Origin of the sequence: Methanosarcina sp. (assembly GCF_035390745.1) — an archaeon.
Taxonomy (GTDB): Archaea; Halobacteriota; Methanosarcinia; order Methanosarcinales; family Methanosarcinaceae; genus Methanosarcina.
Genome location: NZ_DAOOUJ010000003.1, coordinates 1 through 57,671 on the forward strand (window position 1 = coordinate 1; position 57,671 = coordinate 57,671).

General features: G+C 40.9%; 55 protein-coding genes, 2 tRNA genes and 1 pseudogene (1 of these 58 running past the window's edge). 24 read left to right on the plus strand and 34 right to left on the minus strand.

Going from position 1 to position 57,671, the window contains the following annotated elements; all coding sequences use genetic code 11:
- Positions 1 to 123: 123 nt before the first annotated feature.
- Complete coding sequence (locus tag PLL47_RS01450; RefSeq protein WP_324444008.1) at positions 124 to 444, minus strand: hypothetical protein; 321 nt, start codon at positions 442 to 444, stop codon at positions 124 to 126.
- Positions 445 to 954: 510 nt separating this feature from the next.
- Here PLL47_RS01450 and PLL47_RS01455 point away from each other — a divergent pair.
- The 8 genes from PLL47_RS01455 (at position 955) to PLL47_RS01490 (ending at position 8,192) form a co-directional block, all read left to right on the plus strand.
- Positions 955 to 2,091 (plus strand): DUF373 family protein, encoded by a 1,137-nt coding sequence (locus tag PLL47_RS01455; RefSeq protein WP_324444010.1) that lies wholly within the window; start codon positions 955 to 957, stop codon positions 2,089 to 2,091.
- Between the two features lie 64 nt (positions 2,092 to 2,155).
- Entirely contained in the window at positions 2,156 to 2,932 is a 777-nt protein-coding gene (gene mtnP, locus PLL47_RS01460; protein ID WP_324444012.1) for an S-methyl-5'-thioadenosine phosphorylase, read from the plus strand.
- A gap of 308 nt (positions 2,933 to 3,240) precedes the next feature.
- Entirely contained in the window at positions 3,241 to 5,721 is a 2,481-nt protein-coding gene (locus PLL47_RS01465; RefSeq protein ID WP_324444015.1) for a DUF5814 domain-containing protein, read from the plus strand.
- A gap of 171 nt (positions 5,722 to 5,892) precedes the next feature.
- Positions 5,893 to 6,294 (plus strand): DUF3467 domain-containing protein, encoded by a 402-nt coding sequence (locus PLL47_RS01470; RefSeq protein WP_324444017.1) that lies wholly within the window; start codon positions 5,893 to 5,895, stop codon positions 6,292 to 6,294.
- Positions 6,295 to 6,789: 495 nt separating this feature from the next.
- Complete coding sequence (locus PLL47_RS01475) at positions 6,790 to 7,014, plus strand: LSM domain-containing protein (RefSeq protein WP_011034307.1); 225 nt, start codon at positions 6,790 to 6,792, stop codon at positions 7,012 to 7,014.
- Positions 7,015 to 7,053: 39 nt separating this feature from the next.
- Positions 7,054 to 7,458 carry a helix-turn-helix transcriptional regulator gene (locus PLL47_RS01480; RefSeq protein WP_324444039.1) on the plus strand — a complete coding sequence of 135 codons (405 nt, stop codon included), beginning with the start codon at positions 7,054 to 7,056 and terminating at the stop codon, positions 7,456 to 7,458.
- Positions 7,459 to 7,661: 203 nt separating this feature from the next.
- A tRNA-Glu gene (locus PLL47_RS01485) sits at positions 7,662 to 7,739 on the plus strand.
- A 375-nt stretch (positions 7,740 to 8,114) separates the two neighbouring features.
- Positions 8,115 to 8,192, plus strand: a tRNA-Glu gene (locus PLL47_RS01490).
- 173 nt (positions 8,193 to 8,365) lie between these two features.
- Here PLL47_RS01490 and PLL47_RS01495 read toward each other — a convergent pair.
- A complete protein-coding gene (locus PLL47_RS01495; protein ID WP_324444041.1) occupies positions 8,366 to 9,277 on the minus strand; it encodes a hypothetical protein in 912 nt (303 codons plus the stop codon).
- A 301-nt stretch (positions 9,278 to 9,578) separates the two neighbouring features.
- Here PLL47_RS01495 and PLL47_RS01500 point away from each other — a divergent pair, with 301 nt between their 5' ends.
- Genes PLL47_RS01500 through PLL47_RS01510 form a run of 3 tightly spaced genes read left to right on the plus strand, consistent with a single transcriptional unit; the run spans position 9,579 to position 12,379 of the window.
- On the plus strand, positions 9,579 to 10,103 hold the full coding sequence (locus PLL47_RS01500) for a tryptophan transporter (RefSeq protein ID WP_324444043.1): 525 nt from the start codon (positions 9,579 to 9,581) through the stop codon (positions 10,101 to 10,103).
- 3 nt (positions 10,104 to 10,106) lie between these two features.
- Positions 10,107 to 11,597: an ABC transporter ATP-binding protein gene (locus PLL47_RS01505; protein ID WP_324444045.1), complete on the plus strand. Its 1,491-nt coding sequence runs from the start codon at positions 10,107 to 10,109 to the stop codon at positions 11,595 to 11,597.
- Positions 11,594 to 12,379 carry an energy-coupling factor transporter transmembrane component T family protein gene (locus PLL47_RS01510; protein ID WP_324444047.1) on the plus strand — a complete coding sequence of 262 codons (786 nt, stop codon included), beginning with the start codon at positions 11,594 to 11,596 and terminating at the stop codon, positions 12,377 to 12,379. The genes PLL47_RS01505 and PLL47_RS01510 overlap by 4 nt, the downstream gene beginning before the upstream one ends.
- A 59-nt stretch (positions 12,380 to 12,438) precedes the next feature.
- Here the strand turns inward: PLL47_RS01510 and PLL47_RS01515 are convergent, their stop codons facing one another.
- The 6 genes from PLL47_RS01515 to PLL47_RS01540 form a co-directional block, all read right to left on the minus strand.
- Positions 12,439 to 14,298 carry a PGF-pre-PGF domain-containing protein gene (locus PLL47_RS01515; protein ID WP_324444049.1) on the minus strand — a complete coding sequence of 620 codons (1,860 nt, stop codon included), beginning with the start codon at positions 14,296 to 14,298 and terminating at the stop codon, positions 12,439 to 12,441.
- A 1,406-nt stretch (positions 14,299 to 15,704) separates the two neighbouring features.
- Positions 15,705 to 17,357, minus strand: a complete 1,653-nt coding sequence (locus PLL47_RS01520; protein ID WP_324444052.1) for an AMP-binding protein — start codon at positions 17,355 to 17,357, stop codon at positions 15,705 to 15,707.
- Positions 17,358 to 17,455: 98 nt separating this feature from the next.
- Positions 17,456 to 17,911 carry an acyl-CoA thioesterase gene (locus tag PLL47_RS01525; protein ID WP_324444054.1) on the minus strand — a complete coding sequence of 152 codons (456 nt, stop codon included), beginning with the start codon at positions 17,909 to 17,911 and terminating at the stop codon, positions 17,456 to 17,458.
- Positions 17,912 to 18,029: 118 nt separating this feature from the next.
- Positions 18,030 to 18,608, minus strand: a complete 579-nt coding sequence (locus PLL47_RS01530; protein WP_324444056.1) for a helix-turn-helix domain-containing protein — start codon at positions 18,606 to 18,608, stop codon at positions 18,030 to 18,032.
- 607 nt (positions 18,609 to 19,215) lie between these two features.
- Positions 19,216 to 19,749, minus strand: a complete 534-nt coding sequence (locus PLL47_RS01535; RefSeq protein WP_324444058.1) for a hypothetical protein — start codon at positions 19,747 to 19,749, stop codon at positions 19,216 to 19,218.
- Positions 19,749 to 20,195, minus strand: a complete 447-nt coding sequence (locus tag PLL47_RS01540; protein ID WP_324444060.1) for a hypothetical protein — start codon at positions 20,193 to 20,195, stop codon at positions 19,749 to 19,751. The genes PLL47_RS01535 and PLL47_RS01540 overlap by 1 nt, the downstream gene beginning before the upstream one ends.
- 639 nt (positions 20,196 to 20,834) lie before the next feature.
- On the opposite strand from PLL47_RS01540, the gene PLL47_RS01545 reads away from it, so the two are divergent.
- Positions 20,835 to 21,116 carry a hypothetical protein gene (locus PLL47_RS01545; protein ID WP_324444062.1) on the plus strand — a complete coding sequence of 94 codons (282 nt, stop codon included), beginning with the start codon at positions 20,835 to 20,837 and terminating at the stop codon, positions 21,114 to 21,116.
- A gap of 462 nt (positions 21,117 to 21,578) precedes the next feature.
- Entirely contained in the window at positions 21,579 to 22,025 is a 447-nt protein-coding gene (locus tag PLL47_RS01550) for a hypothetical protein (RefSeq protein WP_324444064.1), read from the plus strand.
- A 61-nt stretch (positions 22,026 to 22,086) separates the two neighbouring features.
- On the opposite strand, the gene PLL47_RS01555 is transcribed toward PLL47_RS01550, so the two are convergent.
- From PLL47_RS01555 to PLL47_RS01570, 4 genes are all read right to left on the minus strand, one after another.
- Positions 22,087 to 22,521, minus strand: a complete 435-nt coding sequence (locus PLL47_RS01555) for a hypothetical protein (protein WP_324444066.1) — start codon at positions 22,519 to 22,521, stop codon at positions 22,087 to 22,089.
- Between the two features lie 61 nt (positions 22,522 to 22,582).
- Positions 22,583 to 22,981, minus strand: a complete 399-nt coding sequence (locus tag PLL47_RS01560) for a hypothetical protein (protein WP_324444068.1) — start codon at positions 22,979 to 22,981, stop codon at positions 22,583 to 22,585.
- Between the two features lie 332 nt (positions 22,982 to 23,313).
- On the minus strand, positions 23,314 to 23,649 hold the full coding sequence (locus PLL47_RS01565) for a hypothetical protein (RefSeq protein ID WP_324444070.1): 336 nt from the start codon (positions 23,647 to 23,649) through the stop codon (positions 23,314 to 23,316).
- Complete coding sequence (locus PLL47_RS01570) at positions 23,640 to 24,059, minus strand: hypothetical protein (protein WP_324444072.1); 420 nt, start codon at positions 24,057 to 24,059, stop codon at positions 23,640 to 23,642. Before PLL47_RS01570 ends, PLL47_RS01565 begins: the two co-directional genes overlap by 10 nt.
- Positions 24,060 to 24,840: 781 nt before the next feature.
- Here PLL47_RS01570 and PLL47_RS01575 point away from each other — a divergent pair.
- A complete protein-coding gene (locus PLL47_RS01575) occupies positions 24,841 to 25,215 on the plus strand; it encodes a hypothetical protein (protein ID WP_324444074.1) in 375 nt (124 codons plus the stop codon).
- Complete coding sequence (locus PLL47_RS01580; RefSeq protein WP_324444075.1) at positions 25,212 to 27,557, plus strand: DUF2341 domain-containing protein; 2,346 nt, start codon at positions 25,212 to 25,214, stop codon at positions 27,555 to 27,557. The genes PLL47_RS01575 and PLL47_RS01580 overlap by 4 nt, the downstream gene beginning before the upstream one ends.
- Positions 27,558 to 27,612: 55 nt before the next feature.
- Here PLL47_RS01580 and PLL47_RS01585 read toward each other — a convergent pair.
- Positions 27,613 to 28,856: pseudogene (locus tag PLL47_RS01585) on the minus strand (IS110 family RNA-guided transposase).
- Between the two features lie 900 nt (positions 28,857 to 29,756).
- Here PLL47_RS01585 and PLL47_RS01590 point away from each other — a divergent pair.
- Positions 29,757 to 30,119, plus strand: a complete 363-nt coding sequence (locus PLL47_RS01590) for a hypothetical protein (RefSeq protein WP_324444077.1) — start codon at positions 29,757 to 29,759, stop codon at positions 30,117 to 30,119.
- Positions 30,120 to 30,236: 117 nt separating this feature from the next.
- The gene (locus PLL47_RS01595) at positions 30,237 to 30,968 is read left to right on the plus strand and encodes a hypothetical protein (RefSeq protein WP_324444079.1); all 732 of its coding nucleotides are present in this window, start codon (positions 30,237 to 30,239) and stop codon (positions 30,966 to 30,968) included.
- Between the two features lie 253 nt (positions 30,969 to 31,221).
- On the opposite strand, the gene PLL47_RS01600 is transcribed toward PLL47_RS01595, so the two are convergent.
- From PLL47_RS01600 to PLL47_RS01650, 12 genes are all read right to left on the minus strand, one after another.
- Positions 31,222 to 31,557 (minus strand): hypothetical protein, encoded by a 336-nt coding sequence (locus PLL47_RS01600; RefSeq protein ID WP_324444081.1) that lies wholly within the window; start codon positions 31,555 to 31,557, stop codon positions 31,222 to 31,224.
- A 1-nt stretch (position 31,558) separates the two neighbouring features.
- A complete protein-coding gene (locus PLL47_RS01605; protein WP_324444082.1) occupies positions 31,559 to 31,846 on the minus strand; it encodes a hypothetical protein in 288 nt (95 codons plus the stop codon).
- A gap of 1 nt (position 31,847) precedes the next feature.
- Complete coding sequence (locus PLL47_RS01610) at positions 31,848 to 32,024, minus strand: hypothetical protein (protein WP_324444084.1); 177 nt, start codon at positions 32,022 to 32,024, stop codon at positions 31,848 to 31,850.
- Positions 32,025 to 32,026: 2 nt separating this feature from the next.
- Positions 32,027 to 32,839 (minus strand): hypothetical protein, encoded by an 813-nt coding sequence (locus PLL47_RS01615; RefSeq protein ID WP_324444086.1) that lies wholly within the window; start codon positions 32,837 to 32,839, stop codon positions 32,027 to 32,029.
- Positions 32,840 to 33,146: 307 nt separating this feature from the next.
- The gene (locus tag PLL47_RS01620; RefSeq protein WP_324444088.1) at positions 33,147 to 39,707 is read right to left on the minus strand and encodes a hypothetical protein; all 6,561 of its coding nucleotides are present in this window, start codon (positions 39,705 to 39,707) and stop codon (positions 33,147 to 33,149) included.
- A 40-nt stretch (positions 39,708 to 39,747) separates the two neighbouring features.
- Positions 39,748 to 40,140 carry a hypothetical protein gene (locus tag PLL47_RS01625; protein WP_324444090.1) on the minus strand — a complete coding sequence of 131 codons (393 nt, stop codon included), beginning with the start codon at positions 40,138 to 40,140 and terminating at the stop codon, positions 39,748 to 39,750.
- 4 nt (positions 40,141 to 40,144) lie between these two features.
- Positions 40,145 to 40,318 carry a hypothetical protein gene (locus tag PLL47_RS01630; RefSeq protein ID WP_324444092.1) on the minus strand — a complete coding sequence of 58 codons (174 nt, stop codon included), beginning with the start codon at positions 40,316 to 40,318 and terminating at the stop codon, positions 40,145 to 40,147.
- A gap of 4 nt (positions 40,319 to 40,322) precedes the next feature.
- On the minus strand, positions 40,323 to 40,643 hold the full coding sequence (locus tag PLL47_RS14935) for a hypothetical protein (protein ID WP_502883665.1): 321 nt from the start codon (positions 40,641 to 40,643) through the stop codon (positions 40,323 to 40,325).
- Positions 40,640 to 41,554, minus strand: coding sequence for a hypothetical protein (locus PLL47_RS01635; protein ID WP_324444094.1), 915 nt, complete (start codon positions 41,552 to 41,554; stop codon positions 40,640 to 40,642). The genes PLL47_RS14935 and PLL47_RS01635 overlap by 4 nt, the downstream gene beginning before the upstream one ends.
- Before the next feature lie 429 nt (positions 41,555 to 41,983).
- Positions 41,984 to 42,226 carry a hypothetical protein gene (locus tag PLL47_RS01640; RefSeq protein WP_324444096.1) on the minus strand — a complete coding sequence of 81 codons (243 nt, stop codon included), beginning with the start codon at positions 42,224 to 42,226 and terminating at the stop codon, positions 41,984 to 41,986.
- A 1-nt stretch (position 42,227) separates the two neighbouring features.
- A complete protein-coding gene (locus PLL47_RS01645; RefSeq protein WP_324444098.1) occupies positions 42,228 to 42,434 on the minus strand; it encodes a winged helix-turn-helix transcriptional regulator in 207 nt (68 codons plus the stop codon).
- A gap of 179 nt (positions 42,435 to 42,613) precedes the next feature.
- Positions 42,614 to 42,988, minus strand: a complete 375-nt coding sequence (locus PLL47_RS01650; protein ID WP_324444100.1) for a DUF6908 domain-containing protein — start codon at positions 42,986 to 42,988, stop codon at positions 42,614 to 42,616.
- A 202-nt stretch (positions 42,989 to 43,190) separates the two neighbouring features.
- On the opposite strand from PLL47_RS01650, the gene PLL47_RS01655 reads away from it, so the two are divergent.
- From PLL47_RS01655 to PLL47_RS01685, 7 genes are all read left to right on the plus strand, one after another.
- The gene (locus PLL47_RS01655; protein WP_324444102.1) at positions 43,191 to 43,394 is read left to right on the plus strand and encodes a hypothetical protein; all 204 of its coding nucleotides are present in this window, start codon (positions 43,191 to 43,193) and stop codon (positions 43,392 to 43,394) included.
- 142 nt (positions 43,395 to 43,536) lie between these two features.
- Positions 43,537 to 43,911, plus strand: a complete 375-nt coding sequence (locus PLL47_RS01660; protein ID WP_324444103.1) for a hypothetical protein — start codon at positions 43,537 to 43,539, stop codon at positions 43,909 to 43,911.
- A gap of 128 nt (positions 43,912 to 44,039) precedes the next feature.
- On the plus strand, positions 44,040 to 44,240 hold the full coding sequence (locus PLL47_RS01665; protein ID WP_324444105.1) for a hypothetical protein: 201 nt from the start codon (positions 44,040 to 44,042) through the stop codon (positions 44,238 to 44,240).
- 201 nt (positions 44,241 to 44,441) lie between these two features.
- Positions 44,442 to 46,481: a DUF927 domain-containing protein gene (locus tag PLL47_RS01670; protein WP_324444107.1), complete on the plus strand. Its 2,040-nt coding sequence runs from the start codon at positions 44,442 to 44,444 to the stop codon at positions 46,479 to 46,481.
- Between the two features lie 933 nt (positions 46,482 to 47,414).
- Positions 47,415 to 47,666: a hypothetical protein gene (locus PLL47_RS01675; protein ID WP_324444109.1), complete on the plus strand. Its 252-nt coding sequence runs from the start codon at positions 47,415 to 47,417 to the stop codon at positions 47,664 to 47,666.
- A 272-nt stretch (positions 47,667 to 47,938) separates the two neighbouring features.
- A complete protein-coding gene (locus PLL47_RS01680; RefSeq protein WP_324444110.1) occupies positions 47,939 to 48,289 on the plus strand; it encodes a hypothetical protein in 351 nt (116 codons plus the stop codon).
- Between the two features lie 20 nt (positions 48,290 to 48,309).
- A complete protein-coding gene (locus PLL47_RS01685; protein ID WP_324444112.1) occupies positions 48,310 to 48,591 on the plus strand; it encodes a hypothetical protein in 282 nt (93 codons plus the stop codon).
- Positions 48,592 to 48,891: 300 nt separating this feature from the next.
- On the opposite strand, the gene PLL47_RS01690 is transcribed toward PLL47_RS01685, so the two are convergent.
- From PLL47_RS01690 to PLL47_RS01730, 9 genes are all read right to left on the minus strand, one after another.
- Positions 48,892 to 50,139, minus strand: a complete 1,248-nt coding sequence (locus PLL47_RS01690; RefSeq protein WP_324444114.1) for a tyrosine-type recombinase/integrase — start codon at positions 50,137 to 50,139, stop codon at positions 48,892 to 48,894.
- 248 nt (positions 50,140 to 50,387) lie between these two features.
- The gene (locus PLL47_RS01695) at positions 50,388 to 51,491 is read right to left on the minus strand and encodes an NADH:flavin oxidoreductase (protein WP_324444116.1); all 1,104 of its coding nucleotides are present in this window, start codon (positions 51,489 to 51,491) and stop codon (positions 50,388 to 50,390) included.
- Positions 51,492 to 51,605: 114 nt separating this feature from the next.
- On the minus strand, positions 51,606 to 52,439 hold the full coding sequence (locus PLL47_RS01700; RefSeq protein ID WP_324444118.1) for a hypothetical protein: 834 nt from the start codon (positions 52,437 to 52,439) through the stop codon (positions 51,606 to 51,608).
- 261 nt (positions 52,440 to 52,700) lie between these two features.
- Positions 52,701 to 53,267: a peptide-methionine (S)-S-oxide reductase MsrA gene (gene msrA / locus PLL47_RS01705; RefSeq protein WP_324444120.1), complete on the minus strand. Its 567-nt coding sequence runs from the start codon at positions 53,265 to 53,267 to the stop codon at positions 52,701 to 52,703.
- Positions 53,268 to 53,460: 193 nt separating this feature from the next.
- Positions 53,461 to 54,045, minus strand: coding sequence for a YbhB/YbcL family Raf kinase inhibitor-like protein (locus PLL47_RS01710; RefSeq protein WP_324444217.1), 585 nt, complete (start codon positions 54,043 to 54,045; stop codon positions 53,461 to 53,463).
- A 382-nt stretch (positions 54,046 to 54,427) separates the two neighbouring features.
- Entirely contained in the window at positions 54,428 to 54,634 is a 207-nt protein-coding gene (locus PLL47_RS01715) for a hypothetical protein (protein ID WP_324444122.1), read from the minus strand.
- 268 nt (positions 54,635 to 54,902) lie between these two features.
- Entirely contained in the window at positions 54,903 to 55,781 is an 879-nt protein-coding gene (locus PLL47_RS01720; protein ID WP_324444124.1) for a DUF362 domain-containing protein, read from the minus strand.
- 357 nt (positions 55,782 to 56,138) lie between these two features.
- Entirely contained in the window at positions 56,139 to 57,338 is a 1,200-nt protein-coding gene (locus tag PLL47_RS01725) for a potassium channel family protein (protein ID WP_324444126.1), read from the minus strand.
- 150 nt (positions 57,339 to 57,488) lie between these two features.
- Positions 57,489 to 57,671, minus strand: the final stretch of a protein-coding gene (locus tag PLL47_RS01730) for a magnesium transporter (RefSeq protein ID WP_324444128.1). Its footprint extends 375 nt past the window's final position; 183 of the gene's 558 nt are visible here — the last part of the coding sequence; its start codon lies beyond the right edge, outside the window — the gene reads right to left on this strand; its stop codon occupies positions 57,489 to 57,491.

Here is a 57,671-nt window from a genome sequence, read left to right on the forward strand (position 1 = left end):
AGATAAGATTTAGATAAGATTTAGATAAGATTTAGATAAGATTTAGATAAGATTTAGATAAGATACAGAGAGAAGGCTTCGCCTCCTCATCCGTTATTTTGTTTGTTTTTTCCTTAAAAAGCCTTAGATTTTATCCATCAGTTTTTTAATGTCTGCCTTGATTTCCGAAGCAAGCTTTTTTGCATTGTCTCCTGTTGCATCAACCAGTTTTTCGACCCTGCCCGTGATGCTTTTTACCTCGTCCTTTACATCTATTGATTTTATTTCCCCGGCAAGCGACTTTATTTCCTCGTTAATCTTTTTTGCAAGTTTTGAGGCTTCGTCTCCTGTCTTTTTCGCAAGGCTGTCAACATCACTCCCAAGATTTCTAATTTTTTCCTGAATGCCGAAACCTTTTTTACCTGTTTCTGTTTCTTTTGTTACAGTCTCAACTGCTTTTGCCATATAAATCCCCCTGTATATTTGATAAGACCATAGATTTCTCCCATAGAAATCTGTCTTTTAATGCTTATTTAATTTCTATCCTTATTATAAATACCCATTGAAGTTTCAATTCCTGTTACAAGATCTCTTTTTTGAAGTTTTAATCGATTTTATATGAGCATGCTTATGAAATTATAACTGGAAATTCTCAAGCGAGCTCAATCTTCACACCCAAAACAATTTTATACATATATGGTTAACATTTATGACTGATTTTGCATTTTCAGCGTGTTTCAAACCAGCACTGTAAAACCAGTCGTGGAGAAAACTAATTTAGAGATAAATCTCATTACGGTACAGGCTTATAATGTATAAATTAAAATAGTATGCTTGTAAAGAGTAAGGCAGCTTAACTAATTAATAGAGTTTTTCAAGAACTCCGGCAAGGAAATGTAAAAACAGAATTGTATCATCTCCAGCAGAAATTAGCTCCCCGGGACAGGATACTTTCATAAAAATGATTGAGGAGACATGCAGACCTTAGTTATATGCATAGACAGGGATAATGATCTCGGCGAAAAAGCAAAAATGGGAACTCCTATTGTAGGGAGGGAGGCAAATGTCCAGGCAGCAGTTGCACTGGGTATTGCCGACCCTGAAGATTCAGACACAAATACTATCTTCGGAGGAATCCGGATCCTTGACGAGCTTCGGGCGAAGGGAGTTGACGCGGAGATAGTCTCTTTTGCCGGGGACAAGAATGTTGGAGTAATTTCTGACCAGAAGATTGCTGAACAGCTCGAACTCTATCTCCGGATGAACGACGTGCAGCGTGCAGTCTTTGTCTCGGATGGGGCAGAGGACGAAACTCTTGTTCCCATAGTGCAGTCCAGAATGAAAATCGATTCCGTAAAAAGAATTGTGGTTATGCAGAGCGAAAACCTGGAAAGCACATACTACATCCTGAAACACGCTTTCAGCGACCCCAAAATCTCTCAGACTTTTTTCGTTCCTCTTGGCCTTGCTTTTCTCATCTACGCCATTTTCCTGCTTGCCCGCTATCCCGAAGGGGCTGTTGTTGGAATTCTTGCGGCTGTAGGACTTTACATGCTTTACAGGGGCTTCGGGCTTGATGATATTGTTGCCCTTGAAAAAGAAAAGCTCTGGGATGCTTTCCTTGAGCAGAGAATGGTTTTCATCAGCTACACTGCTGCACTGCTTGTAAGTCTTGTAGCCACGGTATACGGAGCTATGGAAGTATGGAAGCTCTATTCTGCGGAAGGGGTCTGGTACCACGGTACCCTTACTCTTATCTCCGTTTTCGTCAATGTTTCTGTCTGGTGGTATGCAGCAGCTCTGCTGCTTGCGGACATGGGAAAGATTTTCGATTTAAAAACGGATGGCAGACCCATATACAGAAATATTTCAATATCCCTCTTTGTGATCGCAACCGGTCTACTCTTCTGGGGAGCAAGCACATACATCCTGGCAGCAGCTTCCTTATCTGAGGGGGTATTAAGCGATCCAACTCTTGCACTGCAGTACTTCGTATATTCGATTGCGATTGCAATCCTGATCGCCCTTGCAGGGATAAAGTATTCCCTCTCAAACCAGAATCCAGAAAACGAAAAGAGATTGAGGGGCAGAAGAAACAAAAAAAGCGCATAAAAGTCGAATCCAATCATTTGGAATAATAGGTTTTGATTATTAACGCGGAAAAGGAGATTCAAAAATGGAGAAGGCAGATGAGATTGCAGAAATTGCGGTGCTTGGGGGCGTGGGTTTCAGCTCTTACAGGGACTGTGAAAGTCTTTCGGTAAAGACTCCCTATGGGGGTGTTACTGCGTATATTACCAGTATAAAAGGAAGAAACACTGCAATAATTCCCAGGCATGCTGAAGAAATCCATATTCCACCGCATAGGGTCAACTACAGGGCAAATATCTGGGCAGTACATTCCCTTGGAGTAAAACGTGTAATATCCACAAACTCAGTGGGATCAATGCGGGGTCATCCGGTTGGCAGTTTTGTCGTTCTTGACGATTTTATAGATTTCACCCGCAGCAGACGTTCAACTTTTTACGACGATAAAACCATACATGTTGATGTCGCTGAACCTTACTGCCCTGAAATAAAGGCAGCCCTCAGGTTTGGACTGGGAAAACAGGGTCTTTCTTATACTGAAGGGGTTTATGCCTGCACGGAAGGCCCTCGTTTTGAGACCAGAGCTGAAATCCGCATGATGAGCCAGTTTGCAGATGTTGTCGGTATGACTGGAGTCCCGGAAGTAGTCCTTGCAAAAGAACTCGGCCTCTGTTACGCTTCCCTTGCCATCGTCACAAACCAGGCATGCGGGATGACCACACAGAAATTAACCGCAGATGAAGTTACGGAAGTTGTCGGAAAATCCCAGGACTCGATATTCGAAATCCTCTCGGATGCGATTGAAAAGATTCCAGAGACTCGGAACTGCACGTGCAGATTTGCAAGGGAAGGGGCCTGCCTTTAATATATTTGAAAACTTTCTCACTCTGCTTACTGCCTGGCTGGATTATTTAGTTGCATCTCTTTATCCAGTTAAACCTTCTTTTCAACCTGACATTAAAGGGAAATTCAGGTGGAATGTTCTGAAAAGCATTTTTTGGAAGAATTACTGAAAACCGTTGCATATTTCCTCATTAAATATTCACAGCTCTAATTTTTCAGGTGCTGTTACACAGCTGGGCGCGAATATGCAGGCGTCATGTCGGCAGAGAAACATTATTTTTGAATTTCGAAAGGAAGCTTACTTATACCATTCACATATCAGGATAAACAATGACACTGTGGGTCCTCGGTTACGCCGAAAAATCAAAAGTTATAGTAATGACAATAAAAGACCGGATGAAGCAGCCGCTTTCCGTGGCCGAGCTCCATATAAAAGAGATTTATAAAGGTCCGCGCCCTCACAAAATCAGGCTTCTTACCGGCAAAAAGAATGAGGAATTCATTCCTCCCCAGCAGTTCATAGAGCTTTTGCGAAGTGCAAACAGGATCATGCTGGCAGAAGGAGGCGACCCTGCAAATGAAGAGGCCTTCCTTGAAATGCTTAAAGGATTTCAGCTAAGTGCAGATAGAGTAAAGATATGCAACCACTGCCGGATCAATAAGCGTTTCAATTTTGTAAACAGCAAGTCAATCAAGTATCATGATGAACTTATCTGTGAAGATTGTGCAAAAGAAGAACTGCTCCGCGCAGTCCGTTCTGCAGGCACACAGTACGGAGAAAAATCCGTGGATTTTCTTGAGCAGGTTCTCCATAAAACAAGAGACCTTGACAGGACTATCCGTATGCTGAGCCCTGAAAGGCTTGACCCTGAATTTACACGTTATGATACTATCAGGACAACCCCCTCCGAAGCCAAGGTGAGGGTAAAAAATCTTCCACTTGCGAAAAAGTTTAAAGAAATGCTTCTCGAGAAATCCGAAACCCTGCTTCCGGTGCAGGCACTTTCTGTAGAAGCCGGGCTTCTGGAAGGGAAAAACCAGTTTGTGGTTTCTGCAACTGCAACCGGAAAAACTCTAATCGGGGAAATGGCAGGCATTCAGAACCTGCTGGATAAAAAAGGGAAAATGCTTTACCTGGTTCCTCTTGTAGCTCTCGCAAACCAGAAGTACGACCAGTTCACGGAACGGTATTCAAAGCTCGGACTTACAACTTCCATCAAAATCGGCGCAATTCTCATAAAAACCTCTCAGCGAGTGAAAATGCATACAAGCCCGAATGCCGATATTATTGTGGGAACATATGAAGGCGTAGACCATATGCTGCGCTCAGGAAATGCTGATTTTCTCGGCAAAATAGGGACTGTTGTTATAGATGAGGTCCACACGCTTGAAGACCAGGAAAGGGGGCACAGGCTCGACGGGCTTATAGGAAGGCTTCGTTATGTGGCTCCTGAAGCCCAGTTTATATATCTCTCGGCAACCGTTGCAAACCCTGAAGGATATGCAAAAAAACTAGGAGCCAGGCTTGTCCGCTATGAGCACAGGCCTGTACCCATAGATCGGCATCTCCTTTTCTGCCAGGAAAGCGAAAAGGCAAAACTGATTTCCCAGCTTGCAAAAGAAGAATATTCGATGTTCTCTTCAAAGAATCACAGAGGGCAGACTATAGTCTTTACAAATTCAAGGCGAAACTGCCATAAACTAGCAGGAGCCCTTTCAATCCGGGCATCTCCTTACCATGCAGGGCTTTCGCAGTATGAACGGAAAAAGGTGGAAACACTTTTTGCAAAAGGGGAACTTCCGGTAATCGTGACCACTGCCGCCCTTGCGGCTGGTGTGGATTTTCCGGCTTCTCAGGTTATTTTCGAATCCCTTGCAATGGGCATAGACTGGATTTCTGTCCAGGATTTCCTGCAGATGAGCGGAAGGGCAGGAAGACCTGATTATCATGACAGGGGCGTTGTCGTGCTCATGCCGGTGCCGGGGAAATCCTATTCAAGTGCACAGTCCGATACTGAAGAGGAAGTCGCAATCAAGTTACTGCAGGGTGAGATGCTCTCTGCAGGAGTCGAATATGGGGAAGCTGAACAGCTTGAAGAGGTTCTCGCCTCAGTTGCAGTTACCTCTTCGTTCCAGGATTTGAGGAACATACATTCCCTTATGTTTGGAAGCTTTGATATGGATAGGCTGGTTTCCCGCCTTCAGAGCTACAGGTTCCTTGAGAAAAAGGGCAATAAAGTGACACTTACCAGGTTTGGGAAAATAATTTCAGCCCATTTTCTTCCGGTTTCCAAAGCTTTTCTTATTCGGGATGCTGTAATTGAAGAAAACAGCCCGATTAAAATTGTAACCAATCTGGAGTTTTTCGATGCGGCATATTTCAAATACGCAAACCAGATCGGCAGCTCTCTTCATGTGAATATGCCTGCCAGAGTCTTTCAGGGAGCAGCCCTTGATATAGTCTTTGACGGAGAATCCCTGTCTCACCTTGATATAAAAATAAGGGAGCTCATGCTGAACTTTGCCTCGGACTTTTTAACATGCGGATGCAGGGATTCTCCTTATTGCGGGTGCGCAGAGCAGAAGTTTTCAGAGAAGATAATCCGGCTGCGTATGGAAGGACTGGACCCTTCCCAGATTATTAAGACCCTTGAAGATAAGTACGGCATCTCAGCGTATCAGGGAGATGTTTTTGGGTATCTGGACAATGCAGTGCGCAACCTTGACGCTGTCGAGCTGATTGCAAGGGTCCATTCGAAAAAGGATGTTGCAGAAAATGCAAAGAAGCTTAAAAAGAAAGTGCAGGGATGAAATATTTTTTAACAGATTTTGCAGACCAGTGATTTATATGTGATGAAGTAAATATTCCTGTTTGTACCGTGAAAAATAGCTTGTAAAGAATAACCTTCCAGCATAATACAGGAATTAATCAGAGCCCGAAAACCGGAGTTCTCACAAGAGTAAAGCACACAGGTGATTTTTATGACCGAAGATGTTGAATCCAGGGAAAATGAAGAAAATGTTGCTTCTAAAAAAGTCAAAAAGAGTATCACAATCGAGTTTATAAAACCTGAAGATTTCCGGCAGATATACGCAATAGGAGCTGCAGGAGGGCACAGCCCTTATGATTTCAGGATAGGTTTTTACAACGACACACCAAAAATGTTCGGGGATTCTTCAGAGTCCAGGGTTATAGAAAGGCGCGTTGAGGCTGAAGTCATACTCTCTCCTGTTGCAGCTCTTGAACTGAACCGCTGGCTGACCCAGCATATAAATGAGTATGAATCCGTTTTCGGGCCTATTGCAAGAGCGATCCCGAGAGTCTCCAAAAAAGAGCCCGTAAAATCTGTTGATGAAAGCACCAATATTCAGGGTTATATCTGATATCCAGGGTTGTATCTGATTTCAAATTCCTGTTGAGATACTCATGTTAATGCTGTAGAAAATCCTGAAGGAAAGTATGAGTTTATGAGTGTTAAGTTTGAATGGGGTCTTAAAGGACTGACTCTAAATAGGGCTTCAGTCTTTTCCTATTTTAACTTACTTTCTTTCCGGTACAGGTTTGATTATGTTTTAACCTGTTTTATTAGATTTAAGATTTGAGAGGCTTATAATGCTCTCCTGATACTTCCGGACATCGATGGTTATATATCTCTGAAAAGGATATGTAATTTCAGTTTTCTTAAGAGCCGGTGGAGTGATAGTTCGGAATGTTTTTTCAGCTGCTGATAGGAAGCAGCTGATAAAGGCAGCAGGCTTATTGTAAATGCGTATAGATTGCCCTGACACAATTTGCCCTGTCCGGCTTAGGAATAAGAGAAGCAGAACCCGGGAGTGCGGGAAACCGAAAATACAGAACAAATCAGCGAGGGTTTAAATTTGTTCCCAAATAAAAAAGTTCAGAAAATCGTTGGATCAAGGATCCAGGTAGAAATGAAAGGCGACCTTAATTTGCTTGAAGGCACTCTGAAGAGTGTGGACGACTACATGAATCTTCATCTTGTTGACACGATGGAGATTGTAAAAGGGGAAAAAGTCCGCTCCCTTGGTTCTGTAGTGCTTCGGGGCAATAACATCATACTGATCACTCCTGTCGAAGACTGAAACGTCTGAAGAAGGAACCTTGTTAGTGTGGAAACAGGCATGGATCTTGAAGAAGAAGCATACAATATAATAAGAAGACATAAAGACGGCGTCTTCCAGAACGTTATCTGGAAAGAGCTGGATATCGACAGCAGGAAGTGCTCCAGAATCATTAAAAAGCTTCTGGACAAAGACCTTATTATCCGTGAAGTGGGAGTCTCAAACGGAGCAAGGACGTACCTCCTGAAAGCAAAAGAGGAGGTTAAAGAAAAATACGACCTTCTGCTATCCAGGGATATGTTTTCAGCCTGCACCGGCTGTACCGGTGACTGTGAGCCCGAGTACTGTGGAAGGCTCAGTGAATGGATCGGAAACCTTATGGTGGAAGAAGCTGAGAACTCCGGAGAAGCCGAAGAAAATATGGATATCGAAGCTGAAGATGAGGAATTCAAAGAAGATATTTGAAATAGAAATTAACATAACCACAAAATTTGATGATGTGTGAACTTCAATTATCTATAAAAGGCCTGAAAGGTCTAAAAAGATCTGGACAGATCTTAATAATACGTCCTCAGAATCTCTTTGCACTCGATAACTATTTATACGAGAAACCCTTATTGAAGAACCCCCTTCAATAAGGGAAAAAATTCCTTAAAAACACCCAAAATGCTCCGGTAGTGTAGTCCGGCCAATCATTCCGGCCTTTCGAGCCGAAGACTCGGGTTCGAATCCCGGCCGGAGCACCATATTTTTTCAGTCTTCTTGATTTTTATAATATCGTTTTTATATCACATTCTCTGAAAGCGTTTCATTTTACTTTATTTTACTTTATTTTGCTTCATTTTGCTTCATTTGATCGTTATTTTTGTCTTTGTTAGCTATTTTCGGTTTGTTACTCCTGATGTTACCGCGCTTTTGAAGGTTTCTGAACCATGTACGGGGTTTTTAACTAAATATTTTTCAGTCAGTTCCCCCCTACATTGCATGTATCTGAATAAACTCTATGAAAAATCAGACATGTGAGCTTCTTTTGGCCGGTAAACTGTACCAGAAGATAGCAGAGAAGGGACAGATTTATATATTACAAGGTATATTGTTGGTCTCGCTGTGAGATGCAACGTGCTCCGGTAGTGTAGTCCGGCCAATCATTCCGGCCTTTCGAGCCGAAGACTCGGGTTCGAATCCCGGCCGGAGCACCAGATTCAATTCTCTTTTCTAATATGTTTTTGTGCAATGTGAAAAACAGGTTTTTGAACATTCATTTGCAACAATTCTTTATAATTATTTTTATTTGAGATCCTTCTTTCCAGAATTTTTACACTTCTCTTTTCCTTTCATCTTTTACATATCTAATATGTAGATCTTTTACCTGTCAGCTTCTTCTAAGGATGCGCTTATGGAATTCTTTTATTTCCTGAATTTTTTCCAGGTTCTGTTCTTCATCAAGGATTCCTGCTGTACTCAGAAGTTCCAGTTCCAGTTTTCCTTCAGCTCCGGAACTTTCCATCTTATATTCCAGTGCAAGTATCCTGAGAGTCTCCAGAGACCAGACGGTCTGGACAAGTGCATTTTGAGAGCCTATCAAAGAGAGTTCCCCTCCCAATTTCCCAAGTGCTTTAATGACAGATTTTACATGAGTTTCATCTCTCTTCCTTGCAGCAACAGTACCCAGTTCCTCAAGGAGGATTGCAGCCCCGACCGCTCCGCTCTCTATTTCCTGTTCAGCTGAAGAAGACCCTATATCTCCGAGGAAAGTTAAGGCTATATTCCAGGTTTCTGAGAGGTTTTCTTCCATCGCCTTCATGGACAGCTGCATGAGATACACCTCTGAAAGACCCGTCAGAACTTCCATTTTTTTCCTTGAAGAAACCTTCCCGACACTTCCCAGAGATTCTGCTGCACTTTTTGCCGCAGCATCCATGTTATTTCCTCCTAACTCCAGTGCAAGGTTTCCGAGAACAGACAGCGCTTTTAATGCAAGTGATTCCCTTTTCTGGTGCACAGCCTCAACAGCGACTTCCCCAAGAGCGTGAACAGAAGCTATTGATGCTGCCTCCATTCTTTTATCCGCAGTCTCCCTGCCTATGTCTCCCATAGCAATTATGAGAGCTTTTGCATCAAGCTCGTGTTCTGCAGTGATGTCCATATGTACCAGATGGACTGCAAAATCCCTGAGGCATTTAAGAGCCTCTATTACTCTTTCAGAATCTCCCTCATAGGCACTTCTTAACCCCTCTTCAATCATCCTGACTTCAGCCAGTTCACGTTCTTCTACAGGAGACATGTAACACCCCGGAAAATAATCATTGTTAATCTTATGTCCTGTCTAATGATCAGTTTTCCTATCAGGATTTTTCCATCTTGAAAAAAGCACAAAAACAGGCTATAAAGCGTAAAGTACATATACTAATGTACATTATTATGCTCTACTGTACTATAGTGGATAATGATCTATTACATCTAACATTTCGTCTGAGCAATTTAATCGATTGCAGTATTTAACTGATTTATGATATTCAACTGATCTGTGATACTTATGAATTCGGAGAAGTTCTCCTGATATCAAAAATAGGTAGATGGTTTTAATGAAATCTCAGGATATTGCTGTTGTTGGAATTTTACTCGCAGTCGGTGCGATAGTTCGATATTTATCCCTTGTAATCCCGGGACCAATTGTCTCAAATCTCGTAATAGCTTTTTACTGCCTTGCCATAATCCTTGTTATACCAGCATTCACCGAAGTAATAGGTATAGGAGTTGTAGCGGGAATAGTCTGTGCCCTCTTAAGTCATTCTATTTTTCCACCTGCAAACCTTATCAGTGAGCCGATTGGTGCAGTAACCTGTCTGGTCATATACAAAACTCTCATGGGAAGGCTTTCAATCGCCCCAGCTATTTCAACCCTTCTCGGAACCCTTGCCAGCGGGATAAGTTTCGTAGCTGTTGCAATGATAATGGTCGCTCCTGCAATCCTGACCAAATATGACACTATGGGAGCGTTTGTAGTAGCCATTATTCCTATTGTTGGGCTGACCGCAATTGCAAACTCAATCATTGCCCAGATCCTCTATGTCCCTGCTTCAAAGGTACTTGCCCGGGGGAAAGCATAAATCATGATTGAACTCAGGAACTTCTCGTATACCTATGGGACGGCAGATACCCCGGCCTTAAAAAATATAAATCTGGAAGTCCAAAAAGGTGAACTGCTCCTTGTTACAGGGCACAGTGCAGCCGGAAAAACCACTCTTGCTCTTGCAATGGCAGGCATCCTTCACCATGAGCTGGGAGGCAAAATTGAAGGAAGCATCAGCTTCAAAAACAGGGATATAAAGAGCTTTGACGGCATGAAAGAATTAAGCCGGCATACAGGGATGGTTTTTGATGATGCTGAATCCCAGCTGATCTTTACAACCGTTGAAGAGGAGATCCTTTCAGGGCTCGAAAACCGCGGGCATCCGGAAAATGAGATTCAGCGCAGGTTAAATGAGGTAATGGAACTCTGTGAAATCAGCCACCTTAAGCACAGGGCTCCTCACACGCTGTCCGGAGGGCAGAAGCAGAAAGTCGCCCTTGCTGCAACCCTTGCCCTGGATACGGAAGTCCTGATCCTTGACGAAGCTACTGCCGAACTGGACACACAGGCTGTAAGAAAGGTATTTTCTGTCCTGAAGAGGCTCAAAGAAGCCGGAAAGACGATCATAATAGTGGATCACAATGTAGAGGATTTCCTTGAAATAGGGGACAGGGTTGTTCTCCTTGAAAAAGGGGAAATAAAAGCCTTAAAAAGCCCTTCGGATTTTGCAGCCTTTATTGAAGATTCTGATCTTTCCTCTAACGGCAGAGAGTATTCCCGTCCTCAAAAAGAAGGGCAGCCTGTTATTTCCGTAAAAAAGCTAACTCAGCGCTACGGAGATTTCACTGCTCTTGATAACCTTGACCTTGAGATCTACTCAGGAGAGCTCGTTGCGATTCTTGGAGAAAACGGCTCGGGCAAGACCACACTTGTCAAACACTTCAACGGCCTCCTGCGTCCTTATTCCGGTAACGTGGCCGTTAAAGGGCTCGATACTTCCCGAGTTCCCATTAATGAGCTTGTAAAGCATACTGGTCTGGTCTTCCAGAATCCTGATAACATGCTTTTTGAAGACACTGTTGAAGCCGAGATATCTTTCGGGCTAACCAATACAGGAATAAGCGGCTCTCAGGCGGCTGAAGCAATTGCTCGCTCCCTTGAACTGGTGAACCTGAAGGGCAAAGAGAAGGTATTCCCACGCCACCTGAGCCGCGGAGAGAGGCAGAGACTTGCTGTTGCCTGCGTAATTGCAATGCAGCCCGAACTGATCGTGCTTGACGAGCCTACAACAGGCCTGGATGCAGAAGAGTCTGACAGGATGATGAAGCTTATGAAAAGGCTCCAGCAGGAAGGGCACACCATAGTAATGGTAACTCACAACATGCAGATAGTAAAAAACCATGCTGAAAGAGTCATTCGTATGGTTTCCGGGAAAATTGTGGAAGATTCGGCAAATGAGATTCCCGGCTCTTTAAATAAAGAAATCGAACGCTCTGAAGGAAAATGTGCCGAAGGTGGAGTAGCAGTATGAAAGAAATTATGCAATACATTAACAGGGACAGCTTTTTACACAGAATGAATCCGCTTTCGAAAATTGCTGCCGTTACAGGGATAATACTCCTGAGTGTCTTTACCACGGACTCTGCAGTCCTTGGTCTTCTTGTCCTTGGGATTTTTCTGGCTTCCCTGAAAGCCGGGCTCCATCAGGAACTTTTGAGGCAGCTCAAACTCCTTGTGTTTTTAAGTCTGACTCTTATTCTGCTCACGATATTCACTCTTAAAAGCGGCGAAACTATAGGATACCTGATTCCAGCCGGCACTCTTACTGCCGCAGGTCTGGTCCCGATCACAACCGGAGCCCTTGACTTCGGGACTGTACTTTCCATGCGTTTCTTTGCAATGCTCTTTTCTTTCCAGCTCCTTGTGGTTACAACAAAGCCGAGCGACCTCATGAAAGCTCTCCTGGAGATACACATTCCTGTGGATTATGTGCTCATGTTCGTAATTGCTCTCCGCTTTATCCCGAGCCTGCAGGTAGAAGGCCAGCGCATTCACGAAGCCCAGCTTGCCCGAGGATACAACCCTGGTAAGGGAATACGCGGAAAGATAAGAAGCGTAAAGCCGATCCTCGTGCCCCTTGTAGCAAATTCCCTTGGAAGGACTCAGGTGCTTGGCCTGACAATGGACATGAGGGGTTACAGAAGCCGTCAGAGTGCAGAAAAGCACAGGCTTTCCTGGAACAGGACAGATGTGGCAGCAGTCGGATTTGTGGCTCTTATGGGAATCGGAGTGCTGATTACTGGAATTATGTAACTCCTGAAAAGGACAGAAGAAAAGAAATGAAAAGAGAAGAAAACAGAAATGAAAGTTTTTCAGTTCTGCTTTCTTAATATCAGAGATCCCAGAAAACCTGTTACTGAAAGCAGTGCTATCACTGCCAGTGCTCTTATAACTCCTCTACCTGTTATTCGTTCTCCGGCCCCCCTGGCGGTTGAAGAGTTTTCCATATCAGAACTGCTTTCATTCACAGCCATTGTTGAAGTTTTCAGGGAATCTGAGTTTTGTTTACCATTCAATCCTCCAAATAACGCTTCCATTACATCCGAGCCACTAATTGAGGGCAATATCGAAGACTCTGAGGCATTTTCTACAGTTTCTTCGGGAAGGGCAGTTATGGCAAAGGATGAGAAACCCTGAGTTTGAGCTTCAAAATAAATATATTTGTCATCTTCACCTGACTGGCGAATGGAGAGTTCTTCCCATTCTCTGCTGGTGAACCTCCAGAGCCTTATCTGAGCCGAATCCACATCATTTGAATCAATCCAGTTCCTTTCAACTCTGAAACCCACAACAGCGTTTTCAATGTTTTCAGGGTTTGCAGTCCCTTTATTTCCAACCCATATATTCATATTTTCGTAAACCCTGCCTGAAGGAAGCTCGGGTACACGTGCGGATTTGTTCTTCAGCATCTCAACGATGGTTGTGGTTTTTCCTGCGGTGCGTTTGGAGTCAAACTCCACAAAATTTACGCAGGTTACGTTTTTCGGGAAGGTGAACTTAACATGTTTACCGTTGGTGATATACTGCTGTGAAAGCTCCTTTATTCTTATATTGCTTGCAGGCTCAGGAGAAACACCAGCTCCGCCTCCACTGCCGCCGGAAGAAGATTTGCGTCCGCTTCCGCCTGAAGTGGAAGTGTCTGAAGTGGTAGAAGATACAGAACTCTTTACACTAAGTGACTCTGTTTTTTCATTATTCCCTTCATCGGATTCAGATACCTGATTTTCCGTATCTACAACTGCCTTTATATCCAGATTTCCGGAGGCTGCTGGGACCCAGTTAAATGTGACTGAAGTGTTGGAACCAGCTTCAAGCCCCTGAAGGGAATAAGAGTACAGCTCTCTACCATTAATGTAGCATTTCGCCGTAAAGGCTCCAGAAGCTCCTGAACCCCTGTTTGCAAATGTAACCCTGAAGGTTATGCTGTCATTCTCATAAGGGCTTGCAGGATCCCATGAAATGCCCTCCATTACCAGATCTGGAGGTGTGGGTTTCCTGGAAATAGTTCCGCTTATAATCTGTTCAGCAAAACCCAGCCTCTCATGATCTGCAGAAACCCGGAGTATACAGAAAGTAGGAGATTTTCCTGTGCTGGTATTGACAGGAAGCCACTGGTTTGAGAATATTCCGTCACCTGCTACAGTATCCTTGTTCGTCCCGTCATCAAATAACTGGAGTTCGGGGTCTCCATTGCTGAAGTTAGCTATGATATATTTAAAGCCAGAACTCTGGACCGGCCTTCCTGAGCTATTCGTGATCCGGACATTCAGTAATTCAGGTGTTCCCTGGACTGCAGCAAAATTCAGTCCTGGAGAGAGTATCTCCAAATTGAGATAATCCGGGTTTCCTTCCACATTCCAGGCTGCTATTTGCCCTGCACCCTCTATGGAAGCAGTCACCTGGTATGAACCCAACTGAAAAACATGATTGAGAGTTGCAACATTGCCTTCACCAGTTGCCAGTGTTGTGGATTTGCCATTCTCGGTCCACGTAACACTTGTTGATTCGTTTAAAGGAATGGTGAACGCTTGAGTTTGACCTACCGTCCCTATAACAACAGTCGAATTCGAGGGGGAGATGTCTCCTATTACAGCAGGGGCTGCATTTGCAGTCCCGCAGAATAATAGCCCCAGCACCAGAATTTCTGTAAATATTTTTTGAAATATTCTCATAACCTACCCCCGAGAATATAATTGTTGAATTTAGAAGATTTCCCACAGTTATCTGAAATAATGTCTAAGAAAATTATATATTTAACAGAAATCTAGTTCCTTAGAATAAGTATGAAACAAAAGTCAGCTAACAGTTAGATTGTTAATAAGTCCCCTCAAATTTTAAGATCAGTATTTTATTTAATACATCACCCAGTGCAGGTATTAAAAATATATATTATTAAATAAATGGTCAATACAGAAGACTGTTTAAAGACAATCTGAAGAGTAAGCTTTTAAAATTGAACCTTAAAAGGTAACATTTAAAATACAAATAGTTTAAATGAGATGTCTCTGAATTTTTATTTTGTTAAGCTCTGGCTTTCTATTAAGCTCCGGCTTCTAATTATATACTCTATTTTCTAATTCTAATTATACTCGCTTCAATTATACACTCTATTTTCTAATTCTAATTATACTCATTATTTGCTGTAGATATTCCTGTTTCACAGAAGTACAGGTTTTGCAGCCCGTACTTTTTGGGATATGCAGTACAGTCCTATTTCTAGATGGATGCCAAACCAATTACAGTACAAATATCTTTATATAATAGTGAATAATTTCTATCATTGCAAGAGTATCAAAGAGCTTATATATCATAAAATCGTAAGGTAATTGCTCAAAAGATTTATCAGGTTCAACATCGGCATTCAGGGGAAATTCTATATCGGGGAAACTCTATAACTGAGATTCTTTAAATAGTTATCTTTAATAGCTTTCTCTGTTACTTGCTATCTATTCCAGATATTAAACTCATTATTTAAAAAGAGATTAAAAACGCGCATGATATTCTTCGAATAACATGCCCAAAGAATTAAAGATGGTCAAAGAATGAAAGTATTGGGAAGTACTTTCATGCCAAAGAGATCGAATTCTCAGAATTGGTGATTGATTGAGAGCCCAAAATGATCCCTGAGCTCTCAATCTAATGAAACCCCCTTTAAAGAATACTCCCACATATTCTTTACACAATTGTAAGAGAAATTATTCGTGTTTAATTTGTGTGATTGATTGAGAGCCCGTAATCCCTTGAGCTCTCAATCCGATGAAACCCCTATTGATGAATATTTCCCCAAATATTCTTATACAAACATGCTTAATTAGTTTCTCTTACAATTACTCCTTCTAATGCTGAAATTCTATATATAATAAATTCCGTTAAATATTCAATGTTTTATTAATTTTGTTTTCTCATTTAGATTTGGTTTAAGCATTATTTTATAACCGCTTGAAAATTATGTTTGATCTATAAATTATAGCTAACTTTTGCTTTTTTAAGCTGCTTGAAAATTTCAAGAAAAGAAAAAGGCTATCAATCCGAAAATTGATAGCTTGAATAATCACTGAAATTTTAATCTTTATTTGTTTCAACCGTCATTGGTTTCTTTATCCTTCAGCAGTTCTACAGCCAGTTCTCTGAGCTTGTATTTCTGGATCTTTCCGCTTGCTGTCAGAGGGAACTCATTTACCAGGAAGATATGTTTCGGAACCTTGTACCGGGCAATTTTGCTTATTGCATAGTCTCTAATGTCTTCTTCCGTAAGGTCCGCACCCTTTTTGAGAATAACAAATGCCCCTACGATTTCCCCGTATTTCTTATCAGGTATGCCGACAACCTGGGCGTCTCTGACTCCGGGCATAGCGATCAGGAATTCTTCAATTTCCCGCGGGTATATATTTTCCCCTCCCCGGATAATCATGTCTTTTATTCTGCCTGTTATCCTGTAGTATCCGTTTTCATCGCAGGTCCCAAGGTCTCCGCTATGCAGCCAGCCTTCTTCGTCAATCACTTTTTTCGTTTCTTCCGGCATATTGTAGTAGCCCTTCATAATATTGTACCCGCGGCAGCAGATCTCTCCTACAGTATTCGGAGGTACTGGCTCGTTGGTAGCCGGGTCAACCACTCTGACTTCAACGCCAGGGAAGCACTTGCCCACAGTCTCTACCCTGAGTTCTACCGGGTCATCCACAGTGGTCTGGGTCATCCCAGGAGAAGCTTCCGTAAGCCCGTAGACGCTGGTAATCTGATAGCAGTGCATGTCTTTTACGACCTTTTTCATGGCTTCCACAGGGCAGGTGGAACCGGCCATGATCCCTGTCCTCAAAGAAGAGAGGTCGAACATATCAAACATGGGATGGGTGTACTCGGCAATGAACATCGTAGGCACGCCGTAAAGGGCAGTGCACTTCTCTTTCTGGACCGCAGCAAGAACCAGAAGAGGGTCAAAAACCTCAAGCATAACAAGAGTTGCCCTGTGGGTCAGGACAGCCATAACCCCGAGCACTATCCCAAAGCAGTGGAAAAGGGGCACAGGCAGACAGAGCCGGTCTTTATGGGTGAATTTCTGGCGGTCTCCAATGGACAATCCATTATTCAGGATATTTTTACTGGTCAGCATAACCCCCTTGGGAAAACCGGTGGTTCCTGAGGTGTACTGCATATTGACCACATCATCTCCGGTAACGCCTGCCAGAATCTCATTAAGCTCGTCATCAGGGTAGTGGCTGCCAAGGAGCATCAGCTCTGCTGTATTGTACATCCCCCTGTGCTTTTCCTGCCCGACATAAATTACGCTTTTAAGGAAGGGGAAATTCTTGCTTTTCAGTCGCCCTCTCTCCGAGCTTTTCAGCTCCGGGACCAGCTCATTGATAATTTCAAGATAATCAACATCCCTGAAACTGTCGATAAGAGCCAGGGCTTTCATATCCGATTGTTTGAGCACATACTCTACTTCATGGCTCTTGTATGCAGTATTTACCGTAACCAGGACTGCCCCTATTTTTGAGGTGGCAAACATAAAAGTAAGCCAGTCAGGGACGTTTTTTGCCCAGATCCCTACATGGTCTCCCTTCTTTATCCCGATTGCGAGCAGCCCTTTTGCAAGGTTGTTAACTCTTTCATTGAACTGACCATATGTAAAGCGCAGGTTACGGTCTGGATAAACCATAAACTCGTGGTCAGGGTCTACAGCTACCTGTTTTTCAAAGTATTTTCCCAGAGAATCTTCGATAAGATCCATAGTTTCAGCCTCTCCTTCTGGACTGTACTCTCAGAAACCTCTGGCTTATGTTTGGGGTTTTTACATCCATGCCAGTCAAAGGTGTTCCTGAAATATATTCAAATTGAGCAGGGAGATTCCGTATCAGTTTCCGCTTCCGATGAGGACGCGTCCATTGAAGGAAACATATGTGTTTTTAAAATCTCACGGATTGAGTCCGGAAGGGGGATTGATTTCTGGAGCTTGAAGTCGTAGTAAACCAGTACTGCCTGACCTTTGACCTTGAGTTCTCCTTCCTGCCATGCCTCGTGCCCGACAGTAAAAGAACTGTTCCCGATCTTTGTAACATATGTCCTGATTTCCACATCGGACCTGAAATACATCTGGCTCAGAAAATCAAACTCAGTTCTGACAAGGATGAGATGCCACACATCAGGGCTGAGATCAAGGTCCGGGGAGAAAAGCCTGAAAATGGAGTTTCTTCCCGTTTCGAACCAGACCGGAAGTACTGTGTTATTTACATGCCCTAGACCATCAATATCTCCAAAGCGCGGACTAACGTTTATACTGAACATTTTGGATTCCCTAACTCTTAAGATCTGTACCTGATTATTCCGTTTTCAATCTAAACTTGTTCTTTTTCAGTCATTGATTAAGTCAAATTCTTACTCTCTGTTTGCTCTATTGAAGCTGTCAGAGAGGAGCATAAACCACAGCCAGTATGCGTGCGTCTTCTGTCCCAGCTACGTGAACGTCGTGCGGGACAATGGAATCATAATAGATACTGTCTCCTGCACTCAGCCTGTGAATGTCCTTCCCATAGAAGATTTCAATTTCCCCGGAAAGGACATAAATGAACTCCTCTCCTTCGTGGGAAGAGAGTTTGTGACTTTCTTCAGGGGAAGGATGAATATCAATAATGAAAGGTTCCATATGGCGGTCTGCCTTATCCGAGGCAAGGGAGTAAAAATCAAGAGCACTCTTTTTTGGCCTCTCAGTCTTTCCTGAAAATCGGACCACATTTTCAGATAGTCCTGCTCTTACCAGTACAGGTCCACTCTGGGGCATGTCGTCCAGAAAAGTACCGAGGCGGACGCCTAAAGCCCGGGCAATCTTTAAAAGAGGGGTCAAAGACGGAACAAGGGCTCCGTTTTCTAACTGCTGGATTAACTCCACGCTACTCTGACTGGCTTCAGCCAGTTCTTCCACAGTCATATCCTGGGCTTCTCTAAGCTGGCGTATCTTGCTGCCGACACGGTTCTCTTCTGACATAATTCTCTCCTCAAACACATTTTTTGTAGGGGATCCTGTAAAGAAATGTAAACCGGAATCCCTGTAAACAGCCTGTAAAGCTTATCTCTTTTGTACCTATCTATTATAAAAAATTATTTGAGGCAAAGGAACCTACTAAAAATCGCCAGCTATCGCAATCAGTCTAAACTAAATAAGTTAAAAGAGTATTTATGAATTTATTAAGTTGTTTATGTAGTTTGTAATATATAAGATTTATGGCTTCCTAATCAAGTTTAATGAGCGGGTGACTTGGTGCTGTCATCGAGCAGTGTAGAAGAATTTGTAGAAGAAATTGTTCGGGATATTGTAGATGTGGAAGGTGCCCGCTCCACTATATTGATTTATAAGGATTTTATATTTTGAGTCAAAATCGTGGAATTGTAAGGAATCGCTAGGTGCCAAAATCGACCTAAAATCCGGGCACAAAATATAATATAAGGAATTGAAAAGCCTTGTGCGGCTACGAGCTTCCTAGATATTCCAATATGAAATATTCTAATAGAAAAAGAGCTCTGTTTTTCAATGGTCTATATTTCAATACGTAGTATAAATCAAAATCAATAGAATGTAGGTCTATATTCTAATATCAGGCAGCTTTGGCTGCCTCTTGCCTTCGTCGTTGACTCTCGGGTGGTGTCACATGATGCTTTATCATCGACTCGAGCTTTAATACGTCTGCTGGTTTTGTCAATCCTATTTCGAATCCGGTCTTTCTAATCTTGATGTATGGGATTAGCTGTTGGGGTTGTACTTCAAGATCTTCTGGCGACAACTTTTCTACCTTGTGATCCGCTGTCTTAATCCTATTCAGGGATATGCCACTATTGAGCCTGCTCAGATAGCTTACGTATGCTTCTATTCCACTCTTTGTGATTTTATAGCGATAGAGACCATTCGGACCTTTTTTCTCTAGCCGCTGAATGTAAGGCAATTTTATTACTTTGCCACTTTGCTTACGAATTTTTTGATAGTGGCTCATTGCACAGGAAACATTGGTATGGTGAATACCAGTCTCATATTCTATATCCCGAACAGTCATTGGTTTATCGGACTTGAACAATGCTTCTAATATCCTGAACTTAAGAGCGTTGAATTTGTGGGAATAGCCGAGCGTAACCATTACTGATACTCCTTTGGTCTCTGTTCTGGTGGCAATAAGTCAAATATAGTTCTTTTCTTTCTTAGCTTATCGTTAAGCACGGCAGCAACCTCTGGATTTGGTTCAATTGCTGCTACATCTTCAATCTGCTTCTTTAAATTGCTTCTTTCTTTCCTCTCTGCCATCATTGCTTTCTTTTTCGCTATTGTTTCCTTGGTAAGTCTTTTGGCTTCTGCTCTTTCATTAGCTCTTATATCTCCCTCGGCTGGAAATTCATTATCCATTCTATGTTGAAGCACACCCTGAGCTTCTATACACGCTGTTAAGCCGACCATCAGCCCACCACATCTCGGCGCACCGAACTTCAAATACAGCCGTTCCCCGATGTCCATAAGTAGGCTTTCGAGTATAGACAGATCTGATAACATTTCTTCATACTCGTCTTTTGTTGCGGTAATATTTGGCATATTTTTATATATTCTGCACATTGATAATAAATATTTTTGATGTTCGAAAATAGAATATATTCCAATATGTTTTATGTTTAGAAGGCGCCATAATGTTACGCAGAAGCCGCTGCGTAAGTTGGGAGATATAAATATCCTAGACGCATCCTATACGATTGGCTATGAAGCGGCGCGTGGCTTCTAGAAATATGTGTGTGGAAGGCTCGGGATAGTTAACAATTATACATATTCGAATCTGACTAAAAATTACTTAAACATTCTATCTAAATTGTGAACACTTAACTAATTCGAAACATTTTTATTGAAGTGTAATATAGTAAAAAATATGGTAGCAGATTGTCCGTTTTGTGGTGCTTTATTCCAAAGTAGAGAAGATCTAAGAGAGCATATAAGCAGAAGTCATTCAGACGGGAAAGACAGAAATAATGAAGATAGAAGATGGATGTGTGGTAAACCAGGATGGAAACATTAATAACGTTGTATCTGATTCTGTACACCAAGCTTGTAGCGCCCGCGATTTATTTGGTCCATCCTCGTCCTATACGATAGCCCTCGCCTTTGTACGTGGCTTCCAGTAACATGTATATGGGTGATTAAGACTTATGAAAAAAAGATAACCTTTGACATCAATTCTTCTATATGGAAATTGGTTGGAAATGGTTGGGCTCCGTTTTAACTTTTATTGCTGTAATATTGTTTGAAGCTTTTACTGGAGTTTCACTTGACGAATTTTACTTGTTAGATTTGATATTTCAAAACATTAATAACTCGTTTATGCCTCTTCTGCCAACCGCTGGACCTTTTGCTCAGTCAACAGACAATATTAAACTAATTGTAAGTTTAGTTGATGTAATACTCTTCTTAATGCCTCCTATTCTTTTAGCTGGTGGGGTTTATAGGCTAATACCAGATGAGTACTAAGTAAGAGCTTCTGGGATATGTTAGTTCAAAACATTCTAACCCTATAACTATCCCGAATACTACAATCAAACATTCATTATTCCTAACATTCTTACTTTTTTTATTTATAACTCAAAATCCTATCTGTATTCTGGGAGACCTAACTATATACAAAATATAGTTAGGTTTGATTTAGGTTTGATTTATATACTGAACACAGTTTTCTTGGATTTCAGATGAAATCCTTACTATAGTTAGGTTTTAGTATAACTATATATTTCCCCGTGCAAATTTTTGCGAGAATAACATTATAACAGTTATATCGATAACCAAGACCTTTATAAACTATATGTTATTCATTTTTGCTGTTTCGTGTCAACTGATGCCGATTTAAACAATACGTATAAATACGATACGTCGTATAATTAAAATTGTCTAAAAATTGGCAAATGAGCCAATAAAAAGAAAAGAGATGATTTTGACATGGTACAGAAGACAGAACAGCAGAATGGGAAAGTTGAAGCACAGCAGAACAGCAAACAGACTAAACTTGAAGCATACTTCGAACAGAACAGCAAATTTTTCGGATCAAATGACAGTAACGGGAAAAAGGCATTTTTCTGCCTTGGGCAGTACACGAGGCGTGTAATGGAAGCCGAGGAGAAGAAAGTTGCCGAGAGCGGCGAGGAAAACAAGTTCCAAAAGAAAATCGTGAAGCAGATCGGATACAATATGTCTTACAGGAATTTCGGGCTCGTAATAAAACTGCTGGATGGCGAAGCGCTTACGGTGAATCCTGACCTGTTCACCAAGTGCAGCGGTGCCTGCAAGCAGTTTATCATAAATAGTGAGTGTGTGAGCGACAAAAAAGCACTGAAGCCAGAAGATGCGAATTTGGCTTTCTCGTTGGGTATGTATCAAAAGTTTTAAGGCGAGTAAAGTCCGGGATATATTGGTGGCTAAATATATCCCAGACGATTAATAGCCGCGATTAGCGTGTTTCAATATATTCTTCCTTTGTAATATCTACAACCATAGAGTATGATGCTCGCACGCACGGAATACTGTAGTATTCTGGCAACTCGATAGGTATCGGAAAACCTCTAAGATCTTGATTATCTAGAATTGCTTCTATTTGTTCTTCAAATGTTTTTTCAGATTTTGCGTAGAAAATTGAACCACATCTATTGCAGTATATTTCTACATCACAGATATAGCAAACTTCATCTATATCGTTGCGTGGCATGCCCTTTTCTATTCGATCTAACACCCTAAAAACAACAATGCAAGAATCGTCGAGTTCTTTCCCATCGCAATGTCCACTAGTGCATGAAATCTCGCCAGTGATTTTTTTCGCGTCGCGATAGTATGCAAGAATATACTTTCCTCGACTGAACAAGTCTAGTGTGTTCTCTATCGTTTCCAATATTTCACTTCCTTATGACAAGAAGGAAGTTAGGAGAAATAAAAAGATTTCTAAAAAAGTATCAAAAAATCGTTGCAGGGTTGTGGGTCTGAACGACCTCAAAACCCTCTTTTATGTCGAGCTGAATACAGAACAGTTCGCGAACATATTCATTTCTTGTTTTGCCGTTTTTCAGGCAGCGTTTTAGCAGTTCCTGTTCTAATAATTGGTCGGTTATTATTTGACTCGCAATGCCCTTTCCCAGCCGTTTCGCAAGCAGCCGCCTACAACAATCTTCCAGATATGTGTCTTTCAGTCCATACCGTTTTCTGGTGGAGAGCTCGCAAATTCTCCGCACAATTTCAGCGTCTATAGGGTTGTTCAAGTCATACTGGAAGTAGCGTTCTATTCCATGTTTTCCAGCGCGAAGCGCTTTCTCGTCTCTAAAAGATTTCTTAATCTTTGCTTCTCGCTCTTTCATATACAGCTTCAGCTTCTGCTGTTTCAGTAATCGCTGTTGTATAGCATCTACATCCCGATTTTTGATAATCCTCAAGCATGTTTCATCTAGCAGTATAGGACCATATTTTTGTTTCATTTTCTCATGTTCCTGCCGTCCACTTTCAGTGATACACCAATAATAGTATCGAGTTCCACATTTCACTCTCTCGACATTCCCGATATTCATTAAGCTACAGAGAGTCTGTTGACTCTGCATGTTCAGCAGACCTGTCAGCTGCATAATCTCTTGTCGAGTTAACCAGTCTTTTGCGGCTAGCACATTCAGGATCTTGTAAACCACTTGTCCTGTCATCACTTCATCCTCCTAGCTGTATTTTTCGGGATAGTCTTCGATTTCTGCCGGATTACAGTGGCTTGTGCCTTGGTCCCACGTGGAAGTGCTTTATTGTTCCTACACAACTTGAATTGCTTCTGAGGAGGGATATTCTTAATTGATTCGACAGGCTCTAGTCCCTGAACATATCCCGTAGGCTGTTGATACTGCACTTGCTGGTGATATTCACGGGTGTTCTGATCGTAGAGAGCTATCAGATAATTCAAGAAGCTCGACCTGTCAGCTTGCAGCCTGGCACGGTGATAATCCAACATTTGAACTACTTCTGGACTGAGATCAACGACTATTTCCATACATTCACCCCAATATGTTTTAGATACTCTTTCTCACATTCCATGTACTGATCAGCCTCCCGCTTGGTTAGAAAAACGGCATCTACTGGCGCATATCTATTGATCCATACCCCATCGAGAAAAATAGCGTATACTGTGCGAGGGTGATCAACGTATTTTTTTGGGATATATATGCAAGTATGGTTTTGGCAGAGCGCATTTCCCGCATCAAGATCGACGCCTATATACACGATTCTTTTCACGGTGATGGTGCTCTCTGGTTCTACTGGCGAAAACAACAACTGTACCGATCTTGGGCGGATCTCAAATTCGTTATCGTCTGCGTTCGCCACCGCATCGGCAAGTATTGGATATCGCTCAAGGTACATTTCCGCCAGATCCAACAAATTATCCCGAATATCAATTAGCATTATTCTATCCCTCGTATCAATTTTTCAACGTAAGCAGACCTAGTATCGTTGCCGCGTTTTGCGTCCAGGATACGTAGAGCGGCTGGAGATAATGAAAATCCTGTACTGATTTTCTTGATTTTTGTTGATATTGAACGTCGTCCTCGTTTCATTTTATTCCTCGAATTAAATTATAATTATAATTTAATTCTTTTCAACAGATAAATATCTTGAGTCGTCACAGTGCCGCTCGATACTGAATCCCGACACAACGGATATATCCGAAGCGATATTATATTTCTATAGATTTCTATGGATTTCTATAGTTTTCTACTAATAGATAAGAGGTACGATAATGACAAAGATCCGACAACAGGGTGATGAATTGCTAGTGAGCATAACAAAACCCGCAAAAAAAGCTGGATGGAAACATAGCGATCGTCTAGTTTGGGATTTTGATGACGAGGGAAGAATGGTTTTGATCAATATGGATCAAAAGAGTCGCAAATTGAGGTGGGAGAAATGAAAGTAAAAGGACTTGCAATGCTACTTGCAGTAGTCTTTGTTTGCTTTTTGCGGAATCGTGGCATATAACGCCTCGAACGACGATAGCGGTGTGTGGCATGTCAACTTTGAAGACAATCCAGCACCGGGCGATACGGTAACAGTTGATGGTGTTCAATTCACTTTTGTGAAGGGACCGTCTTCGGGATGTAATGTGGCAATTGGTTCCACGATCACCGAATCCTCGAACAACCTCGCAGAAGCCATAGAGAGCAATACTGATTGCGAGGTGTCGTAAATGGGTGTTGGTCTATTCGATGAATTCGCCGATGTTACAGAATCAGTCACTGACACTTCCTCTGGATGGGCAGTGAGCATCGTCAAAGTAGTGATTGTACTGCTTGTTGGCGTCATTCTTATGGGAAATATTGATACTGACATTCTTCAAGGCAGTGCAGGAAACAGGAACCTAGTATTCTCAGAACAGCCAGCAGATGGAGATTTGTACCAGTTAGACAATCATATTTTCGAATTCGATAACGATGGGAATTATAATAGTGGATATATCCCGGTGACTATTGGTACAACAATCGTAGACACAAAAAATAATCTACTGACTGCAATTGCTTCGGCTGGTTATACAGTAGTAGATGAGTCTGAGGTGATTACATGAAACTTTCGGGATATTTTATTGGTGTGTTTCTTCTTATTACTTTGATTGGCACCGCTAGTGCCGCAGCAGTCTCGGCTCAAATTACAGTGGACAACAACTCGCTACCTGATGGGTATCAGATTAGGGTTTTGCTGCCTAATGCAACTGGGATCGATAGTGGCTATGCAGATGTGCGGTTTTTCGGCAATAACTCACATGAAAATGGCGGAACAAACCTCAGCTACTATCTCGTTGATATATACTCTGATAGTGCATTGTTCTACGTTCGGCTGCCAGCAGACACAACAACTCTGTATGCAGAGTGGGATATTCCCGGAGAAACAGTTAGCGAATCAAATGGTAGTGCTGTATTTGACTGGTTCACTGGCTTCGATGGTACAGGGGCTTACAATACTTCTGAATGGCAGACAATTGCTAGCTATTATCAGCATGATGGTGTTCTTGAATTCAATACCAGTGCCAGGATGTGTGGAAAAATAGCAATGAATCCCTTGAATCAGACTATTATCTGGCGTGCAAGCAGTGTAACCGCTAATGGTCACAACTCCGGTCTTACAAACAATTCAAGCTCAAGCCAATCAGGCACTGACAGGGCACACACACAGATTCTTGATAGCCCACTGAAACTGTCTAATAGGATCTATGCAACATCTGGCACAAATCCCTATTTTATCCCTAATATGACGGTCGCCGCTAATGAATTCTTAGTTTTCAGTGTCTATAAGACAGCCGGGAAAAATACCTATGCAGGCGCCAGAAATTCAACTGGTGCATATGCAGAGATTAGCAGACTGAATGATAGCTATGGCACAGATGATACTTCGGGATTTTCCTACATTACTGGAAACGGCCCAAACCACAACATGAGTGTGGATTTCGTGGCATACGCCAAACACATATATCCCGAACCAACCGTAACCGTCAATGGCGTTGCGCAAGTCGGTCCGACAGCCAATTTCACGAGTGATGTAAAAAAGGCGGCAGCGCCTGTTACAGTGGCTTTTACGGACACTAGCACAGGATCTCCCACAAGCTGGCTTTGGAATTTTGGTGATGGTAATATAAGCTACGAACAAAACCCTACTCACACTTATTACACAGCCACAAACTATACTGTAACCCTAACTGTAAACAATGCTTATGGCAGTAGTGTAAAAACAGTATCAAGCTATATTCATGCATACGGCACTCGATTCACATGGCAAGGTAGGGACTGGATTGTAAGGACTACAACAGGCAATCCCGGTGGGAACTATTGGGGAAAATACCAGGATTCAGCATATATTGACGGAAACGATAGGCAGCATCTATTGATTTCGCAGATCAATGGAACTTGGTACTCATCTGAAACGATAAGTGTTGACTCGTATAGATATGGTACATTCACCTGGAAAGACTATAATAGCCCGCTTATGGATCAGGACCATAATATTGTAGTGGGAATGTTCACCTACAATTACAGTGATGGTGCAGCCCACGAGATAGATATTGAGCCTAGCAGGTGGGGTAATGACGTAGATTCGACCACTTGGTCTGATACAGGAGCGGCAGATGATATATTGTGGCTCACAAATCAGCCGTGGAACGGACTCAATAATCGTAGAACCTTTGTTTCTGAAGGAAGCCAGTATAACTCGGCGAAAAACGTCACTTATCAGTTCGAGTGGTACCCAAACAGGATTCACTGGAATGTGACGGCAGAAAACGGGGCTACAATAGCTGATTGGACCTGCACAAACGTAAGCGGCATTCCAAAAGTGTTCTCGAAAATCGAGCTAAACTACTGGTGTAATGACACGCTTTATGGCGGTGTAGTGCCCGCTACTGGAAATGCGCCTTTCGACGGACAGCAGCATGAAATTGTGTTCGATTCGTTCACCTATACCCCATTGTCTTCTGAAGTGAATCTTACAGCAAACGACACATATCACAGTCTGCCATTCACGGTGCAGTTCTTTGATGCCAGTACGACGAATACCACTGACTGGAATTGGGATTTCGGTGACGGCACAACAAGTACAGAACAGAATCCAAGTCACACCTATACTGTAGCTGGAACTTACACTGTCAGCCTTGAAGCAACTAACGAGAGCGGCACATTCACGAAAACAGATGTGATAGATGTCGAAGAAGCCCCAGAGCAGGAGATTTTAATCCGCAGCACCGACCTGTCACACAGTCTGAAAACCGTTGCAGTTAGCTCAACTAATGTTAGCATTACAGAAGGGCTTGGCTGGTATCAGGATGTATTGGACTCGATCACAAGCGGGATAAGTCTAGGCTCGTTGCTGGCAATAGTGCTTGCAGGTGCAGTAATACTTAGATTTTTGGGATATGTTTAATATCCCACCTCTTTTTTTCTTGTCTTTGGCATGAAAGTCCGTGATGATCGAGTCATCACGTACTCTCTCCTTTCTTATTTCCTATCATTGCAATTATTCCGCTGATTATTGTGATACGCTCATCAACCGAGAATGTCTCAGTCTCAACAATCTTTCTCTTTTGAACCTCCCCTTTTCATATCCTGTTTCATCCTCGTACATCTCATCATTTATGATCAGATGCCATATTATTGTTGCAATTTTCCTTGCCAGGGCAATAATTGCCTTTGCATGTCCAATTGTCTTCTTTTTCCTGTTAAAAAACTCTTTTAACTTGCTATTTTTCTTTCTTGCCGCTGCCTGAGCAATCTGTGTCAGAATCCACCTTGCTACCTTTGATCCTCTCTTTGTGATTCTTCCGTTGTGGTATTTATCCGCAGATTGATAGACATTTGGAACCAGTCCAAGCCATGAAGCAAGTTTATCCCCTGATAAAAAATCTTTGAAATTTCCGATTTCAGCAATTAGAGTTGCAGCACCAATTTCTCCAATTCCTGGAACTGACATTAACAGATCCATTTCCCTTTTATGCTTACTATAAGCATAATTGAAAATTTCTTTCTCCAGTGTTTCGATTTCATCATCAAGGTTTTTAATCAGATCCAGACATATCTGAAGCCTGAGGGCAGCGCTTTGAGATATTTCCCTGTCAAGAATCTCTCTTATCTGTCCAGCTTTTTTCCTAACATTTGGAGTAAGTGATGCTATAATCTGGTCAACATTTTTTCCTGAGGATATTCCTGCTAGAATTGCTCTTCCATTTTTTCCAAAGATGTCTTTGAGCACATTACCAAGATGTAACATTTCAGAAGAAAGAATCGCATGAGCTTCATTTTTTATATCTGTTCTTTTTCTCACGAGAGTTAGGCGAAGCCTGACATATGACCTATACTCCCTGTGTCTCTTTGGAAAAACTCTTGATGGTTGAATCATCTTATTCAATGCAAGTTTTGCAATTACTTCTGAATCTATCTTATCTGTCTTTTTGTGTGTAAATGCTTTCATATCGCGCGCATTTCCAACTATGACAGGTAGATGGTTTATCAATGAATCATAAATCGGAACCCAAAAATCACTTGTTGATTCACATGCAACAACATCACATTTTTCAGATGTCACCCAATTTTTAAGGTTTAAAATACCTTCATCATCTCTTTCGAAACGTTGTAGTTGTTTTTCACCGGATTTATTGAGAATGGTAGCAATGACGAATTGTTTGTGAATATCTAAACCACAAGATTTGTTTATTTCTCCATCCAATTTACATTACTCCATCATTTCCATGGACAGTAGGATTGCCTCAAAGGCAATTTGGCATCCGTGATCAAGGTCACATTTGGGCCTTCGATGGCAATTCACTGGTTAGTTTTTTCACGGTTTCGAAGAACCAAAGAAAAGACAACCTTCCTGTCCTAAGGTAATGATGGGGTTCAGAATCAAAAAAAGTAACTGAAAGGACTTTCATTTTTGGGGCATGTTATTCCAAGAATATCATGTGCGTTTTTTCTAATTTAGAAATCTTTTTATTTTCTTGACAGATAATAATCTCTGAGACTATGAAAATTAGTTTCAGAGATTATAATAATCCATTTTTGAAAGCAATGGAAAATGCCGGATATACTGTCAAATGCAGAATCTATTCAGTGAAAAAGGCTACTTTCTAACATATTATAGTGAAGTAAAAAGGATCAGACTCATTCTATAGACATTTAAACGTAAGGGAGGAGTTTTACATAGTAGGTAAAATTACATATACTTCAGTATACGGCGAAAGACTCATAGAATGGTTCGATAGACCCGAAAATAAACATTTCGATGTATCTAAAGATTATTTAGTATTATTAGGTATAGCACATGATTTACACCCAGATCCAATAACAGTAGCTAGGGCGATACGACATGGAAATACAGGCATACCAGAGATAGACAATGCACAAAAATCTCTTAAAAATCAATTAGCTGATGACATTGCATATCATGAGAAACAAGTACCATGGTCTTCCGGTAATCTCAAAGAGTCTATTAAAACAAGCCTGTTCTATAAATCATCTGTAGCTTCTAAGGTGTTATCTAATCTGCATAGGTCAGATATAAACAACATATTTGATGTGAATTTTATGACAAATATAAAAAATGGTCTAAATAATATTGCGAGGAAAGATGACAAGAGGTAAGCCAAATAATGGAAAAAGACGATCACCGCAACAATATACTATGAACGAAATCTTAGCGGAGGTAAACGGTAAGAGAAAAAAATATGTTTTCACAAAAGAGAAAATTGAAGAAGCTATAGCTAATATGAAGGAAGAAACTGAATATTCAAAAAATTATCATGGAATATACATCTCCGATCCAAAAAACAGCGAAAATGGAAAAAAATATGGAATGATGAATGTTGTAAGAAAAATTGTCGAAATGCAAGAAGTTGGATCAAAAAAGATTATATTTGACCATGATGGCGCTAAACGTCGATTTAAAAACCTTGAAATAAAAGTGAAGTCTGATAAAGATATATTAAAATAATTGAGTTCGGGATAAATCAATATCCCACCTTTCCTTATTAAGTTTATACTACTTCGTTATGATTGGCTTGCTATTTCATATAAGTGATAATTGTGAACAGAATATGTGGTATGTAATATGATTTGTCAACATTTATTTGATATTATATCTGACATATTTACTCGAGATAAAAAACGTAAATATTTTAGAAGTCTTGGATATAGAATAGCAAGCTATAATGAACAAAATAAATGGATAAAATCAAAAATATTAATGCTAAATAAAAGGGCTAGGGCTGACACATATTATAAGTTTATAGGTAGACGATACATGTATATCATCTACTATGACAAAAATAGAAAGTGTATTATATATAAAGGAGAGAAACAAAAAATAGATCCATTACCGAAATGGGGTAAAAATTTTTCAAGAAGAAGAATTAACTACCTGAAGGCTAATGGTCATCGAATACAACTTACGAATTATAAAGATACTCGAAATCCAACATATGATGAACTTATAAAATTCCTAGATTACGATAAAACAGAGCAAATTCAATATAAGAATCATAAGTTTGTATGTGCAGATTTTGCACATCTATTGCATAACCATGCAGAAAAATATGGTATTAGAGCAGGGTGGGTATCTATAGATTTTATGTATGATAACGAAGGGCATGCTTGCAATGTGTTTAAAACAATTGACAAAGGACTTATTTTTGTAGATTGTACAGGGACATTGTCGGGTATGGCGCATGATACAATAGTTGAAGTGAGAGTTGGAAAACCATATGTTCCAGAGCCAATACATCCTACTAACTATTATTATCATAGTATGGGAGTTGTGAAAAGATATAAGATATACTGGTAATTCTGTTTTGAATTTATTCCAAACATAACTTTTCTAATTGTTTTCTATCTTTTTTGTCAGAATCAGCTTCAATTTCGACGCTGTGCAAGCCATTCTTAGATTTTTGGGATATGTATAATATCCCAACCTATTTTTTAGCTAATCCAAATGCATAGCCATCATAATTTACGATGGGCTACGCGGCTTACAATGAGTCAAATTTTTTAAAAAAGTAAGGTAAATTCGGGATATATTAATTGATTTATCCCGAAAATTATTCTGAGCCGCGTTTCATATTGGAATAGTTTATAGAGTAATAAATCACAACTCCCAACGCCAGATATGGCAGCCACTTGTAAAGTTCATATAGCTTATCGCTTGTTTCGAGATCTGATGTTGTGTAATAAGTCACTGTCTGACCGTCAATAGTCATGTTCATAGGAGCCAAGTGCATGTAGATATAGAGTTGATCCATCAACGGCCCTAAAAGCATGAATATAAACATCGTGAAACATAGCAAAACAACGACGTCAAACCAACTTACTACGAGGGCAGCTTCATCTTTAATGAACTTCGTCCACCACCGCCTCAATATATCCCTAAAATTCATTCTACTGCCCTCCAAACGGTCCATTTCCCATATTTTGTACGCCACGGCTTTCGTAGGCTCTGAGCATTACGGCTCTATAGTAGAGGTGGTACCCGCCAGCAGCTATGCCCAAAAACACGATCCATTTAATCGTTTGAACGCCTAGATCGACCATCGGCAAAGCCCCTGCACAATAAGTAGGGTTTGTACTTAATACGAAGCCGTAAATCAGGTTATATACGGGCATTATGATCATTATAAACATCCCATACACTATCCTGAAAAAGATTAATTTCATGCCCTCAAGCATGTTACCGCCTCCACAGAGCACCTTTCACGTTCCACCCGGTATACTTGCTCTTTAAGACGTTGCTTGGACCTTTTGCATATCCCTCTCTGATCGTCCTGCCAGCCTGCTCTAATGGATCTTCAGGGACATCCACCCATTGGGGATACATACCGTCAACCAGTATCTTTTTTAAGACCATCGTTATGACCTCCGGGATATTGTACCATATTTTCTGGCGGCTTCTTGCTCGGTTTTGGCTTTGCCTATCCTAGTCAAGAAATAGAGCCATTCCTGATTGTTCACGGTGAACGCATCTTTTGATGATGTTTTTTCCATTTCACCACAGTCGTATTCCAAAAGCCGACCTGATTTGTCAAACCCGATTTGAAGTCCATCATAGAACAGATATCCCTTCATGCTGAGCTTGATTAGTTTTTGTCTCATTATCTCAAGCTGCTTGTCAGTGATTTTGCTCGTTATTTTTCGGGATATAATACGATTCGGTTCGGAAATGACTGTAATAGCCGGGCGCAGAATGGCTGGCTTACCGTTTACGGTCACATCTTTAGAGGGAATGAAAAGAGGCTCATCTAGAAGGTCGTGCTTTTTATAGAACCTTCTCTCGTATTCGAAACCGTCTTTGCGTTCCTCATTATAGTATGAATTCTTCTTGTTTACAGGCGTTTTAACCACGAAGCCGGGTAATCCTTCTACGGTGTTGACATTACCCGCACCGCCATGTGAAATTAGCTTGCCAGGCTTTACAGAGGTTAGCTTTCCTACTATCTTTTGATCGGCAGCTAAGAACGCTTCTTGCCTATGCATATCCCGCACGTGACAGTCGTACCCGTTAGGGGATGAGTCTCTATCCGTGTTTTTGAGCTGCTTTTTTAAGTGTAGCTTCATGCTTCTTGGCATTAGTGACCAGGCTTTTTGATCAGCTATAGAGGCGTTGCCCTTCAGGGATATTCTAATGCCTTGAGGTGTTGCTGTGAGTTTTCTTCTCTCCCACATGTTATCTTCTCCTTCGGGATAGTTGTGCACTACGGTTTGGTCTACTGATCCGAGCTTTTGGATTAATCCCGAAATATCTATACAGAATATCCCTCGTTATCGCACTGCGATTCGAGTTTTGTTCTATTGCAATTTGATCGATTTTTCTTAGAACTCGCTCGAATCCTGGCTCAGTCGCTATCGCAAAAGTTTCTACCATAGAAATAATTATTATAAGTCCGATTATAAATACGGTAAGGTCTGCCGCTATCGAAAACAATACGTATAAATTGGATTAAAAAGTAGAAAAAAAATTAGTTTGGTGGGTTTATCCCCACGGTGAAGATTTTTGTTTTGTAGCTATAGTAGCTTTTGGCTTTGCGAATGGGTTAGCTTTTGGCTTCGCAGACGAGGCAGGTTTTGCTTTCGATACTACAGGAGGCTTTTGGGATATTGGTGCTGGTTTTGCGAACGAAACCTGCTTTTTCGGGGTGAATATTTGCTTTACCGGCACACTGTTCGATTGGCTACGCGGCTTAGAATTGGTCGGTTTTCGGCTGGGTGTCACTATTTTTTGCTTGACGTTCTCTGGAACTGCACCAAAAACCTTTACAGGCGTTTTTGCTATCGTATCCATTTTTCTTTCAAGCCCTTTTTGTGCTATATTTATTGCAGTTGGGGTGAACGACTTAATAGTTGACATTGTAACTTTCTTGCTGAATGGGCTTGCACGATTCTGTTTTGTTACTTTTATTTCCGATCCCTGAACTGTCTTTTTCCCAGTTCTTCCCATCATTTCGTCGAATGTATTAACTTTCGTTTTTGAGATCATGAGAGCTTCGCTTGCCATTCCCCACGGAAGTTTTTCGTATGCACCAGATTTTGGTTTTTTCCGCTTATATTCCCCACCACCAATTGGATCGAGTTTGTGATAGTCGATGAATCCGCTATAATCTCCTCCACCACCATCATTGCCATATCTATCATCATGGTTATCTGGAACGGGGTAAATTGGATTATATGGATCCTCGGGATCGTTTGGATCATATGGATCATTTGGATCATATGGATCATTTGGATCATATGGATCATTTGGATCATATGGATCATTTGGATCATATGGACCGTTTGGATCATATGGTGGAATGTATGGATTATTATATGGATCTGGATCAGGATTTGGCTTATAAGTGTTATCTGGCTTATAAGTGTCAGAGTATGGAGGCTTATAAGTGTTATCTGGCTTATAAGTGTCAGAGTATGGAGGCTTATATGCATTCGAATTTACATATAAGTCTGTATTTGTTTTAACATAACTATCTTTAGTTTTATACCCACTTCCAATATTTTTATATTTATTATCTGGGAATGTTCTTTTATTTGTTTTAATATAGCTATCTTTAGTTTTGTAACCAATAGCTATAGTTTTATATCCAATTCCACTGGGTGTTGGTTTATAAAATCCTTTAGATTCATATGGCTTTTCGTAATATTGTACTGTTCTAGCTTTACTTATTTCGCTTTTTGTTGTTCGTCCGGGATATGATTGTTTTTTGGATTTTGTGATACTTTCGATACCCGATTTATATGACCCTTTATTACCGAAAATTTTATTTTTATTAAGAACCGCATCGCTTTTTATGGTTCTCTCTGCGGATCTTGACACTCTTCTATTCCATGCGAACTCTGCCGCCTCATTAGCTATAAAAGTTTTAAAAGTAGGTGACGTCGAAATTGTATCAACCGCTCGTTTAGCCTTTGTTAAAGTGGTTATTGGTTTGTATGGAGAACCATCCGGCAGTAGCTCGGTAAACATTCGCTTTGGATCTGGTTTAATATTGAACCTAGTTAACTCTATTCTATCTGCATTTGCACCAGCTCTAGCACCTTTCGTTGGTTTAATAATGAGCTTTGTTTGAACACCAGCCAAACCATTTTTGAGGTTCATTGGTTTTATGAAATCATGCACACCAAGATCTTTTGCAAACTGCCTTCTTTCAGCGTCGGTTAACGATTTAAGCCATGGATCATCTATTTTATTAAGTTTTATAGCTTCATATATTGTACTACCATGTCCCATTCTAGCAGAGTCGAAAGCACCAGTTTTTGCCATATCATGATACTTTCCGAAATAATACTCATATTCAGCTGTAGTACCTGATTGCGATCTCTGTGGTTCCATATTTTTAGTTACTTTTTCGGCGTGTTCTAAGCCATGCTTTCCACCCGTATATGCACCAGGTCTTGTTAATGCAGTTTTGTCATATAGTTCTGCTTTCTTACGTGTTATATCGCCAAGCATGCTTTCGAAGTGATGCCTGTTATAAAAACCAGGTTTTATGATCTTACTTTTATTACCAACCGATCCACCCATTCTATTCAGGTTGATATCTACGTTATATTGGTAGTTCTCAAACATTCTGTTTACAATGCTTCTTTTTGGTAGTGGGGCTTGTTTTCCATATCTCACACGCTCAATTCTTGTCCCATCTGCTGCATTACCAATCCATTGACGGCTAGTCATAATACTAGACGAAGGACCAGTCATCACAAGAACTACTTCATTTTCTGCCTGTAGACCAGTTGGTGCTCTTGATCCATTAGCAAGCTTTGGAGATGGCGCTGCAATTGGCTCATCATATAATTTACTTTGCTCATCTGCAATATCGAGGATCTTCTTGTAGATTTCTCCTTGTGAATCAGATACAAATTGACCTGTTTCCTTGAACGATTTAATCATTCTTTCTTGAAGTGCTCTACCTTCAGCAGTTTTTGTGAGATCTACTGATCGAACCTCTTGATCGAAAATACGCCGCTCTTTTAGGGGTGTAGGTTTTAATGTTCTACGTGTATAATCGGCTGCTATACCTTTTTTAACTTTAGTAACGATCTTACCATCGGTCGATCTTATACCAAATGTTTTATCAGCTGCTTTTACGACACTAACGCCAACTTTTTCCTTTAATGTAATGGGTGCTCTTTCACCGCCTTCAGCTGTTCTATCCCTTATCTTGTATATCCTTCCATCTGCTGTTTCTCCAACTTTTGCAACTTTATTTGCATTGGTGAATTTATTTATAACTGTTCCTGTTAGTGTAGAAGCTCCCTTATTTATGAACCTCTCTGACACAACATTTACATTTCCTTCTCTAACCGTCTGAAATACTACTGGTTTCCCTTCTGTACCAGGTTCATTATAGTTCCAAGCCTTTTGTTTAGCCGGATCTTTGGGATATGTTTCTCCTTTATAATTACCCTTACCAACTATCTTTTCGCCTTTCTTTTTACTACTGTTTAATACTTCTTTAGCAGCATCCGTAAATTTAAGTTGTTTAATCTGATTTGATACTGTATTAAGAGTGCTACTCTTTTCAGTCCATGAAGAACCTCTTGAACCACGAATTGTTTTTCCAGAAGTTAATTCATCTAATATCGCACCCGCTTCTTTAAATGGAATATCATTTTTTATTGGTTCAATAACTGTTTCTTTCCGGGTGATACCAGTAGTAGTTTTACCAAAATCCACTACATTCTTTTTAACTACTACTATTGGCTTTTTCACTGTAGTATGAATTGCACTCGCACCAATCATACCAGCTGCAAATCTAGTCGGATCATCTTTTACGGCAGTGACAGATCCACCGAGTATACCTATTACATCACCCGTAACTTTGTTCCCGATATTTCTACCACCAGTGACAGGACCGCGATTAATCAACTGTTGTGCTGCATAATCCACATCTGTAACTATAAGGCTACCAAATCCCGTAAGGAATTTTGGCGAATCGCCGTAGAATCCTTCTCTAGCACTAGTCCATGTAGATGCCAGCTTATCTTGCGTATCCTTATTGCTTGTAATACCAGCCCAATCCGAACCTTTTTGATATTTTCCATTATCACCACCAGAAAACGCCAGTAGTTTTTGTGACGTCCACTCACCCGCATTATTCAGCCGCGCATTGATCCATTTTGCAGGCTTTGACTCAACATAATCCTGATTCCCAAGATTAACGAAATGTTGTTCTGCCGGTGTTAGTGCTTCGCCAGATAACTCTTTTGCAGATATAGCATTGATCACATCAAAGGCTTGAACTTTTGGGATAGATTTTTCGAATCGAGTTCCTTTCATGAACACAAGGTCTTGTGTTGTCGATTTTCCCTCCATTTGAGTCGTTATTGTATTTTTCAGATATGCTCGCTTTTCATCCATCGACATATTTTTCGTAGCTTTATCTATTCTTTCATATTCTCTAGCATATACCTCTGGATCGGCATATTTGTCGTCTTTGGGATATGTTAATTTCGATAGCGTGCGAGCCTGTACATCTGCCCTGGCTTGTTTAATAGTGTTTATATCATTTGTCGTCATTCCATACTGAAGAGGTATACTAGCAACCTGTTCTCTATATTTAGCCTCAGCTTTAAATTGTGACTGAGATTTGGACAAACCTGTTACATTACCTGTTTTATCTACTGTTCTAAGACTAACGCCACTTTCACCACTACCATCACTTCCACGAGCCTGAATGGCGTCAATCACTTCACCGTTTGCACCAATTTTTGTATTCCCGGTGAACGCTGCTTGTAATGCCTTTATTCTTGCCGCTTCGGCTTTAGCGGCTGCCTTTGCTTCTGCTGCATTCTTATTTGTCACTGTTTTGGTTGCCGAGCCAGATTTCACATTCTTTTGATATCCCGATTGCCCAAGTCCAGACCTCTCCTGATATGCAGCCCAATTCTGCGCCTTTTCAGCATCTGTGAGCTGTGCGGTGTAGAGTGTTACACCACTATCCCGACTATTACCCTGCTTCTGCACTTGTTCAACAAATGAGCCATCTGCTAATTGTATAGAACTGTTAATTTTATTTCCTCTCGAATCAAGACCATATCTAAGCATCATATCTTGCTTCAAGATATCCTGTACAGCGTCATGCCATTGAGGATCTTCCCTTTCTCTTTTTACTGACAGAGTCTGTGTCTGTGTTGCTTGAGTTTGTGTTTGAGCTTGTGTTGGTGGTTGAGTTGGTGGTTGGGTTGTTTGAGTTTGCTTTGTTTGTGCTGCTTGAGTTGTCTGAGTCTGGGTTGTATGAGTTTGTTTTGTTTGAGTTGTTTGAGTTGTCTGCGTTGTTTGTGTTTGAGCTGCTCGAGCATCAATCGCTTTTAGATTAGCTATTTGATCGTTTGTCCATCTAATATTACAAAGCCCGGTTGGACATGGTTTGAACCGCGGATCTTTGGTATATTTTAACCTGTCTTCTGCGGTTATCTTCGCACTGGCAACACCAATAAATCCAAACCCAGATTTATCTGGACCAAATAACGATGAAATTATTGATTTCTTTTGTGTAGTTTGTGTTGTGTTGAATACAGGTGTAGTAGTCGGATTTTTTAAGATTATAGGCGTAGCATTTGGCTGAACAGGAGTCAGCTGAAAAGTCGGCTTTTTTGTAACTGTAGTCGTTGTTTGAACAGGTGTTGTCAGAACAGTCTTTTTTATAATAGTAGGTTTATTAGTCGCTGAATTTATCCGACTCTGAGCTGCAAGCTTCTGAGAGCCCGTAAGATCAGGAGCTGAACTAATTGAATCCTTTCTCGTCATTGGTATGCTAAGCCCATGTCCAGCATTTCCACCTCTTGCAGCTGCAAGACTAACAACGACCTTTGTTGTGGGTTCTACTCTTACTGGTTTTGGCGTTGTTGCGGCAGCATTTCCCCTTCTAGCTGCATCGAGACCAACAATAGTTTTTGGTGCTTCAACTCTATTCAGAATTACTGCTTTGTTTGCATTGGTTTTCGATTGAGCCGCAATTTTTTCTGAACCAGATATCTTTCGGGATAATCCTATTGTGTTCCGATCCATATTCGGGTCTGTTTTGGTAGTCTGCTGAACAATAGCCCCAGTAGCCGACCTCACAACAGGGATATATGTTGCCGATTTCTGTGGCTTCGTAGAAACTGGGGTGTTAACTTTCTTGACATTACCCGTTCCTGAAGACGCTGTAGATGCTGTATTTTTGGCTACAGTTCCACTCGATGCAGCAGCAGTGCTTACAATTTTCTTAGATGTTGGAGTTGTCTTAGCGGCATTGCCACTACTCGCTTGCTTTGTTGAAACAACAGTTTTCTTAGTTGTAGGTGTTGTTTTTGCTGCGTTTCCACTGGCGGCTTGCTTCGTCGTGACGACTGTTTTAGTCGGAGTTGTCTTAGATGTCTTAGCGGCATTACCACTTTTAGCGGCATCGAGAGACACTTTTGGCTTTGTAGTTGTTGTATTCTTTGTAGTGGTCGTTGACTTAACTGTAGCTTTATTCGTACTTGCATTGGTCTTTGATTGTGCTGCAAGTTTCTCAGCGCCGGTCTTATCGTTCGAGACACCAGTTTGTTTTGTACCTGTCGTAGCAGCCGACTTATTTGACGTTTTCATTTTTGGCGCTACATATGTACCCTTTACAACTGCCAAATCCTTTCCGTACTTTTGTCTCCACTGATACTCTGTAAGACTGGGATTTGATTGTTTATCGCGAAGATATGCAGTTTGATCTTTGTTGCTCATTGCATATTTGAAAGCGTACCCGCTAGTTTTTTGTGGATCTATTTTCTGAGCCGCATTCGCTGCCGCTTTCTGCGCCGCTGCTTGTGCAGCTTGTTTTGCCGCTGCTTCTTTAGCTGCTTGCGCCGCTGCGTATTGTGCCGCATCCGCGCCAGATAGGGTATAAAACGTTACTTTACCCGCCGCATCGCGCTGAACGTTTGATACATCGTGAGACAACTCATAATCTGACAAAGGATAGAATTTACTACCACTAACGTTACCAAGTACACCGTCTCGAATTACATATGTTTTTGTCACACCACCAACAGTTTGTACTTTTTGCATCGTGTCAACCATTTGTTATCACCTCATTTGTTAGTTTTGCTTTCCCTAACTATTATTTCCATGGGACTCCCCAGCTTTTACACTTTTTTGAACAGCTTCTGGGATATTTCTCGGATTGTGATCTTCTGTGCAGGCTTACACCAGCTGCATATGTGAAAGGTGATTTATCACGAGTCCTATTGAGTGGACCAGATCTTTCGCGCTTCGGCAAACCTCGTGCATGTGATCTACTCCACCCTCTGCCACGATATTTCCGGAAATTTACACGCTTCTCATTTTCATCATTTGTGAATGTTCTATCCCTCTCACTCCTGATCTTATGCATTGGCTTGTGAACTTTGAAATCTTCATATTCGTCGTTGTATTCGTTGAAATCTTCATTCAACTCATTTTCGTATTCCTCGTCTTCTCTTTCGCGTTTCTTTGAGTCTCTTCTTCCAAGCATTTTCTCACCTCAATACAATTCTTCTAAATCCCCTCGGGGATATTTCGACATCCAGTGCCGTTACATCTTCTGGTTCTGCCAAAAGATAGTTTTTCTTTTTCGTGGGTACTATTATTGGATTTTCCTCGATTTTATCCAATACAACTTTTTTATTTTCTTTTGGAATTAATATTCCCATATTCTCACAACCTAATTTGACCGAAATGAACATGATTTCTATCTCTATCCCGCTCTGCTATAATATCTAAAATTCTCACAAATGTCAACAATGCTACAATTATCCCTATAGCAACAAAAACCCACATTAGCGAGCCGCTCTGATATGTCACAAACTCAGTTTGCACTCCACCGAGTAGTGACAGACCTGAGATAATCCAAAAAATGACGGCTAACAGACCAGCGATTGCATCCGTGTAGTTATTTCTATCCCGAATTTTGATACTATAGAATGTGCAGAGTCCAGCGAATGTTAACAGTGTTAACCAAACCTGAACAGGTATCATTTTCTACTCCTCTTCCGCATCGCAAAATTCACCGATCTTTGCCTGTTTACCACCGCTGTTGCTTTCGGGATATTATTGGTTGGCGCAGGCTTTGTCGATTTGTGAGGAGGCTTATAGCCGCTTCTGGCTACTGGTCCGTGCTTGCTTCTTGTGCCAGGACCGGGTTTTGTAGATTTTACTGGCAAACCACCTACTCTACGTCCGGGGCCGGATTTGTGCGATTTGACCGGAAGCCCACCTTCATGTCTACCAATAGTGCCTTTCCTTACAGCAGGTCCAGGTTTCTCTTTCCTCTGTGTCGTAGTTGTTTTTGCTGCTTGTTTCTTTGCGTGTTGTTTGACTTTCTCCATCTCGATTGCAGTCTGTCCGATGGTTTGTGCTATTTGTCCCGGTGTTGCTGCAAGCTCTCTAGCAAGACCTTTCGCGTTTTTCCCTACACGCTTGGCTACAGGCTTCACCTTTCCTGCAACAATACCAGCACCTTTTTGTAGCTTCTTGGCATCATCTACTCTTCGCGATTTGAATGTCATTGCATCTCTGCGACCCTGTTTTTCGGCCTTTATGATCTCTTTATCGCGTTTTTCCTTCATGTGGGCATCATAGCCTTTCTTTCGAGCAGCTTCCATCTCTTCGTCTACAATCTCAATTTTTGGATTCTCTGATTTTATTTTTCGAAGCTTTGATTTGATTCTTGATTTGATTGTTCTACCTTTCTTTGGTGCAGCTTCAATATCAACAGCTTCATATTCAACGACTTCTTTCGCGTGTGCTTGCTGCTTTAATCCGCTCGGTGATATGATTACTGGGATTGAATCATCTTCCATTTCTCTTGCCTCTCGTACTGTTGTCCAACCACGCTCTTGTGTTTCCTGATGAGCTTGCCGTCTTCTTTCCCATTCTTCTTCATTCATTTCGTCCACCTCGGGCGTTTTAGCTCTGTACCAACGAGGCTTCCGTTCACATTCTGTAGGTCTATAATAGCATTATCAGAAAACTGTAACTCTTCCTTCAACGGTATCGGGATATTGATTTGATAATACCCCTTTGACGTTTTTTGAAGCTTTGCGGTATAATGCTCACCCCAGACAGACTGTCGTGGACTTTCTAATCGAATAGATTTAGATTTCTGTCCAAATTTCATATGAATCATATGAAATATATCTCGCATAATATATATACGATGTGTCGGAAAATGTATCAAAAACAATATCGGTTGACTGAAACAACGAAAAAAGATATAAATACTTAGAAAAGAATATTATATTGTAACTTACCATGGTGGCTGCCGATTTCATGAGGTGTACATCGGCAGCTAGATCACCATTCTTTTTTTCAATTCATCAAATCTTTTTTTCATTTGAAACATATTCCATTCTGTTTGCATATATTTCGCGGCGGTGTTCCCATTCAAGCCATGCTTCTTCTGGGGTATCATCCTCATTTGAATTTGGTTTAATGATGCCAATGACTTCTAATATACCTCTTAATATGTCTCGTATAGCGTAAATAGCAATCAAGCTAATCGGTAATATAAAAAAAATAAACACACATGCAAATTCAATATTAGTTAGGATTCCAATCATCTCAAACCACCTTCTGCCAGACGGCATCCCGTCCGCCAATGATTTCTATCCTCGTTACTTTTCCCCGCTCTACGAGCTTTTCCATATATACTGCAACCGTAGGTTTACTACACCCGATTCGCTTCGCGATTTCTGCTGATGTGATCATTTTGTTTGGCATTACTGCCAGAAAATTGTCTTCGTGAAATGTTGCTACGAATTTTGTCATAAGTATCACAAAATATAATTATTCAGTGCCGATTATATATACCTTTTGTGTCTAATTAGACGAAAACGGGAATTGATAGAAAAGTTTGGGATATGTTGAGGTGTTATGGATAAATATCCCAGAAGCTTATTTACGATTGGCTACGTGGCTGTGCGTAGGCTAAAAGAAGCAAAAAAAAATTATTCTTCTGTCTCCGCGAGCTTATATTCTGCGTTTATTATGTTGCACAGCCAGTCGTGTAAGAAGACATTAAGCTCTCTTTTGTCCTCCGGTTCTTGATATATCCCTAAATAATCATTCTGAAACGTTTGTGCTTCTGCTTCTTGTCTTTCGGGATTTATCAATACTTCCATGTCCGGGTCTGCCATAATATCCCCGTTAAGAACGCCATTGTGAGCCACGCTAATCCGGCTGCCAAAGAGTTTGTCCACGTGCAAGTCCATGAGTCCTTCGCTAGCGAATCTCATGTAAGAATGCTTCATAGAGCCACTGTCGTCTAATATCCCGATAGTTTGCAATTGCACATATATATCCCGTAAAATATTTTTAGTCATTCTTTAAAATCTCCTTTTATATTGGCTCATTTGCCAAATTTTTATTTCTTACGAAAGATATAAATACCTATTGGCTAAGTACGGGATATATAGACAAACCGTTGAATATAAACAACAATTTTATTTTTTTAAAGTCAATCTTAACGGTTTATATACGATGTACTGTAATATATAATTGTTAATAACATAGAGGAGGTTCCTAATGTCGAAAACCGAAACAAAAATGGTTATGATGTCAATACCAATTGACGAAAAATCTAAGGATAGAATAATGAAAATAGCAGCTAGAAAAGCCGAAAAGAGCCATAGTAACCCAACAGCGATAATTAGAGATACGATCCTTTCGGGATTTGGTATAGAAGGAAAGAAGCCAAGAAACTATATGAGGAGTTCAAAAGCAGAATAAGGTTGAGATCAGTGAACGGTTCGGCAAAAACCGTCACGACCCAAGTACCTTTCGAGCAAAAATAATAGGGCTTGCGCCTATAAAAAGGTATGGAGCGTTGTGTTTCACTGATTTTGACCTCTTTAGAGAAGAGGTGTAAACAATGACCAACACAGAAATTGAACCGATGCCGCGACCGTTGCGTATTTCGGGATATGTAAAGGGAAGTATGGAATGGAGCGACAATTTTGATTATGCGGAATTTACTTATTTTGACTTTGAGTGTCCTTGCTTCGATGGTCACTTTAGATACGAGCAAGCCGACGGGTGGCTCTATAACGTTCAGATGGATAAGAAAGGAGTCCGGTATATTCAGTTCTTGCAGCCTGGAACTGAGTCAGATCCATTCCCGAATCAAACAATGTCCTACGCCCTAAATCAGATGAGAAATGCAAAGTTCGTAAGAAATTCAGTAAAATCGATGAATGTAAAGGCAAACTCATCAAATGTTGCGAGGGCTAGCCCACAACTGATTTGAACCATACGTATATATAAGAAGAAAAGTATTTATTTTATTGTAGAAAAACGTCAAAGCAGGGACCTCGGCGCCCGATTTCGGGTGATGTAAAGACTGCTTTTCTAAAATAGAAAGAGGTGAACTGCATTATGGCAAATATATGTATGATTACTACAAACCTGAGAGACGACTACCTACCGCTCGTTGATTGTATCGATGCAATTGCTATACAGAAAAACACGTCACGCGCTGGCGTAATTCGGGATATTTTGTGTGAATATTTTGAGTTTGAGCCCGAGAAAAAGACCCGCCCGTATAGCACAATGAAAAATTCTATGGTGGAATGCTAAAAATGAGCCATAAGATGGAAAAAGCCCTTGTCAGGGTGTCATCTGACAAGAGCGGTTTTATACAAGTCGGTGGCTATTGAAAGAGACTTAAAATCGTCAATATAATATAGGGTTTGATCCTATATAAACTTAATTGTCGATTTTTGCCACAACTTGTGTAAGACCTCCGTCGAAATGGGAAAATAATACGGAGGTATAAAAATGACAAATGATATTGAAAGAGACGTAGTCGTCGAAGATTTCGAGAATGCAAATTTTGAAGATGTACTGGCAGTTGATGCGGTCGGTAATGAAGAGATTGAGCAGAACTTCACACAACAAATCAAAGAAGATTTTTCCTTCCAAATAACGGGCGACCGAAAGCTTACGCAAAAAATTGCAGATCTGATTGGTTTTGATATCAAAGATCCATATATGAAGCGGGCACCTTATGGTAGGCAACAATATTTTGGTTGTTTTGTGCCCGAGGGATATGTGATAAGTCCCTCTGGGATATGGCAGATACAGCAAAAGAGCGTTGGAGATGAGCTGATTGAGACTCCAGTGCTTATCTGTGGCGTCCGGGTTATGGCGACTGGTTATTTCACGAGTGCCGAGGGCGTCGATTACACCGAGCTTACATTCGCTGGATATAAACCACAGTTAGAAACATTGAGAGTACCTACAGCTGCACTTCAGGGTCGGACAAACTATAATACTATTGTAAGAAAAAACAACTATGGTAGTCTCGATATACTCGACGACGAATTAAAGGCAACATTAGCTTTTCTCAGAGATGTTAGACAAGCTAATATCAATGAAGGTGGAACAGCCTTCAAGACTGGTGAAGCCTTTACTCATACAGGATGGGCGGATAAAGATTGCAAGAAATTCATACTTGGAAATAAGATGCTTGTAGACGATTATGGTAAAGCCGTGTCAAAAGATGTTATATTCATCGACAATAAAAATATTGGACTAGAAGAAAAGCTTCAGCCGCATGGTACATTAGATGGTTGGATAAAATCAATATCTCCAATTCTTAGAAATAATATCTTTAGATTCAAAATGTATTATGATGCCGCAACGATCGTATTAGCTCACCTTGGTGTTTCTAATAGTGCCTTTGGAATCGTTGGAGATACTTCAATAGGTAAAACATTCACTATGCAGTGTAGTACCAGCATGTTTGGAAATCCAAATGCAAAAGGTGAGGGACTAATCATAAATGGTGATATATCCCTAACTGCACTAAATGCAATGCTCACTACACTTACTGATATACCTGCACCTGTAGATGAAATAACGATAATGAAAGATGAAACGAAAAAAGCCCTTACATATGCAATCGGTAATGGTTCGGAATCTGTGCGCGGCACTAAAGAGGGTGACTTGCGGTCGCATAAAAAGATACGAACAAATGTAACCCTTACAGGTGAAGTTGATATTACATCCGAATTTGCAAATAATGGTGCAAACGTCCGAGCATTTTCGTGTAAGCAAAAGCCTTTACCTGATATGGATCCTAACAGAATTGACGAGATTCGTAATGGTATACTTGCTAATTATGGTCATATCCTACCACTGTTAATAGCCAAGTTCTTTGAAAATCGATCTAAATTACAAGGTTGGTATAATTTTGCAATATCAAGATTGAGAAAAACAACAGATGATACACTCGCAAAAAGAAAGGCAGAGTATTTTGCTGCTGCTGAAGTAGGTGGTGCATTACTTGAAGAGGTATTTAAGGATCTTAAACTCCCTCCAGCTAAGCCACAAACCATAATAGATGAGATGTGGAGTGAGTTTGTGCTTGGAACACCAGATATACCACTTGCAGTTAAAGCACTAGAGAAAGTTTATTATTGGGCTATTTCAAATCCCGCAAATTTTTTGAGACCAGATCAAGTACCACTTGAAAAACATCAAGCTACAATAAATGGATTCTTTGCATACCCACCATATCAGAAAGATGGCGAATATGCATACATAGATTTCTTTCCAAGCAATATCAAACAATATCTAGCTCAGGATAAGGAATTCAATCCGACACAGATTATTGGATGGTGGAGAGATCATGATATATTAGAATGTACACAAACCAAGAAAACAAAAAATGGTCTAAGTACAACATGTAAAGTGGCTCATAGATACGAATATGGAAAACCCCCATCTCAGAAAGATATGATTAGAATAAAGATGAGTAAAATAAAAGAATTTATAGAGACTGAACAGGAAGAATCTGAAAATCAAGATGCGTAAAGCATCTTTTACTTTTTTATGTACTTTTTTTCATCGTCGATTTTCACTATTGGGAAGCATGTATAGGGAATTTTTTTTTTTGCTTTTCACTATTGGGAGGCAGAGTATAGGGAAATAGGGCTAGAATATAGGGAAATGTATAGGGAAGGTTTTCACTATTGGGAGGCAGAGTATAGGGAATATAGGGAAATTTAAAATTATAGCCATATTAATGCGTGCGGAATTACAAATTTTTATACTCATTAACTTCTTAAATTTTATACTTATTAACTTCTTAAATTCTCGCTTATTATATATAAAAAAAAATTCCCTATATTCCCTATATTCCCTATAAATATATACATATATATGGTTATATCTATTGATTTGATTAAAGCTCTGACGCAAAATTATAGGGAAATTTGAAAAATTTATAGGGAAATTTAAACCAAATATAGGGAAATTTGAATATACAAAATTAATTAGTTGTACCAATTTTAAATCCCAACGAAACACCTCCCAACCCAAATATCCCAGACCTACTTTTACGATGGCTAAAATCGCTTAGCGTGGCTTCTGGGATATATTTAAGCTTCGGTTACATAACATATCCCAGAAGCCTTTCTACAAATAATCACAATTTCTAAAATTTCAACAAACCTTACGTTTTATATACTTTGTAAATATATTATATTTTGTATAATATTTACGAAAGCGAGGTGAGATGTCACGGCGTTAAAACCAACACTTGAAGACTATAAGAAAATTGGAATCGAATTAAAGGTTCTGCGCGAGCAGATTCTCAATGTAAGTTTGATGATTGGGAATACATTTGGAAAAAAATATTCTGCGGTACTTATGAGAGCACTGCTACTTGTCGACAAAACAAGAAATGGACTCGAAGAAAAAATGTTCGAGCAATATCCCGAAAGTGCACAAAGTGAGGTGGATTGAATGTTCGAATACATGTTAGCTGGATGTCCGGGATATGATAAGGATGAATACAATATTCGCCGTGCTACATGTATAGCCGAATGGAATCATAGACGAGGTAGAGTTCATGCATCTAAAATATTCAAAACTGTAAAAGGAAACTATTTTCTTTATTTATATAGAGAAATTATGCCAATGTCACTTGAAGAGGTTATTTCATGGGCTAAATGCAGGGATATGACCGATTTTGTTAAAACACTTGAGGTGAGCTAAACGACAGAACTAACTTCACAACATTATAACAAACTGCTTGCCGACAATCCAACTGCCTCATTCGGTTTTCTGTTGGCAGCTAGAGCTGTATATGCAAGCAAGTACGGGATATACAATACATCAGATGGCAACACACCACGGTTCAGAAATATAGCACTTAAGCTTTCCGAGAAATACGGTGATATGCTTACAGCCGCTGAATTGAGATTCGAGATGAAAGTTGCACATGTAATACACAATTAATATAATAAAAGAGTTTAGAGGGATATAGAATGGATCATGATTTCGGCAATCGACGGCGAACAATACAAACACCAAAACAGTATAAACCTACCTATAAACCTACCGATTGTTTTGAATACATCTACATAGGGGATGGAAAGAAAGTTTTAGTGAGCGGCACAGGTCTTAAACCTCTTCCGGCTCTACTCGATACTGAAGTCGAGAAACTAAACACAGAACTTCATAAAATTAAAAAACAACAGATCGCCGTAGAGTTTCAATTGATTCAGGCTATAAAAATGAAAGAAAATCAAAAACGCATTCAATATCTGAATGAGCAGATTGTAATCGAGAAAGCAAAATTAGCAGAACTTAAGAAACAACTTGAAGCAGGTGAATAGATATGATAAGCCAGAACAATATGGTTAGAATAAGATTTGATGAAGTGCCAAATGAAAACACAAAGTTTCTCGATATTGACAGAACCTATCTCAGGAAAAAACTTCTTAAATTAGATGACGATACTCAATATGCCAGTCTGACAGTTCTTGGTGAGCTGTACGGGATAGAATTGGCAGCCGCTGAGAATGTGGTAGTGTTAGATTCAAATAACGAGCTGACTGACTTCGGGATAAAGTGGATTGCCGAACAGTTCGCAGAACACAAGATTGATTCGAAACTTCTCGCTAAAGTAAAAGCCTAATTTTTTTTCGTCTCTTTTCTCAATACGTATTTATAGGGTTTGACTTCATCCAAAATCTACTTCTGGGATATTGGTAGGTTTTGAGGACGCCAAAAGAGGTGTCAGTGCGCCCTCATAATGGTGGTTTAAAAGGCTCGTTTTCACAAACAAATATTTTTGGTGAACTTTACGACACTACCTGGTAACGTAATGTCAAATATTATTATATGTTTCAAAATATATATACATTGTGTCTGGGATATAATCAGCGTTGGTAACCCAATATATCCCGAAGACAATACATATTTATATCTTTAAACTTCACCACCAATTATCAGTATCCTTCTTTGGATTCTCGTTAGGTTTTTCAAGATCCATTTGACCCAGCTCTTTGTTGAGTTTCATCATAGCCATCATGAACTGATCGTTGCTGAGCAATCTGTTGAAATCCTGCACACCTTCTTCAGTGAGCGGCATACCGCACTCACAATAGTTTAGCCCTGCTGTGATCGGCTTGCTGCATTTTGGACACCGTCTAACAATTTCACCTTTTATATCCCGATCCATTTTCACTCCATAAATGTCCAACAGTTTATATTCGACATCAGTCTCTGCGACATGAGAATACCTACCGGGCATCGGCGAGCCTGGCGTCCAGCCAAGTTGTACTTTCATTTGTTGCTCTGTTAGGGAGTTCGCAAATTTCGTTGCCGCGCCGTGTCTCAGAAGATGCGGGTGGACTTTCTTTTCTATCCCGGCAGCTGCCGCAGCCAACTTGAGAATTATCCCGATTTGTTTCCCGTTCAAAGGTCTGTATGCTTTTTGCAACTCCTCACCCGCTTCATTCTCACTAACTTTAAAACTGTTATCATCATACTTCCTAACTGTAGGAAAGAGCGGTGACTCGGGATTCTCATCCGGGTGAACGTTTATCCACTGTCTAAGAAGCTGCTGACATTTGTAGACCAAAACTTCACGCTCCCCTGTCTTGCCACGCAATGTAATTTTGAACCCGTGAGGTGCAGGCTTCACGTCACCAAGCTTACAATGCTCTATCTCACCCACTCGGGCGCCCGTCTCAGCCAGCAGTGCAACACAAGCTCGGTCCCTAAGAGTCTTACACTGTATGATTATACTGTTTAACTCTTCATCTGTTAAAATGTCTTCAGGCTTCAGTCTTTTCGGTTTCGCCGCTGCCATTTCAAAATCCGCTAACCTAACCATATCCCGGTTGTCAATTTCTCGCCCATACTTCTTAAGAAATCGTTTCAGGGATATTTTGTAGAGCTGCTTTGTAGTATCGGCAGCGGGCTTACCATCTTTTTTACGTTTCAGGTCATTAATCATATCCTGAATCTTATTGACGTCTCGTCGAGTTAGCTTATCCAAGTCTCCTTTGAAATTGAGTGCAAGCCACTTCACGAAATCCACGTTGTTGTTCAATGTCGATTGTGATCTACCAATGCGCTGTATTGATTGCAGGTACTCGATTGCAACTTCCTGGTTGTTCTCAGATACTCCATGTTCCTCAAATATTTTAAGGAGCTTATCTTTATCAAAATGTGCCAATGGAACTTCACCCTGTAAAATAATTCAGCGTATAGTATATATACCCATTGGAATAGGTTCCGCTAATAGAGGAGTTTTTTATAAAAAATATACGTTCAGGCTCACTTCTCTTAATGACGGTTAGAAACCAATTGTAAACTCAAAATTAAAAATATTTAGAAAATTTTGGAATGAAGAACGAAATCAGTAGTCAGTAACTACCGGTAAAAAGGGAGAAAGACTTCAGTATGGAAAAAACTGCAGTCTTTTTAAGATCGGTCAAACTCAAAATTGCACCTGATCCCTTCAGGGTCAAAGCAGAGGTTGCAGGACACGCACCTTGCCTTTTTAGCCCCTCCAGATTTAAGTTTTAAAACAAGATCTGGTTCACTGATGAATGTCCGGCTCATAGATATAAGGTCTGCAAACCCATTTTCAAGAAGTTCTTCCATTACGGAAAGAGACCTGATCCCGCCAACGAGGATAACTGGGATACTCACTGCGCTCTTTATTTGTTTAGAATAGTCCTTAAAGTAAGCTTCTTTAGCAGGAGAATTGATCGCAGTCTTTATAGTCACTCCGCCTGCTTCGCTTATCCCTCCGCTGACCTCTACTGCACATACGCCTGCCTTTTCCAGAAGTTTTGCAGTTTCCACAGCCTGAGATATAGTAAGCCCAAGTTCTGCCTTTACCGTGCCGGGCTGGAAACCGTCAGTTGAATTCATTTTCACAAGGATGGGAAAACTGCCCACTGTCTCTTCTTTTATTCTCCTGACTATCTCAATGACTATTTTTGCCCGGTTTTCCACGGATCCTCCCCATCTGTCAGTCCGCCTGTTCGTATAAGGAGATATGAAGTTGCTTAAAAGGAAACCGTGTGCACAGTGGAGCTGAACCCCGTCAAAGCCGGCTTTTTTTGCCCGGACAGCTGCCTGTGTGAATGCTTCTATTACCATCAGGATTTCTTCTTCAGTCATTTCTTTCGGCACAACTGCCGAGCGACCGTCTTTGACCGCTGACGGAGCTATGGGGACAGGATATTCGTCCGAAGTATCTGCCTGTCTACCTCCGTGCACGATCTGGAGTACTATCTTGCTTCTGTACCTGTGCACCCTATCAGTGATTTTCCTGTAGGGTTCGATGAAACGGTCGTCGTAAATTCCCTGCTGCTTAGCGTCACTCCACCCGCATGGATGGACACAGGAATAGCCGGTTACGATTAATCCAACTTCATTTTTTGCAAGCTCTTCATAGAGGTCTCCAAGTCTGGAAGTGGGCGTTCCGTCTTCTTCTGCCATGAATTCATGCGTTGCAGACCTTACAAAGCGGTTTTGAAGTTCCATATTACAGACTGTGATAGGGTCAAAAATCATGAGAAAAAATAGGTGAGGGAAAGGTAAATAATTATCCCGGATTTGAAACCGGAAACCCCTGTATCAGACATAAATCTTTCCTTAGAGGCAGCTGGGATGCAGAAAAGAACTTCCTCAGGAAATCTCGCCTACGAACTGTATAGGGTTATCCGGATCATCACGGATAGTAAGATGCAGTTTTTCTGAGCCGCTCAGATTACCTGCAAAACCTGCCTTCACTTTTGCTTCATAAGTCAATTCGTTGTCCAGAATAATTTCATATCTGTATTTTCCCAGTTCAACATCTATTTTGGGCGAAGATATCTCATCACCAGGATTTATTGTATAGTTTTCTTTGAACACGGATTTGTTATTAAAATCGAAAATCTCGATAGACATCACATGTTTTCTGGAATCATTGTTTATCAGAAAAAACTGCAGGGGATCAATGCCTGCCTTTTCCAGCCTTTCATTTTCTTTTGTCCAATCCTGCATAAACACAACATGAACTATTTTTCCATCATATCTTTGATCAGTGGGTACAATATTATATGTAACATTCCATGGCTCACCCGGTTCGACGGACCCGCATAAAGATTCTTCTCCCACATATAAATCAGCTCTGCTGTCTTTGTCTTTACTGCCTGCAATAGGTCCTGTATAAAAGTAAGCATTTTCTCCTTCAAGTCTGGACTTTTCCCGAATTTCAACCTCAAAATTCTCTCCCATTATGTTAAGAGTCACATTTCCAACATCTGCGGCTTTTCTGAGCTTGTCGATATCTATAATTACTGTTTCAAAGCCATCCCAATCTTCCGAACCTTCAAGAAAACTGCTGTTGTTGACCTCTACTTTTTGGATTATGTCTCCTTCATTCTGTGCACTCTCGCTGCTGGAACCATAATAAACCGAAAAAGTCACAATTCCCAGCAGAAAAAACCCTGCAGTAGCCAGAATTTTAAAACGCATATACTTCCCTCAGAAATTAAAAAAATTACTATCTATAATCTGGTGTAATATAATATCTACATTGTGTACAGATTAAAAAACGAATAAAAAAGACTCCCATAATCAGGGTTCTAATTCGGCATATTTGCATGCATCAAGTTCTTCTTTTATCTTCTCATTCTGTACTTTTATAGAATAGAAATACAGGAAAAGCAGGAAGTAAGTTATGAAATTAAAAAAAGTCAGTTGAAGAGATGTTCCTGTAAAACCTGTCTCCAGCACTTATTTTTTAAAGCTCCTGAATACATTCTGTAAAAATCCTTTTTTTTCAAAGTACTGCTGGTGGTAGTCTTCTGCCATATAAAATTCGGAAACCGGTACGATTTCGGTTACTATTGGATTTTTGAAAGCTCCTGACCTTTCGAGTTCTTCTTTTGAGGCGAAAGCTGCAGCCTTTTGCTCTTCGCTGTGGTAAAAGACCACGGAGCGGTACTGTTTACCGACATCAGGGCCCTGCCGGTCCTTTGTGGTCGGGTCGTGGATCTTCCAGAAAACATCCAGCAAGGTCTTATAAGAGACGACTTTCGGGTCGAAAATAACCCTTACGGCTTCTGCATGTCCGGTATTAAGGGTACATACCTGCTCATAAGTCGGCTTTTTGAAGTGCCCTCCACTGTAGCCGACTGCAGTTGCAACAACACCTTTAACCTGCCGAAAAGCCTCTTCAATTCCCCAGAAACAGCCTGCTGCAAAGGTTGCCTTTTCCAGCCCTTCTCCAGGGTTTTCAAATATGTCCGTATTCTCTTCAGATGTTGCTTTTTTCTGTTCGGCTTTTATCATTTCTTCCACTATCTTCCCCCCTAGATACTAGAAAATCAGATCTACTTAAGGTCAATTAAATCAGGTCTACTAAGGTCAATTTATAGTTCAGGCATATATCCTAATCAAAGCATGAAGCGTACTCTTCTGATCAAGATCCTCCACATAATGGTATATCCTTCCCCGGAAAAATACTTATCCGGGAGAGGATTTTTTTCTCTTATCAGGTTTTACCGTATTTTCCCATCAGTTCCCCTTCAGCGATAATATGTCCTACCATTTCGCTTTCAAGATCTTTTCTCCCAGATCCTGCTTTGAGCTCAAGCTGCCTGTCCAGCGCGTAAACCCTGAAGTAATATCTGTGCGTGCCTGAGGAAGGACATGGACCCCCATAGCCTATTTTTCGGAAGTTATTCATTCCCTCAATCCCGGGAACGCTATCCTCCTCTATTTTCGCTACAGGTTCAATATTCCAGACTATCCAGTGAGTAAATGGATTCATGGGGGAATCAGGATCGTCCATGATCAGTACCAGACTTTCAGTCTCCTCCGGAATATTTGTGAATTCCAGAGGCGGATTTATGTTTTCCCCGTTACATGTATACTTCCTGGGGATAGTACTGTTCGATTCAAACGCGCTGCTAAAAACTTTTATTATCTGGATGTCCATATTCTCATCCCCTTTGCCGGCATCGGAAGACTCGTTATTTGCAGGTTTTTCAATCTTCTCATTTTCAATACAACCCGAAATCAGGATCAATCCTGCAAGCAGGAATATCAATACAACTGCTCCGGCTTTTCTGTTCATGTACAGCACCAATCCCTGCGCTCAGAGAAAATTGTCTGACACTATAATATTAAGGCTGAAGAGATATAACCTTAAGGATTTTATCTCGAAGCCCGATCTGGAATTAAGGTAAAAGCCCGAAGTCTGGACTGATTTTAAACCTTACCTTAAACCCGGAAGTTTCAAAAAAAGTTTAGCCCGCTTAATCGGATTTGTTAACCTGCCTGAGCGGATTTATTTAACTTAATCCACATACAGCTTAAGCTCTTTTTACAGAACCAAGGCTCCACTCACCTTGAACACCTCCGGTTACCTGAAAAAGGTCCAAAAAATAAACTTATCTCAGGAGATCAGTCTCCAAAGCTTTTTTCTAACAGGGACTGAATCCTGAAGGCAAGATAAATCAGTCTTCAACTTCAAGAGCCTGAATTATATCGTTAACTGTTGCCTCTCCTTTGCCTACGCGCTTTACGAGTGGATAAATAAATGAACAGTCATCTATTGCCGCCCATCGGGCTTCTCCTACGCGCCTTACAACCTCGTCCATAACCTTGCCGCAATCGGTGCAGTATTTTGTATCGCTCTCTCTTCCACATGCTTCGCATTTCATAGAAATACCCCTATACTCTATTGTATAGTCGAAAATAAATAAATTATGGTAATATATCAACATATATTGCATGAGGTTGAAAATCGGAAAGCTAAGGTTATTACAGGTACAGGAGATTTCTTCCTGTAAAGTCACTCCGGTTCTCACTCTATGCCACTCTAATTCTACGGGAAATCGGGCAATTCGAAAATCTCTGGATTTCCATGCCTTATTCAGGCCATAATCAGGATTTCAGCAGGCAACCGGGAACCGGTAAGGAACTCTCAGGTCAGGCAAGGTTGGCAATAATTTCGTTTATCTCTTCAATCCCTGAACCCTTTACCGTAAACTCTTCTCTGTTCTTCACTCCCAATCCCAGTTCCACAGCCCTTTTTATCTGAGGCTGAGCCCATACTGAATTTCCCTGGATCTTCGGAACTGTGCCAAGGGTTTTTAGAAGGGCAAGCCCTGTGGTATCATTTGCAATCACATCCGGGCTTGCCAGGACAATTCCAGGTTCCCGCAAAGTTCCTCTGTTTGGCCCTTCAGTCACAAAGCATTTTGTAGCATCCGAGATATAAAAATCAGGCTTGAAAACGAGATTAGATTCGGCAATCATATTTCCAAAAAGTACATCCATTCTCTGTCCGTGAGGAAGCTGCCTCCTGTCCCTGTCTGATGTTATGCTTATCTGGGATTTAAGTCCCATTGTAAATGTTGCAGTCCAGTGAGTTTTGATTACCGGAAGGGCAATCATGTAATCAATAGATGCCATAATCTCAGGTACAAAAAAACCAAGCGGCCAGGAAGAAGCCCCGTCAGGTTTTACATGCCAGCGCTTCATATGGTCGAAGGTCAGTATCTCGTCCACTCCTTCTTCCTCCGCAACCTGCCATAGCCCCAGTTTTTTAAGCACTTTTTCGGTATCCAGGGTGATCATCGACTTCTCAGCCACAATTATTCTTCCGGGTTTGTATCTTTTTACTTCCCTTATAGCTCCCCTCAACACCTCAGGATTTGTTGACCCCGGAGCAGGGTCTGCAGTGTTTGCATTCGGACGGATCAATACCGTTTCCCCTTCTTTAATTCCAAGCCCTCCCGCAAGCTCCACGGCTGTCCTTACGGATTCCAGGATATCCATGTTTCTCGAAAGCCCAACAATTACCATACCAAACTCCCATAGAGTAATTGTAACCCGGGGTATAAAAGTACATATAATTCTGTGGCCACATTGCAGATCGACAGAAAATAATCATCCAGTTGATCCCGATTTTGATGAACTGATATTTGAGAAAAAAGTCATATGGATGAGAATTTTTCCCCCAAAAACTTCTTTTCAATCCTCATTTAAAATAAGTGCCTTCAAACTGTTTGAAGAAAAGTAAAAAATTTAAGTGCCAGGATAACCTGTAATTCAGTCCTCCTGAGCGCAGCGAAAAGGACCTCGGGCTCCCGAAGCGAAACTCGGGTGCCGAAGCGAAATTCGGGAAGAAACTCGTACTCCCAACTCGCAATTCGGGTGGGTTTACTGGCGTAATTTGCACTCGCACATCTCTATAAGAGCCCCTTCGCCGATTCTGGAGCCGCGGGCAATAAGCATGTCTCCTGCCTGGACAACGGTGTTGCTTTTAGGAGCGTAGACCCATCGGTCAGCTCTTTTTATTGCCATCACATGCAGTCCTGTTTCGGTTTCAAGTCTAAGTTCTGCGAAGGTTTTGCCCACGATTGGAGAGCATTTCTCGACCTGGAGCCGTGTGATTACTTCTTCGGAGTTGCGGACTGCAAGGGTAATAATCGGGTGGAGTTCGATGTCCCTCAGGACAGTATCCGCAATCCCATAGGCAGCATCTGAGATTGCTTCCGAGGCGCTGGCAAGATGCAGAATTCCTCTGAGAATGTTTACATCATCAACATGTTTTGCGGTTTCAAGCACCCAGTGTTGAAGTTCGTACTTCATGGAATCCATTTCGGATTCGAGAGCATTCACTTCGTACGCTATGTCTTCGTTATCAAAAAGGATGGCAGAGTATGCAAGCCCTACAGAAAGTTCAGACATGTTTTTCATGTCCACGATTATATCCACTGCGTGTTCGAGGTCTTTTATGACTTTATCGTGTTCGATTTCTCTGGGAATAAAGTTCTTTGTGGTCGCCATCTTGAAGAATATGGGGACGCCCTCATCGTGCCCTCTGGCAAATAATACGTCTCCCTGGCGAATCCGGGTTTCCGTATCGGGGTCGTAAATCCAGTCTTCACTTCTGCGGATTGCAATTATCCACATGCCGGTTTCTATATCAAGTTCGAGATCTCCAAGAGTGCGCCCGACCATTGAGGATTCTGCAGCGACGGTTGCCCTTACAATGGTTTCCTCTGCTTCTCTGAGGGCTACCTTCAATTCCATAGGAATGCCCATATTCATAAGAACTATTTTTGCAATGTCGCCTGCGGCGTTTGCTATATTTTCCGAAGATGCTGCAACCTGCAGGACTCCAAGGAGTTCTTCGGCTTCATCGACCCTGCGTGTGCTTAACATTGCAGCCATTTTCATGTGGTAGTCGAGGGTGTCCATTTTATCTTCAAGGTTAAGCACTTCTTCTGCAATGTCCTCATCATCATAGACCATTGCAGAGTATGCCAGGTCTACCATGAGTTCGGAAGTATCCTTCATCTCAGTCAAAAGATCTATAAGATTCCTTGGACTGTATCTGAATTCTTTTGGGAACATGGTCTATGTATCAACTCTACCTTATTGTTGGTGTGTATGAGGTATGTCCCTCATAGTAATATTAATTTTCGAATTATTCCTTGCTGGAAAGCTGAATTAATAAAATAATAATGCTTTTGATAAAAATGATGCTATTAAGCCCTATTCTATTTATAAAATATGCAACAAATGAAGGGCTGTAAAGATCCCCATAACACCTACAAGATCTCCAAGACTTGCTATCAAAGGTATTACGGTATCATCAGGATCCATGCCGAAGCGGTGAGAAACAAACGCAATGCCAACTGTTGCAGAATATACTACCGAGAGTTCGATTACAACTGCAATGACGCT

Excerpts from the sequence above, each read along its gene's own strand:
- PLL47_RS01450 (WP_324444008.1), bottom strand. The coding sequence starts at position 444 with ATGGCAAAAGCAGTTGAGACTGTAACAAAAGAAACAGAAACAGGTAAA.
- PLL47_RS01455 (WP_324444010.1), top strand. The coding sequence starts at position 955 with ATGCAGACCTTAGTTATATGCATAGACAGGGATAATGATCTCGGCGAA.
- mtnP (WP_324444012.1), top strand. The coding sequence starts at position 2,156 with ATGGAGAAGGCAGATGAGATTGCAGAAATTGCGGTGCTTGGGGGCGTG.
- PLL47_RS01465 (WP_324444015.1), top strand. The coding sequence starts at position 3,241 with ATGACACTGTGGGTCCTCGGTTACGCCGAAAAATCAAAAGTTATAGTA.
- PLL47_RS01470 (WP_324444017.1), top strand. The coding sequence starts at position 5,893 with ATGACCGAAGATGTTGAATCCAGGGAAAATGAAGAAAATGTTGCTTCT.
- PLL47_RS01480 (WP_324444039.1), top strand. The coding sequence starts at position 7,054 with ATGGATCTTGAAGAAGAAGCATACAATATAATAAGAAGACATAAAGAC.
- PLL47_RS01495 (WP_324444041.1), bottom strand. The coding sequence starts at position 9,277 with ATGTCTCCTGTAGAAGAACGTGAACTGGCTGAAGTCAGGATGATTGAA.
- PLL47_RS01500 (WP_324444043.1), top strand. The coding sequence starts at position 9,579 with ATGAAATCTCAGGATATTGCTGTTGTTGGAATTTTACTCGCAGTCGGT.
- PLL47_RS01505 (WP_324444045.1), top strand. The coding sequence starts at position 10,107 with ATGATTGAACTCAGGAACTTCTCGTATACCTATGGGACGGCAGATACC.
- PLL47_RS01510 (WP_324444047.1), top strand. The coding sequence starts at position 11,594 with ATGAAAGAAATTATGCAATACATTAACAGGGACAGCTTTTTACACAGA.
- PLL47_RS01515 (WP_324444049.1), bottom strand. The coding sequence starts at position 14,298 with ATGAGAATATTTCAAAAAATATTTACAGAAATTCTGGTGCTGGGGCTA.
- PLL47_RS01520 (WP_324444052.1), bottom strand. The coding sequence starts at position 17,357 with ATGGATCTTATCGAAGATTCTCTGGGAAAATACTTTGAAAAACAGGTA.
- PLL47_RS01525 (WP_324444054.1), bottom strand. The coding sequence starts at position 17,911 with ATGTTCAGTATAAACGTTAGTCCGCGCTTTGGAGATATTGATGGTCTA.
- PLL47_RS01530 (WP_324444056.1), bottom strand. The coding sequence starts at position 18,608 with ATGTCAGAAGAGAACCGTGTCGGCAGCAAGATACGCCAGCTTAGAGAA.
- PLL47_RS01535 (WP_324444058.1), bottom strand. The coding sequence starts at position 19,749 with ATGGTTACGCTCGGCTATTCCCACAAATTCAACGCTCTTAAGTTCAGG.
- PLL47_RS01540 (WP_324444060.1), bottom strand. The coding sequence starts at position 20,195 with ATGCCAAATATTACCGCAACAAAAGACGAGTATGAAGAAATGTTATCA.
- PLL47_RS01545 (WP_324444062.1), top strand. The coding sequence starts at position 20,835 with ATGGAAATTGGTTGGAAATGGTTGGGCTCCGTTTTAACTTTTATTGCT.
- PLL47_RS01550 (WP_324444064.1), top strand. The coding sequence starts at position 21,579 with ATGGTACAGAAGACAGAACAGCAGAATGGGAAAGTTGAAGCACAGCAG.
- PLL47_RS01560 (WP_324444068.1), bottom strand. The coding sequence starts at position 22,981 with ATGAAAGAGCGAGAAGCAAAGATTAAGAAATCTTTTAGAGACGAGAAA.
- PLL47_RS01565 (WP_324444070.1), bottom strand. The coding sequence starts at position 23,649 with ATGGAAATAGTCGTTGATCTCAGTCCAGAAGTAGTTCAAATGTTGGAT.
- PLL47_RS01570 (WP_324444072.1), bottom strand. The coding sequence starts at position 24,059 with ATGCTAATTGATATTCGGGATAATTTGTTGGATCTGGCGGAAATGTAC.
- PLL47_RS01575 (WP_324444074.1), top strand. The coding sequence starts at position 24,841 with ATGGGTGTTGGTCTATTCGATGAATTCGCCGATGTTACAGAATCAGTC.
- PLL47_RS01580 (WP_324444075.1), top strand. The coding sequence starts at position 25,212 with ATGAAACTTTCGGGATATTTTATTGGTGTGTTTCTTCTTATTACTTTG.
- PLL47_RS01590 (WP_324444077.1), top strand. The coding sequence starts at position 29,757 with ATGACAAGAGGTAAGCCAAATAATGGAAAAAGACGATCACCGCAACAA.
- PLL47_RS01595 (WP_324444079.1), top strand. The coding sequence starts at position 30,237 with ATGATTTGTCAACATTTATTTGATATTATATCTGACATATTTACTCGA.
- PLL47_RS01600 (WP_324444081.1), bottom strand. The coding sequence starts at position 31,557 with ATGAATTTTAGGGATATATTGAGGCGGTGGTGGACGAAGTTCATTAAA.
- PLL47_RS01605 (WP_324444082.1), bottom strand. The coding sequence starts at position 31,846 with ATGCTTGAGGGCATGAAATTAATCTTTTTCAGGATAGTGTATGGGATG.
- PLL47_RS01610 (WP_324444084.1), bottom strand. The coding sequence starts at position 32,024 with ATGGTCTTAAAAAAGATACTGGTTGACGGTATGTATCCCCAATGGGTG.
- PLL47_RS01615 (WP_324444086.1), bottom strand. The coding sequence starts at position 32,839 with ATGTGGGAGAGAAGAAAACTCACAGCAACACCTCAAGGCATTAGAATA.
- PLL47_RS01620 (WP_324444088.1), bottom strand. The coding sequence starts at position 39,707 with ATGGTTGACACGATGCAAAAAGTACAAACTGTTGGTGGTGTGACAAAA.
- PLL47_RS01625 (WP_324444090.1), bottom strand. The coding sequence starts at position 40,140 with ATGCTTGGAAGAAGAGACTCAAAGAAACGCGAAAGAGAAGACGAGGAA.
- PLL47_RS01630 (WP_324444092.1), bottom strand. The coding sequence starts at position 40,318 with ATGGGAATATTAATTCCAAAAGAAAATAAAAAAGTTGTATTGGATAAA.
- PLL47_RS14935 (WP_502883665.1), bottom strand. The coding sequence starts at position 40,643 with ATGATACCTGTTCAGGTTTGGTTAACACTGTTAACATTCGCTGGACTC.
- PLL47_RS01635 (WP_324444094.1), bottom strand. The coding sequence starts at position 41,554 with ATGAATGAAGAAGAATGGGAAAGAAGACGGCAAGCTCATCAGGAAACA.
- PLL47_RS01640 (WP_324444096.1), bottom strand. The coding sequence starts at position 42,226 with ATGATTGGAATCCTAACTAATATTGAATTTGCATGTGTGTTTATTTTT.
- PLL47_RS01645 (WP_324444098.1), bottom strand. The coding sequence starts at position 42,434 with ATGACAAAATTCGTAGCAACATTTCACGAAGACAATTTTCTGGCAGTA.
- PLL47_RS01650 (WP_324444100.1), bottom strand. The coding sequence starts at position 42,988 with ATGACTAAAAATATTTTACGGGATATATATGTGCAATTGCAAACTATC.
- PLL47_RS01655 (WP_324444102.1), top strand. The coding sequence starts at position 43,191 with ATGTCGAAAACCGAAACAAAAATGGTTATGATGTCAATACCAATTGAC.
- PLL47_RS01660 (WP_324444103.1), top strand. The coding sequence starts at position 43,537 with ATGACCAACACAGAAATTGAACCGATGCCGCGACCGTTGCGTATTTCG.
- PLL47_RS01665 (WP_324444105.1), top strand. The coding sequence starts at position 44,040 with ATGGCAAATATATGTATGATTACTACAAACCTGAGAGACGACTACCTA.
- PLL47_RS01670 (WP_324444107.1), top strand. The coding sequence starts at position 44,442 with ATGACAAATGATATTGAAAGAGACGTAGTCGTCGAAGATTTCGAGAAT.
- PLL47_RS01675 (WP_324444109.1), top strand. The coding sequence starts at position 47,415 with ATGTTCGAATACATGTTAGCTGGATGTCCGGGATATGATAAGGATGAA.
- PLL47_RS01680 (WP_324444110.1), top strand. The coding sequence starts at position 47,939 with ATGGATCATGATTTCGGCAATCGACGGCGAACAATACAAACACCAAAA.
- PLL47_RS01685 (WP_324444112.1), top strand. The coding sequence starts at position 48,310 with ATGGTTAGAATAAGATTTGATGAAGTGCCAAATGAAAACACAAAGTTT.
- PLL47_RS01695 (WP_324444116.1), bottom strand. The coding sequence starts at position 51,491 with ATGATTTTTGACCCTATCACAGTCTGTAATATGGAACTTCAAAACCGC.
- PLL47_RS01700 (WP_324444118.1), bottom strand. The coding sequence starts at position 52,439 with ATGCGTTTTAAAATTCTGGCTACTGCAGGGTTTTTTCTGCTGGGAATT.
- PLL47_RS01710 (WP_324444217.1), bottom strand. The coding sequence starts at position 54,045 with ATGAACAGAAAAGCCGGAGCAGTTGTATTGATATTCCTGCTTGCAGGA.
- PLL47_RS01715 (WP_324444122.1), bottom strand. The coding sequence starts at position 54,634 with ATGAAATGCGAAGCATGTGGAAGAGAGAGCGATACAAAATACTGCACC.
- PLL47_RS01720 (WP_324444124.1), bottom strand. The coding sequence starts at position 55,781 with ATGGTAATTGTTGGGCTTTCGAGAAACATGGATATCCTGGAATCCGTA.
- PLL47_RS01725 (WP_324444126.1), bottom strand. The coding sequence starts at position 57,338 with ATGTTCCCAAAAGAATTCAGATACAGTCCAAGGAATCTTATAGATCTT.